General features: G+C 67.0%; 57 protein-coding genes and 1 tRNA gene (2 of these 58 running past the window's edge). 26 read left to right on the top strand and 32 right to left on the bottom strand.

Going from position 1 to position 55,523, the window contains the following annotated elements; translation table 11 throughout:
* Positions 1-462: the 3' portion of a hypothetical protein gene (locus ABIB28_RS08595; RefSeq protein WP_354287792.1), read on the top strand. The gene continues 198 nt to the left of window position 1, outside the view; 462 of the gene's 660 nt are visible here — the last part of the coding sequence; the start codon falls outside the window, past its left edge; it ends in the stop codon at positions 460-462.
* A gap of 58 nt (positions 463-520) precedes the next feature.
* Here the strand turns inward: ABIB28_RS08595 and ABIB28_RS08590 are convergent, their stop codons facing one another.
* Together ABIB28_RS08590 and ABIB28_RS08585 are read right to left on the bottom strand one after the other, a co-directional pair.
* The gene (locus tag ABIB28_RS08590) at positions 521-1,291 is read right to left on the bottom strand and encodes a right-handed parallel beta-helix repeat-containing protein (protein WP_354287791.1); all 771 of its coding nucleotides are present in this window, start codon (positions 1,289-1,291) and stop codon (positions 521-523) included.
* A gap of 348 nt (positions 1,292-1,639) precedes the next feature.
* Positions 1,640-1,713 (bottom strand) — tRNA-Gln (locus ABIB28_RS08585).
* 171 nt (positions 1,714-1,884) lie between these two features.
* On the opposite strand from ABIB28_RS08585, the gene ABIB28_RS08580 reads away from it, so the two are divergent.
* The 3 genes from ABIB28_RS08580 (at position 1,885) to ABIB28_RS08570 (ending at position 5,118) form a co-directional block, all read left to right on the top strand.
* Positions 1,885-3,000 carry a Ppx/GppA phosphatase family protein gene (locus ABIB28_RS08580; protein ID WP_354287789.1) on the top strand — a complete coding sequence of 372 codons (1,116 nt, stop codon included), beginning with the start codon at positions 1,885-1,887 and terminating at the stop codon, positions 2,998-3,000.
* Positions 2,997-3,668 carry an RlmE family RNA methyltransferase gene (locus ABIB28_RS08575; RefSeq protein WP_133191036.1) on the top strand — a complete coding sequence of 224 codons (672 nt, stop codon included), beginning with the start codon at positions 2,997-2,999 and terminating at the stop codon, positions 3,666-3,668. Before ABIB28_RS08580 ends, ABIB28_RS08575 begins: the two co-directional genes overlap by 4 nt.
* A 64-nt stretch (positions 3,669-3,732) precedes the next feature.
* A complete protein-coding gene (locus tag ABIB28_RS08570; protein ID WP_354287787.1) occupies positions 3,733-5,118 on the top strand; it encodes a hypothetical protein in 1,386 nt (461 codons plus the stop codon).
* A gap of 117 nt (positions 5,119-5,235) precedes the next feature.
* Here the strand turns inward: ABIB28_RS08570 and rpoZ are convergent, their stop codons facing one another.
* Together rpoZ and ABIB28_RS08560 are read right to left on the bottom strand one after the other, a co-directional pair.
* Positions 5,236-5,580, bottom strand: coding sequence for a DNA-directed RNA polymerase subunit omega (gene rpoZ, locus ABIB28_RS08565; protein WP_133191040.1), 345 nt, complete (start codon positions 5,578-5,580; stop codon positions 5,236-5,238).
* A 59-nt stretch (positions 5,581-5,639) separates the two neighbouring features.
* A complete protein-coding gene (locus tag ABIB28_RS08560) occupies positions 5,640-6,173 on the bottom strand; it encodes a hypothetical protein (RefSeq protein WP_354287786.1) in 534 nt (177 codons plus the stop codon).
* A 94-nt stretch (positions 6,174-6,267) separates the two neighbouring features.
* On the opposite strand from ABIB28_RS08560, the gene ABIB28_RS08555 reads away from it, so the two are divergent.
* The gene (locus ABIB28_RS08555; RefSeq protein WP_354287784.1) at positions 6,268-7,440 is read left to right on the top strand and encodes a phospholipase D-like domain-containing protein; all 1,173 of its coding nucleotides are present in this window, start codon (positions 6,268-6,270) and stop codon (positions 7,438-7,440) included.
* The gene (locus tag ABIB28_RS08550; protein WP_133191046.1) at positions 7,437-8,738 is read left to right on the top strand and encodes an MFS transporter; all 1,302 of its coding nucleotides are present in this window, start codon (positions 7,437-7,439) and stop codon (positions 8,736-8,738) included. The genes ABIB28_RS08555 and ABIB28_RS08550 overlap by 4 nt, the downstream gene beginning before the upstream one ends.
* Before the next feature lie 36 nt (positions 8,739-8,774).
* Here the strand turns inward: ABIB28_RS08550 and ABIB28_RS08545 are convergent, their stop codons facing one another.
* Entirely contained in the window at positions 8,775-11,051 is a 2,277-nt protein-coding gene (locus tag ABIB28_RS08545) for a CDC48 family AAA ATPase (RefSeq protein WP_133191048.1), read from the bottom strand.
* Positions 11,052-11,383: 332 nt separating this feature from the next.
* Between ABIB28_RS08545 and ABIB28_RS08540 the strand changes: the two genes are divergently transcribed.
* Positions 11,384-12,274 carry a LysR substrate-binding domain-containing protein gene (locus ABIB28_RS08540; protein WP_189676586.1) on the top strand — a complete coding sequence of 297 codons (891 nt, stop codon included), beginning with the start codon at positions 11,384-11,386 and terminating at the stop codon, positions 12,272-12,274.
* Positions 12,275-12,447: 173 nt separating this feature from the next.
* Here the strand turns inward: ABIB28_RS08540 and ABIB28_RS08535 are convergent, their stop codons facing one another.
* On the bottom strand, positions 12,448-12,909 hold the full coding sequence (locus ABIB28_RS08535; RefSeq protein ID WP_133191052.1) for a peptidylprolyl isomerase: 462 nt from the start codon (positions 12,907-12,909) through the stop codon (positions 12,448-12,450).
* A gap of 148 nt (positions 12,910-13,057) precedes the next feature.
* On the opposite strand from ABIB28_RS08535, the gene mgtE reads away from it, so the two are divergent.
* Genes mgtE through ABIB28_RS08520 form a run of 3 tightly spaced genes read left to right on the top strand, consistent with a single transcriptional unit; the run spans position 13,058 to position 15,246 of the window.
* A complete protein-coding gene (gene mgtE / locus ABIB28_RS08530; RefSeq protein WP_229839394.1) occupies positions 13,058-14,461 on the top strand; it encodes a magnesium transporter in 1,404 nt (467 codons plus the stop codon).
* Between the two features lie 4 nt (positions 14,462-14,465).
* Positions 14,466-14,789, top strand: coding sequence for a hypothetical protein (locus ABIB28_RS08525; protein WP_354287781.1), 324 nt, complete (start codon positions 14,466-14,468; stop codon positions 14,787-14,789).
* Positions 14,790-14,835: 46 nt separating this feature from the next.
* On the top strand, positions 14,836-15,246 hold the full coding sequence (locus ABIB28_RS08520) for a DUF1489 family protein (protein ID WP_133191058.1): 411 nt from the start codon (positions 14,836-14,838) through the stop codon (positions 15,244-15,246).
* A 6-nt stretch (positions 15,247-15,252) separates the two neighbouring features.
* On the opposite strand, the gene ABIB28_RS08515 is transcribed toward ABIB28_RS08520, so the two are convergent.
* From ABIB28_RS08515 to ABIB28_RS08490, 6 genes are all read right to left on the bottom strand, one after another.
* On the bottom strand, positions 15,253-15,948 hold the full coding sequence (locus ABIB28_RS08515; RefSeq protein WP_322161412.1) for a head GIN domain-containing protein: 696 nt from the start codon (positions 15,946-15,948) through the stop codon (positions 15,253-15,255).
* Positions 15,949-16,018: 70 nt separating this feature from the next.
* Complete coding sequence (locus ABIB28_RS08510; RefSeq protein WP_354287778.1) at positions 16,019-16,744, bottom strand: head GIN domain-containing protein; 726 nt, start codon at positions 16,742-16,744, stop codon at positions 16,019-16,021.
* A 111-nt stretch (positions 16,745-16,855) separates the two neighbouring features.
* Positions 16,856-17,389 carry a CarD family transcriptional regulator gene (locus ABIB28_RS08505; protein WP_133191064.1) on the bottom strand — a complete coding sequence of 178 codons (534 nt, stop codon included), beginning with the start codon at positions 17,387-17,389 and terminating at the stop codon, positions 16,856-16,858.
* A gap of 253 nt (positions 17,390-17,642) precedes the next feature.
* The gene (gene fdxA / locus ABIB28_RS08500) at positions 17,643-17,981 is read right to left on the bottom strand and encodes a ferredoxin FdxA (protein WP_010184201.1); all 339 of its coding nucleotides are present in this window, start codon (positions 17,979-17,981) and stop codon (positions 17,643-17,645) included.
* Between the two features lie 33 nt (positions 17,982-18,014).
* Positions 18,015-18,338, bottom strand: a complete 324-nt coding sequence (locus ABIB28_RS08495; protein ID WP_416194475.1) for an RNA-binding S4 domain-containing protein — start codon at positions 18,336-18,338, stop codon at positions 18,015-18,017.
* Between the two features lie 3 nt (positions 18,339-18,341).
* Positions 18,342-20,882, bottom strand: a complete 2,541-nt coding sequence (locus ABIB28_RS08490; protein WP_354287775.1) for a helicase-related protein — start codon at positions 20,880-20,882, stop codon at positions 18,342-18,344.
* A 262-nt stretch (positions 20,883-21,144) separates the two neighbouring features.
* Here ABIB28_RS08490 and ABIB28_RS08485 point away from each other — a divergent pair, with 262 nt between their 5' ends.
* Positions 21,145-22,611: a M23 family metallopeptidase gene (locus tag ABIB28_RS08485; RefSeq protein WP_354287773.1), complete on the top strand. Its 1,467-nt coding sequence runs from the start codon at positions 21,145-21,147 to the stop codon at positions 22,609-22,611.
* Positions 22,612-22,716: 105 nt separating this feature from the next.
* Here ABIB28_RS08485 and ABIB28_RS08480 read toward each other — a convergent pair whose 3' ends face one another.
* Positions 22,717-24,363 carry an ATP-binding protein gene (locus ABIB28_RS08480; RefSeq protein WP_133191070.1) on the bottom strand — a complete coding sequence of 549 codons (1,647 nt, stop codon included), beginning with the start codon at positions 24,361-24,363 and terminating at the stop codon, positions 22,717-22,719.
* Positions 24,364-24,469: 106 nt separating this feature from the next.
* Positions 24,470-24,907: an MAPEG family protein gene (locus ABIB28_RS08475; protein ID WP_354287771.1), complete on the bottom strand. Its 438-nt coding sequence runs from the start codon at positions 24,905-24,907 to the stop codon at positions 24,470-24,472.
* Between the two features lie 210 nt (positions 24,908-25,117).
* On the opposite strand from ABIB28_RS08475, the gene rpmF reads away from it, so the two are divergent.
* From rpmF to ABIB28_RS08450, 5 genes are all read left to right on the top strand, one after another.
* A complete protein-coding gene (gene rpmF / locus ABIB28_RS08470; protein WP_010184208.1) occupies positions 25,118-25,297 on the top strand; it encodes a 50S ribosomal protein L32 in 180 nt (59 codons plus the stop codon).
* Positions 25,298-25,338: 41 nt separating this feature from the next.
* A complete protein-coding gene (plsX, locus tag ABIB28_RS08465) occupies positions 25,339-26,370 on the top strand; it encodes a phosphate acyltransferase PlsX (protein WP_133191072.1) in 1,032 nt (343 codons plus the stop codon).
* A gap of 8 nt (positions 26,371-26,378) precedes the next feature.
* Entirely contained in the window at positions 26,379-27,356 is a 978-nt protein-coding gene (locus ABIB28_RS08460) for a beta-ketoacyl-ACP synthase III (RefSeq protein ID WP_354287769.1), read from the top strand.
* A gap of 89 nt (positions 27,357-27,445) precedes the next feature.
* Positions 27,446-27,745, top strand: coding sequence for an integration host factor subunit alpha (locus tag ABIB28_RS08455; RefSeq protein WP_133191076.1), 300 nt, complete (start codon positions 27,446-27,448; stop codon positions 27,743-27,745).
* A gap of 8 nt (positions 27,746-27,753) precedes the next feature.
* On the top strand, positions 27,754-28,170 hold the full coding sequence (locus tag ABIB28_RS08450) for a MerR family transcriptional regulator (RefSeq protein WP_354287767.1): 417 nt from the start codon (positions 27,754-27,756) through the stop codon (positions 28,168-28,170).
* Here ABIB28_RS08450 and ABIB28_RS08445 read toward each other — a convergent pair.
* Entirely contained in the window at positions 28,167-28,799 is a 633-nt protein-coding gene (locus ABIB28_RS08445) for a TetR/AcrR family transcriptional regulator (RefSeq protein ID WP_133191080.1), read from the bottom strand. The two genes, ABIB28_RS08450 and ABIB28_RS08445, sit on opposite strands and share 4 nt — an antisense overlap.
* A 116-nt stretch (positions 28,800-28,915) precedes the next feature.
* On the opposite strand from ABIB28_RS08445, the gene ABIB28_RS08440 reads away from it, so the two are divergent.
* Complete coding sequence (locus tag ABIB28_RS08440; RefSeq protein WP_354287765.1) at positions 28,916-31,267, top strand: TonB-dependent receptor; 2,352 nt, start codon at positions 28,916-28,918, stop codon at positions 31,265-31,267.
* A gap of 70 nt (positions 31,268-31,337) precedes the next feature.
* A complete protein-coding gene (locus tag ABIB28_RS08435) occupies positions 31,338-32,603 on the top strand; it encodes a spinster family MFS transporter (protein ID WP_502958227.1) in 1,266 nt (421 codons plus the stop codon).
* Here the strand turns inward: ABIB28_RS08435 and ABIB28_RS08430 are convergent.
* From ABIB28_RS08430 to hisN, 8 genes are all read right to left on the bottom strand, one after another.
* Positions 32,600-34,171 (bottom strand): peptide chain release factor 3, encoded by a 1,572-nt coding sequence (locus ABIB28_RS08430; RefSeq protein ID WP_354287761.1) that lies wholly within the window; start codon positions 34,169-34,171, stop codon positions 32,600-32,602. The genes ABIB28_RS08435 and ABIB28_RS08430 overlap by 4 nt on opposite strands.
* An 18-nt stretch (positions 34,172-34,189) precedes the next feature.
* Positions 34,190-35,074 (bottom strand): aldose 1-epimerase family protein, encoded by an 885-nt coding sequence (locus ABIB28_RS08425; protein ID WP_354287759.1) that lies wholly within the window; start codon positions 35,072-35,074, stop codon positions 34,190-34,192.
* 150 nt (positions 35,075-35,224) lie between these two features.
* On the bottom strand, positions 35,225-37,588 hold the full coding sequence (pheT, locus tag ABIB28_RS08420) for a phenylalanine--tRNA ligase subunit beta (RefSeq protein WP_354287758.1): 2,364 nt from the start codon (positions 37,586-37,588) through the stop codon (positions 35,225-35,227).
* Positions 37,585-38,670 carry a phenylalanine--tRNA ligase subunit alpha gene (gene pheS / locus ABIB28_RS08415; RefSeq protein WP_502958223.1) on the bottom strand — a complete coding sequence of 362 codons (1,086 nt, stop codon included), beginning with the start codon at positions 38,668-38,670 and terminating at the stop codon, positions 37,585-37,587. The genes pheT and pheS overlap by 4 nt, the downstream gene beginning before the upstream one ends.
* Positions 38,648-39,001, bottom strand: coding sequence for a GIY-YIG nuclease family protein (locus ABIB28_RS08410; RefSeq protein ID WP_272482934.1), 354 nt, complete (start codon positions 38,999-39,001; stop codon positions 38,648-38,650). The genes pheS and ABIB28_RS08410 overlap by 23 nt, the downstream gene beginning before the upstream one ends.
* Positions 39,002-39,186: 185 nt before the next feature.
* Entirely contained in the window at positions 39,187-39,552 is a 366-nt protein-coding gene (gene rplT / locus ABIB28_RS08405; protein WP_010184217.1) for a 50S ribosomal protein L20, read from the bottom strand.
* A 17-nt stretch (positions 39,553-39,569) separates the two neighbouring features.
* Positions 39,570-39,773 (bottom strand): 50S ribosomal protein L35, encoded by a 204-nt coding sequence (rpmI, locus tag ABIB28_RS08400; RefSeq protein WP_010184218.1) that lies wholly within the window; start codon positions 39,771-39,773, stop codon positions 39,570-39,572.
* 334 nt (positions 39,774-40,107) lie between these two features.
* Complete coding sequence (gene hisN, locus ABIB28_RS08395) at positions 40,108-40,890, bottom strand: histidinol-phosphatase (protein WP_354287752.1); 783 nt, start codon at positions 40,888-40,890, stop codon at positions 40,108-40,110.
* 163 nt (positions 40,891-41,053) lie between these two features.
* Between hisN and ABIB28_RS08390 the strand changes: the two genes are divergently transcribed.
* The 5 genes from ABIB28_RS08390 to ung all read left to right on the top strand — a co-directional run bounded on the left by ABIB28_RS08390 (position 41,054) and on the right by ung (position 45,246).
* Positions 41,054-42,058, top strand: a complete 1,005-nt coding sequence (locus ABIB28_RS08390) for a GGDEF domain-containing protein (protein WP_354287750.1) — start codon at positions 41,054-41,056, stop codon at positions 42,056-42,058.
* 383 nt (positions 42,059-42,441) lie between these two features.
* Positions 42,442-43,911, top strand: coding sequence for a S41 family peptidase (locus ABIB28_RS08385; protein ID WP_354287748.1), 1,470 nt, complete (start codon positions 42,442-42,444; stop codon positions 43,909-43,911).
* A gap of 198 nt (positions 43,912-44,109) precedes the next feature.
* On the top strand, positions 44,110-44,238 hold the full coding sequence (locus tag ABIB28_RS08380) for a hypothetical protein (RefSeq protein WP_268249508.1): 129 nt from the start codon (positions 44,110-44,112) through the stop codon (positions 44,236-44,238).
* A gap of 2 nt (positions 44,239-44,240) precedes the next feature.
* Entirely contained in the window at positions 44,241-44,543 is a 303-nt protein-coding gene (locus ABIB28_RS08375; protein WP_229839393.1) for an alkylphosphonate utilization protein, read from the top strand.
* A 10-nt stretch (positions 44,544-44,553) separates the two neighbouring features.
* Positions 44,554-45,246, top strand: coding sequence for a uracil-DNA glycosylase (ung, locus tag ABIB28_RS08370; RefSeq protein WP_189676571.1), 693 nt, complete (start codon positions 44,554-44,556; stop codon positions 45,244-45,246).
* Here the strand turns inward: ung and ABIB28_RS08365 are convergent.
* Genes ABIB28_RS08365 through ABIB28_RS08350 form a run of 4 tightly spaced genes read right to left on the bottom strand, consistent with a single transcriptional unit; the run spans position 45,243 to position 49,807 of the window.
* Positions 45,243-46,259: a DNA polymerase III subunit delta gene (locus ABIB28_RS08365; protein ID WP_133191106.1), complete on the bottom strand. Its 1,017-nt coding sequence runs from the start codon at positions 46,257-46,259 to the stop codon at positions 45,243-45,245. The two genes, ung and ABIB28_RS08365, sit on opposite strands and share 4 nt — an antisense overlap.
* A 21-nt stretch (positions 46,260-46,280) precedes the next feature.
* A complete protein-coding gene (gene lptE / locus ABIB28_RS08360; protein WP_354287744.1) occupies positions 46,281-46,784 on the bottom strand; it encodes an LPS assembly lipoprotein LptE in 504 nt (167 codons plus the stop codon).
* Complete coding sequence (gene leuS / locus ABIB28_RS08355) at positions 46,781-49,333, bottom strand: leucine--tRNA ligase (RefSeq protein WP_354287742.1); 2,553 nt, start codon at positions 49,331-49,333, stop codon at positions 46,781-46,783. Before leuS ends, lptE begins: the two co-directional genes overlap by 4 nt.
* A 12-nt stretch (positions 49,334-49,345) precedes the next feature.
* Positions 49,346-49,807, bottom strand: a complete 462-nt coding sequence (locus tag ABIB28_RS08350) for a DUF3576 domain-containing protein (RefSeq protein ID WP_133191112.1) — start codon at positions 49,805-49,807, stop codon at positions 49,346-49,348.
* Between the two features lie 315 nt (positions 49,808-50,122).
* Between ABIB28_RS08350 and ABIB28_RS08345 the strand changes: the two genes are divergently transcribed.
* On the top strand, positions 50,123-50,788 hold the full coding sequence (locus ABIB28_RS08345) for a hypothetical protein (protein ID WP_502958222.1): 666 nt from the start codon (positions 50,123-50,125) through the stop codon (positions 50,786-50,788).
* A 6-nt stretch (positions 50,789-50,794) separates the two neighbouring features.
* Here the strand turns inward: ABIB28_RS08345 and ABIB28_RS08340 are convergent, their stop codons facing one another.
* On the bottom strand, positions 50,795-51,241 hold the full coding sequence (locus ABIB28_RS08340; RefSeq protein WP_354287740.1) for a thiamine phosphate synthase: 447 nt from the start codon (positions 51,239-51,241) through the stop codon (positions 50,795-50,797).
* Between the two features lie 76 nt (positions 51,242-51,317).
* Here ABIB28_RS08340 and ABIB28_RS08335 point away from each other — a divergent pair, with 76 nt between their 5' ends.
* Both ABIB28_RS08335 and ABIB28_RS08330 read left to right on the top strand, forming a co-directional pair.
* A complete protein-coding gene (locus ABIB28_RS08335; protein ID WP_354287738.1) occupies positions 51,318-51,998 on the top strand; it encodes a YggS family pyridoxal phosphate-dependent enzyme in 681 nt (226 codons plus the stop codon).
* Positions 51,995-52,657, top strand: a complete 663-nt coding sequence (locus ABIB28_RS08330) for an HAD family hydrolase (protein WP_354287736.1) — start codon at positions 51,995-51,997, stop codon at positions 52,655-52,657. Before ABIB28_RS08335 ends, ABIB28_RS08330 begins: the two co-directional genes overlap by 4 nt.
* Here ABIB28_RS08330 and ribA read toward each other — a convergent pair.
* The 4 genes from ribA to ABIB28_RS08310 all read right to left on the bottom strand — a co-directional run.
* Positions 52,654-53,730 (bottom strand): GTP cyclohydrolase II, encoded by a 1,077-nt coding sequence (ribA, locus tag ABIB28_RS08325; protein WP_133191120.1) that lies wholly within the window; start codon positions 53,728-53,730, stop codon positions 52,654-52,656. The two genes, ABIB28_RS08330 and ribA, sit on opposite strands and share 4 nt — an antisense overlap.
* Positions 53,727-54,521, bottom strand: coding sequence for an exodeoxyribonuclease III (locus ABIB28_RS08320; protein ID WP_354287733.1), 795 nt, complete (start codon positions 54,519-54,521; stop codon positions 53,727-53,729). The genes ribA and ABIB28_RS08320 overlap by 4 nt, the downstream gene beginning before the upstream one ends.
* Positions 54,522-54,745: 224 nt before the next feature.
* Complete coding sequence (locus tag ABIB28_RS08315; protein ID WP_133191124.1) at positions 54,746-55,357, bottom strand: LolA family protein; 612 nt, start codon at positions 55,355-55,357, stop codon at positions 54,746-54,748.
* A 79-nt stretch (positions 55,358-55,436) separates the two neighbouring features.
* Positions 55,437-55,523, bottom strand: the 3' portion of a protein-coding gene (locus ABIB28_RS08310; protein ID WP_354287731.1) for an FtsK/SpoIIIE family DNA translocase. 2,226 nt of this gene lie beyond the right edge of the window; the window shows 87 of its 2,313 coding nt (coding positions 2,227-2,313); its start codon lies off the right edge, out of view; it ends in the stop codon at positions 55,437-55,439.

Here is a 55,523-nt window from a genome sequence, read left to right as displayed (position 1 = left end):
TGGACGCATTACTATAATCACATGCCGGCTCGTGAGATCCGGGTCGCGCAGCCGGAGCGATTCGTCTCCGCCTATAAATTCGCCTTCGAGCGGCATCCTGTCGACAAATCGCTGTCCTACTACGCGATGCTGCGCCACTCGCCGCACCATTACAGCGCGACCGGACCGCAAAGCTGGCGCGACTATGTCGATCAAGGCGAATTCCCGGTCGACGACGGCCTTTACACCGATGACGATGGCACACTGATCGTCGACCGCCTCTATCGCTACGAGGAACTGGACCAGAGCCTGATCGACATCTCGGACCGGACGGGGCTTCGCCATCGCCCGCTCACGGCCCGCGAGAAGACCGGCTTTCGCCGCGACGATATCCCGAGCTTTGCCGAGGTCATGGCGGATGCGGCGATACGCAATCGGATCCTGCAGGCCTTTGCCTCGACGCTGAGTCATATCGCGTATTGAGCCGCAACCCGCCTGCCTCCACCGCGCGCCGCGATCGGTCGCGGGCCAGCGTCGCCGCTTATTGCAGCGGCGTCGTCGTGGTCGGCGGATCGCCGGTCGGAATGACGTTGTTGCCGAACGAGCGAACCACACCGCCCGACAGGATATCCAGCGACTTGACGCTTCCCAGGATCTGGTCGTTCGCGATGAACACGTCGTTGCCCGCACCGGTGACCTTGACCCCGTCGGTGGTATTCCCAACCAGCAGCGAATTGAACAGCTTCACATGGCCAAAGCCCGGCGTGGAGTTCACGATGATGCCATTGAGGCTTCCGGTCAGCAGGCTCTGATCGACGGTCACTCGCGACTGGTCGACGGTCTGGACCAGGATGCCGGTATCGAAATTGCGGATATCGCAGTCGCGGATGAGGACTTCCGCCGCCCGCGTGACCAACACCCCCGACAAAGGCGGCACCGAACCGGCATTCTTGAGCCCTTCGAGGTCGAGCCCTTCGAGGACGACCTTGTCGGTCGCCGCAGCGTTGATGACGATACCGTTCGTACCGGCGACCAGCACCCCTGCTTCCACGCCGACCGCGCGCAGCGTGATCGACTTGGTGATCGTCACGCCACCGAAACCGCCCGAATCGATGACATTGATTTCGCCGCCCGCTGCGGTCTTGGAGATCGCCCCGGCGAAGGTTTTGCACGGCGCCGTGCGCGAGCATGGATTGGCATCGTCGCCGACCCCGGAAATCCAAGTCCGCGTCGCCTGCGCAAACGCTGGGGTGGCACCCGCCAACAGCACCATGACGAGCCAGACGCAGAGATTTCTAACAGTGTTGCGCATAATCCCCCCGCAAAGACGAGCGTATGCACTGTACAAAGCAAGAGAATGTTTATCACGCCCACAGCCTGAAACTAAACACTTATTTTATCGGTATTTGCACAAGCATATTATTAACACGCGTAATTCGGGGAAACGACAGTCGGATACTGGGGAAAAGGTGCGCCTTTCGCCACCTGCCGTTCCTCCTAGGGGAATTGCTGCACGCGCGTCGCGACAAACACGCTCCGCTTCCACAGTCCCGCGCCGAGCCTGCACCCACGAAATACGCGCGCAAGCCCGGACAGAGGCTTCGCCAGCGGTCGATTTGATATGCTGGAATGTGCTCCGCTAGACTGAGCGGACAATGGCTGGATGCCCCGTGAGGATTCGAACCTCAATAGGCGGTATCAGAAACCGCAGTCTTACCATTAGACGACGGGGCAACGCCGGGCCGCGATCTACGGGGGTGTGCAGTGGCTGTCAACCGATCGCGTGAAGTCGCCCGCGCATCGCTTGCCGCATCTCGGGGCTTGAGCTAGGATCGCCGTCAAGCACCGAACGGCGCGCCATCCGGCGAGCCGCGACGGCAGAACAGAATAAGCGAGTATCACGGCATGGCGGATCGATCGCCGGATGTGCCGTACCGGCAGGCGAAACCTGCCCGTTCGGCGCCGTCCAACGGAAAGCCCCCCGGCAGGCCGCCGCCCGCCAAGCCGCAGGTCGCCAGGACTCCCCCGGCGCGGGGCGGCGCGACGCGTGGTCGCGAACCGCGGCATTTTGCAGCGCTCGACCTCGGCACCAACAATTGCCGCCTGCTCATCGCGCGGCCGCAGGGCGACGGGTTCGCTGTGGTCGATGCCTTTTCGCGAATCGTCCGGCTCGGCGAGGGGCTCGCCGGATCGGGACGGCTGAGCGATGCCGCGATCGAGCGGACGATCGCCGCGCTGAAGATCTGCGCCGACAAATTGCGCCGCCGCAACGTCACCCTGTCGCGCGCGGTCGCGACCGAAGCGTGCCGCCGCGCGAGCAACGGCGGCGATTTCATCGCGCGCGCTTATGCCGAGACGGGGATCCTGCTCGACATCATCACCGCCGAGGAAGAGGCGCGGCTTGCGGTCCTGGGATGCCATGCGCTGATCGAGCCGGGCGAGGACCCGGCTTTGGTGTTCGACATCGGCGGCGGATCGACCGAGTTGGTGCTCGTCGACACGCGCGCCGAGACGCCGCGCGTGCTCGACTGGCACAGCGCGCCATGGGGCGTGGTGTCGCTGACCGAGAGCGCCGGGCACGGTCCGCCGGGGCAGGATGGCGGCGCCGAAGGCCGCGCCGCCGCTTATGCCAAGATGCGCAGCCTCGTCGCCGAGAGCATGGCGCCGTTCGCCGCGCGGCTGCCGCGCGGGATTGCGGTACCGCGGCTGCTCGGCACGTCGGGCACGGTGACGACGCTTGCGAGCGTCCATCTCGAGCTGACGCATTACGACCGCGCGCAAGTCGACGGGCTGATCGTGCCCGCCACCGCGATGCGACGGATCAGCCGCGATCTCGCCGGCATGGACTTGCGCCAGCGCGCGCAATTGCCGTGCATCGGCACCGAGCGCGCCGATCTCGTCGTCGCGGGGTGCGCGATCCTCGAGACGATCATGGATTTATGGCCGGCCGAACGGCTCGGCATCGCCGATCGCGGAATCCGCGAAGGCATTCTCCGGCGATTGATGGGAAGTACGGCATGAGCAACGACGGCGGCGGACTGCGCGTCCGCGTCAAGACCGCGCGCAAGCGCACCGCGCAATCGACGCGCTGGCTCGAACGCCAGCTCAACGACCCCTATGTGAAGCGTGCCAAGGCCGACGGCTTCCGCAGCCGCGCGGCGTACAAGCTGACCGAGCTCGACGAGCGCTTCGGCTTCTTGAAGGGCAAGCGCCGCGTCGTCGATCTCGGGCTCGCACCGGGCGGCTGGGCGCAGGTCGTCCGCCGCCAAGTGCCCAAGGCGGCGATCGTCGGGATCGATCTGCTCCCGGTCGATCCGATCGAGGGGGTGACGATCCTCCAGCTCGATTTCATGGACGATGTCGCGCCCGAGCGGCTGATGGCGGGGCTTGGCGGCACGCCCGATCTGGTGCTGTCGGACATGGCGGCCAACACCGTCGGGCATCCGCAGACCGACGCCTTGCGCACGATGGGGCTCGTCGAGGCGGCGCTGGCGTTCGCGATCGACGTGCTCGCGCCCGGCGGGGCGTTCGTCGGCAAGGTGTTTGCGGGCGGCGCGGATACCGCGCTGGTCGCAGAGATGAAGCGCAACTTCACGACCGTGAAGCACGCCAAGCCGCCCGCCAGCCGCAAGGCGTCGAGCGAATGGTACGTCGTCGCTCAGGGCTTCAAGGGTCGCGCAGCGGATTAGCGGTTGCTAATCCGCGGTGCAGAACGGATGCTCACGCCACATCCGCTTCGGCCCGAGGTGCACAATGCCGGCATCCCCGAAAGCCGCCCTGGCGGTACTGTTTCTCTGCCTTGCGCTGCCATCGTGTGTCTCGACCAGCCGCTTCATCCCAGATGCCGGGGCGCCGATCGCACTAGACCTCGCCAGTCAGCCCGATGAGACCGTCGTCGCAACGTATCGCATGACGGCCGCGACTAAAGCGCTGCATTTCGCGCAGGCATTGGGCGGATATCGGCCGGAGGATTGGCATCCGCAATCGGCCGGTTTCCGCTGGATGCAGGACGGCACTGGCGAGCGGATCGAGCGCTTTGACGGTGGCCCTTTCCGCGTCGTGCGCTTCACCCTTCCCGCGCGGTACCGCGCTTTGCCAAAGAGCTACGCGCCCTTCTCGCCGTTCAGCGACGGCGGTGTCCTGATCCATTCGGGCCAGTTTCATGCCTGCCTGCGCATCCCGTGCGCTGGCACCGACGCTTTGCCGATCACCATTGCCGCACCCGGAAAGACAATCGGCGTCGAAGGGCGGCGCGTTGCCGATCAGACCCGCTTCGTCAGCCGCGACGACGGCACCAACATTTTTGTCGGAAACCTGATGCCGGAAGAGGCGGACGGCTTTATCGCGATCATCGATCCCGGCCTGCCCACCGCCGCGCGCGACCATTTGCGACAGTCGCTGCCCCGCGCGATGACCGCGTTTGCGCGCATCTACGGCGCACTGTCCTTCCGTCCGGAGCTCTATGTTTCCATGGACGCCCGCCCCCGCAAAGACGGCCATGCCTCGACCCAGGGCGGAACACTACCAGGTCAGATCTTCATGCATTTCGACGGCGCCAACGCGCGCGAACGGGTAACAGCCGAGGCACCTTTCTGGCTCGACTGGTTTTTCGCGCATGAAGCGGCGCACCTCTTCCAACAGGACAGGGTCGGCAAGCTCGCGGGTGATGAAACCGCGGCGTGGATCCACGAAGGTGGCGCCGATGCGATGGCCGCGCTCGTTCTGACGCAGCGCGGGAAGGAGGAGCGCGGATATGTCGCAAGCCGGGTGCGCAGTGCCGAAACCGCTTGCGCGACAGGGCTGGCCGTCGCTCCGCTCGATCGCGCCACGGCGAACGGCAATTTCGACCTGCAGTATCAGTGCGGAATGCTGATCTGGCTGGCGCTGGACGAGTCGCTGCGGGCTGGGAAAGGCGACGGGTTGCACGCCGTCAACAAGACGCTGTTCGCGCGCGTCAAGGCAGGCGCGCCATGGGACGAAAATGCCTTTACCGCAGCGGCGCGAAGCAGCGGCGCGCCGCAACCGCTGCTGCAGCGCGTCGCACGACTGGTGCATGGCGGGTATCGCGATCCGCATGAGGACGTCGCCGCGCTGGGAAAGGCGGCGCTGGCGACAGTCTTGCGGGAACAGGCGAACTAGGGGCCGCACAGCGCGTGGCAACCCCACGTCGCCGGTCGGCACCGAGGCCCTGCGGTCGGGGATTCGGCTATCCGCAGCTAACGCTTTCGCGTCAGCCGTGGGCGTCAGCCGTGGGCTTCAGCCTTCGTAATCAGCGCCGAGGTTCTGGTTGCGCGGCGGGGCAGCAGCCGTCAGGCGCAGCGCCTCGGCCGAGGCCGCGAGCGAGCCGACCGCATCGGCGACGTCGTCTTCGTCGACCTGGACGCGTTGCAGGCTCTGGATCACCGATTCCTTAAGCGTCGGCGGATGCACCATTTCCTCGGCGATCTCGCGCAGCGCGACGACCGGGTTCTTGTCGCGATCGCGATCGATCGTGATCTCGGCACCGCCCGAAATCTGCCGCGCGCGCTGGGCGGCGAACAGGACGAGATCGAAGCGGTTGGGAATCTTGTCGACGCAATCTTCGACAGTGACGCGCGCCATGAACGGCTTCCTTACTTGTACGACGAGGGTCGGAAAGGCGTTGCCCTAAGAGGAAAGCCCTACGGAGTCAAGAAAACGCGGGGGGCCGGGCCCGGCGGCACTGGCGACCAGCACCGCGCGAGTGCCGCAAGGCTGTGATCGACCCAGGCGGCCAGCGGCGTATCGCGGTTGGTGCCGATATCGATCCAGGCCGGACGTCCGTGCGCATATCCCGCCTCCGCGCGCAGCCGATATTCGGTCCCGTCGACAACCATCGCGCCCGGTGGGTCGATCCCCGACACATAGGGATGCGGCATAGCGACGGCGCGCATCGCCATCAGCGCCGGACGGACCGCCGGACATGTACGGCTTTCCGCCCAGACGATCGTCGCGGGATGCGACGGCTCGCGTCGCGTGAGCCGCAGGGCATAGCCGATCGGAGCATCCGGGCGCGGCTCGGTCGAGAACGCCGCATCGACGCTCTCGCTGACGTGCGACAATACAGGCTCGCGCGAGAAATGCGCGAAGGCGCGCTCCCCGAACGAATCGGCCGCGGGTGGCGGCCCGGGCGGGGTCACAACGACAGCGGCCTGGAGAGCAAAAGCGAGCAGCATCGGCGACCTTCGTGTTAGGCGATCTGCCTAGTCGGGAGCGTGAGATGCGGTCAACGACTTGCGCAAACCCGGCATTCGCATCACCACGGCGCACATGTCCGAGCCCGCCCCGCAGCCCAGTTTCACCGTCGCAGGCAATCGCCTGACGATGCTCGACACCGGCCCCCGCCGGCTCGACACGTTGATCGCGCTGATCGACGCCGCGAAGGCGACGCTGCGCATCATCTATTACATCTATGTCGACGACGACGCCGGTGCACAGGTGCGCGCCGCGATGATCCGCGCCGCCGAGCGCGGGGTGAAGGTCGCGCTGGTGGTCGACGGGCTCGGCAGCGAAGTCGCCGAGAGCCACCATTTCTTCGAGCCGTTGCGCGACGCGAACGTCGAAGTGTGCCGCTTCGTCCCGCGCTGGGGCCGGCGCTATCTGCTGCGCAACCACCAGAAGCTCGCGCTTGCCGACGGCGAAAGCAGCGAGGCGCGCGCGATCATCGGCGGGTTCAATGTCGAGGACGCCTATTTCGGCACCCCCGCCGAGCAAGCGTGGCGCGATCTCGGGCTGCTCATCGAAGGGCCGGCGGCGCAGCGGATCACCGGCTATTTCGACGCGCTGTCCAACTGGTCGAAGCAGCCCAAGCCACCGCTGCGCGCGCTGCGCCGCGCGTTGAAGGCGTGGAGCGAGCCCGACGGCCAAGTGCGCTGGCTGTTTGGCGGGCCGACGCGGCGGCTGTCGCCGTGGGCGCGGGCGGTAAAGCGCGATCTCGAGCGCGCCGCCAAGGTCGATTTGATCTCGGCCTATTTCGCGCCCAATCCGGGGATGCTGCGCCGGCTCGACCGCGCTGGCTTGCGCGGGAGGGTGCGGATCGTGCTGGCATCGAAGAACGATCATGGCGCGGCGATCTGGGCGTCGCGCTTCACCTATGCGGGCCTCTTGCGCAAACGCGTGCAAATCTACGAATATCAGCCGACCAAGCTCCACACCAAGCTCTTCCTCATCGACGACGTCGTCTATATCGGCTCGGCCAATTACGACATTCGCAGCCTGTTCCTCAATCTCGAGATGATGCTGCGGATCGACGATCCGGCGTTCGCCGCGCATGTCCGCGGCTATGTCGATGGCGAGGTCGGCCAATCGGAGCGGATCACCGCGCAAGCCTATCGCGAAAACACCGACTGGTGGACGCGCACGCGCCAGTTTGCCGCGTTCTTCGTGATGACGGTGCTCGACTATAACATCACCAAGCAGCTCAATTTCGGACGCGAGAAATGAAGTCGGCCGCCCGGATCGATCGCGACTTCGCGCTGCTGTTTACGGTGATGCTGACGATCGCTGCCGGTAATACCGCGATGCAGTCGGTGCTCCCGGCGCTTGGCCGATCGTTGAAAGTCCCCGACAGCGCGGTCGCCGCGGCCTTTTCGGTGTCGGCACTGCTCTGGGTGATCGCCGCGCCGTTCTGGGCGAAGCGCTCCGACGTCCACGGGCGACGCGCGATGATCCTGCTCGGCATGGGCGGCTTCTCGGTGTCGCTGGTGACGTGCGGCGTGTTCCTCGCCGCCGGGATCAACGGCTGGATCAGCGGAACCGCGGCGTTCCTGTGCTTCATCGCGGGGCGGCTGATCTACGGCACGTTCGGATCGGCGGCGCCGCCCGCGGTGCAAGCGCTCGTCGCGGGCAACACGACGCGCGCCGAGCGCACCAAGGCGCTGACGCTGCTCGGCTCGGCGTTCGGGCTCGGCACGATCCTCGGGCCAACGCTCGCGCCGTTCCTCGTGCTCGGATCGCTCGGCGGGGTCGAGATCGGGCTCGCCGGCCCAGCGTTCCTGTTCGCGCTGTTCGGGCTCGGCGTGTCGTTTGCGGTGCACCGCATGCTCGCCGACGATCGCCCGACGCAGAGCGACGACCCGGGTGCTTTCCACGGCGCCGCCAACGCCTATCCCTCGATCGGCGGGCAAAGTTCGGGCGCGAGCATTACCGCCGCGACCGAACCGCACAGCGAACCGGTCGGCTATGCCGATCCGCGGATCCGCGGCTGGATGATCGCCGGCCTCGTTTCGGGCCACGGCCAGGCGATGACCGGGCAAGCGATCGGCTTTCTCGTGATCGACCGCCTGCACCTCGCCCCGGCGCAAGCGCTGCAACCGACCGGGATCGTGCTGATGATCGGCGCAGGCGCGGCGTTGCTCGTGCAATGGGGGATCATCCCCAACCTCAATCTGCGCCCGCGACGGATGATGCTGGCTGGGCTGGTAATCGCGGCGCTGGGGTGTGCGCTGACCGGGGTCGCGACCTCGCTCTATACGATCGCCTGCGCCTATGCGCTGGCGAGCGTCGGCTTCGGCTTTACCCGCCCCGCGTTCACCGCGGGCGCGTCGCTTGCGGTCGATCATGCCGCGCAAGGTGCGGTCGCGGGGAAGGTCACTTCGGTCAACGGCGCGGCGTTCGTGCTCGGCCCGTCGATCGGGGTGGGGCTTTACGAGCTCCAGCACTCGCTGCCGTATCTCGTCGCGGGCGCGGCGATGATGGCGTTGTTCGGCTATGCCTGGGCGAAGTTGCGCGAGGCACGCTAACCTTCCCCCCTCCCTCGAAGGGAGGGGGGAGGCAGGTCAGCCTTCCTTCGCGCGCGGCGGGAAGGCGAAGCCGATCGGTTGGAGCGAGGTCGCGTCCTGCTTCAACCGCGCTTTCATCGTCTCATATTCACGCTCGAGCTCAGGCGTGACCGAGGCGCGCGAATCGCCGAGTGCAGTCTCGAAATGCGCCATCGTCACTTCGCGAACCTCGAGTGATTCGCGCAGCGCGGTAAGCCCCGCACGCCGCACCAGATCCTCGAGATCGGCACCGGTGAAGCGATCGGTCCGGCCCGCGAGCACATCGAGATCGACATCCTCGGCGATCGGCATCTTGGCGGTCTGGATCGCGAGGATCCGCGCACGCCCATCGCGGCTCGGCACGCCGACATAGATTAGCTCGTCGAACCGGCCCGGACGCAGCAGCGCCGGGTCGATCAGATTGGGCCGGTTGGTCGCGCCGATCACGACGACCGACTGCAGCTCCTCGAGCCCGTCCATCTCGGCGAGGATCGTGTTGACGACACGCTCGGTGACTTGCGGCTCGCCCATCCCGCTCCCACGCGTGGGAACGAGCGAATCGAGCTCGTCGATGAAGATCACGCATGGCGCGACCTGGCGCGCGCGCGCGAACAGCTTGGCGATCTGCTGCTCGCTCTCGCCATACCATTTGCTGAGCAGGTCGCTCGACTTGGTCGCGATGAAGTTCGCCTGCGCCTCGCGCGCCACCGCCTTCGCCAGCAGCGTCTTGCCGGTGCCGGGCGGACCATAAAGCAGGAAGCCCTTGGCCGGACGGATGCCGAGCCGGCGGAACGCATCGGGGTCCTTCAACGGAAGCTCGACGCCCTCCTTCAACCGCATCTGCGCATCGTCGAGCCCGCCGACATCGTCCCAGCGGACGCGCGGCGCCTCGACCATCACTTCGCGCATCGCGCTTGGCTGGACGCGCTTCAACGCATCGACGAAATCCTCGCGAGTCACGGCGAGCGTGTCGAGGATCTCGGGCGGGATCGTCCCTTCCGAGAGGTTGAGCCGCGGCATCAGCTTGCGCACCGCCTCGATCGCCGCCTCGCGCGCGAGCGCGGCGAGATCGGCCCCGACGAACCCGTAGGTCGTGCGCGACAGCTCATCCAGATCGACCCGGTCGCCGAGCGGCATGCCGCGCGTGTGGATCCCGAGAATCTCGCGGCGCCCGCGCTCGTCGGGGACACCAACGACGATCTCGCGATCGAACCGGCCCGGCCGACGCAGCGCCTCGTCGATCGCCTCGGGGCGATTGGTCGCGGCGATCACCACGACATTGGCGCGCGCTTCCAACCCGTCCATCAGCGTCAGCAACTGCGCGACGAGCCGCTTCTCGGCCTCGCCCGACACTTGCCCGCGCTTGGGCGCAATCGAATCGATCTCGTCGATGAAGACGATCGAGGGTGCGGCCTTGGCGGCTTCCTCGAACACCTGGCGCAGCTTGCTTTCCGATTCGCCATAGGCCGAGCCCATGATCTCGGGCCCGTTGATCAGGAAGAACTCGGCCGCCGATTCGTTGGCGACGGCGCGCGCGAGCCGCGTCTTGCCGGTGCCGGGCGGCCCATGCAGCAACACGCCCTTGGGCGGATCGACGCCCAGACGCTGGAACAGCTCGGGGTAGCGCAGCGGCAGCTCGACCATCTCGCGCAGCTGGTCGATCGTCGGGCCCATCCCGCCGATATCGTCATAGGTGACGTCGGCGCGGCGCGCTTCCTTGGGCTCCTCATATTCGGGGCGGAGCTCGATCTCGGTCGTCTCGTCGACATGCACCACGCCCTTCGGCACGGTCGAGATCACCGCGAGGCGGATCTCCTGCAGCGCATAGGCCGGCGCGCGCAGCATATTCTGGACGCCCGGCGGCATGTTGTCGACGCGCTGCTGCCCGGCGGTCGCGACGACGTCGCCCTGCGTCAGCGGGCGGCCGAAAAAGGTGCGCTTCAGCGCGTTCGACGAGCCCTGCAGCCGCAAATTCTGCTGCGCCGGCGCAAAGATCACGCGCGTCGCCGCCTTCGATTCGACCGCGCGGATCTCGACGAAATCGCCCGAGCCGACGCCCGCATTGGCGCGCTGCAGACCATCGATGCGGATGATGTCGAGCCCTTCGTCCTCGGCATAGGGCGCGACCGCGCGTGCCGGCGTCGACGATTTGCCGACGATCTCGATGACATCGCCCTCGCCCAGCCCGAGCGCGGCAAGCATCGCGCGCGGCACATGCGCGAGCCCGCGCCCGCTATCCTCGGGCCGCGCATTGGCGACCTGCAATTTCCGAATCGGCGTCTCGACGTCCGCCATGCTATCTGTTCCTCGCGTAAACCCGGTGAGCGCGCGAGATAGGCATGCGGTTCCGCGAATACGAGGGCGGCACTGCGGCGTGCGCTGGACAAAAAAAGGGCCGACCCCCGGAGGGATCGGCCTTGAAAGTTTTAGGAGAGGATGCCTGAAAGGCACCGTCTAAATGCAGCACGACCGATTATGTTGCAAGTGCGAAAGAACTGATTGCGATTGTCGTTTCTGCAATCGTTGCAATCTTCCCCGCCACGGGGAATGGTGGGGTTAGAGCGAACGGTATCTTGGTGCGTCGCACAAGATAACGATGTCATAGGTCACGGAGGAACGAGCCGACGATGCGCAGACTGCCGCCCCTTACCGCAATCGAAGCGTTCGTGCAGGTCGCCCGCACCGGTTCGATCAAGGCGGCGTCGCAGGAGCTTGCCTTGTCGCCGCCCGCGCTCAGTCGGCGGATCCAGGCGCTCGAGCGCTTTATCGGCCGCCCGCTGTTCGAGCGCCGCCACCAGGCGGTCGTGCTCAACGCCGATGGCGACCGGCTGCTGCAACAGATCGCGCCCGCGCTCGACCAATTGTCGGACGCGGTCGAAGTGATGACGAGCAATACCGACGTGTTGCGGCTGCGACTCGGGCTGCTCCCGCTTTGGGCGTCGCAGAAGCTGTTCCCGCGGCTCGGCGAGCTGCGCACGCAGCATCCCGAACTCCACCTCGACATCGACACCGCGGCGCACCTGCTCTCGCGGCTCGGCGAAGGTCTCGATGCGGTCATCGCGCTAGCGCGCGACATCGACCCGGCGCTCTATGCCAAGCGGCTCGATCGCAACCAGGTCTATGTGATCGGTGCGCGTGCGCTGATCGAAGGGCAGAACCCGATCACCAGCCCCGACCAGCTCGCCGGGCTGACCGCTTTGGTGCACCGCGACATGCCCGATACGTTCAGCGCGTGGCGTGCGGCGGCGGGGCTGACCGATCTCGAGCCGCTCGCGATCGACCATTTCGATTCGGGCGCGCTGATGCTCGAGGCGGCGGCGCAGGGGCTCGGCATCGCCTTCATGCACGCCAGCCATTTCGAGGAAGCGCGCGACGATCGAATCGTGCGGCTGTTCGATATCCCGGTCGAGAGCCCGTACAGCTATTGGTTCGCATGCCGCCCGCGCGCGCTGACGCAGAAGCCGGTGCGGCTGTTCCACGACTGGCTGATCGCGACGATCGCCGATCCGGGGGTTTGAAACCTTCGCCCTCTCCCACTTCGCGGGAGAGGCTACGAAGACTTGGGTCGCGTTCTTCACGCGGCCCTAGTCGTAGTCGGTGAGGGTCTTCTGCTTTTCGGGCGTCGATTAGAAGAAGGCCCTCACCCAACCCTCTCCCGCAAAGGCGGGAGAGGGCTTTTAGGGCGTCCTCGTTACTCGGCGTGCGCCTTTACGATCTTGCCCGGGCTACGCGGCGGCTCGCCCTTCGGCAGCGCGTCGACATGCTCCATGCCCGACGTGACCTGACCCCAGACGGTGTACTGGTTGTCGAGGAAGCGCGCATCGTCGAAGCAGATGAAGAACTGGCTGTTCGCCGAGTTCGGATCCTGCGCACGCGCCATCGACGCGGTACCGCGGACATGCGGCTCCTTCGAGAATTCGGCGGGCAGGTTCGGGTGGTTCTTCGAGCCGTGCATGCCGGTGCCCGTGGGATCGCCGCCCTGCGCCATGAAGCCGGGGATCACGCGGTGGAACACGACGCCGTCGTAGAAGCCGGCATTGGCGAGCTCGGCGATCCGCGCAACGTGCTGCGGCGCGAGATCGCCGCGCAGCTTGATCACGACGTCGCCGCCGCTATCGAGGGTCAACGTGAGGGTTTCGGGAAGATCGGCCATCGGAGGACTCCTGGAAATGGGGGATGCGCCGCCCTAGCGAGGCTGCGCACGGCTGGCAAATCGCCCGCCGCCGCACAGCCCAACGAAGCGGCGTTGGCTTTGTTGCCGCACGCCGCTAGACCGCCAGGATTACCGGCCAAGGAGGTCCATGGTGAGCGAGACCGACCTGACCGAGCCCGAGCTCGATACCGCCCAACTCGACGAAGACGACCGATTGAAGCCCGCCTTCGTCAGCGCGGTGCGCGATGCAGTCGAGTCGGGCGACGCCGCGGCGGCGCGCGCGCTGGTCGAGCCGCTCCACCCCGCCGACATCGCCGATCTGTTCGAACTGACACCGCACGAGGACCGTGCCGCGCTCGCGACCGCGATCACCGACTTGCTCGACGGCGACGTCTTCGCCGAGATGAACGATTATGTCCGCGAGGATCTGATCGACGCGCTGTCGGCGACGCAGGTGGCCGACATCGCCTCCGAGCTCGATACCGACGACGCCGTCGCGATCATCGAGGACATGGAGCCCGCCGACCAGCGCGAAGTGCTCCGCGCGCTCGACCCCGACGATCGCGCCGCGATCGAAGAGGCGCTGAGTTACGACGAGGAGACCGCCGGTCGCTTGATGCAGCGCGAGCTGATCGCGGTGCCCGAGCATTGGTCGGTCGGCGATGTGCTCGACTATCTGCGCCAGCATGACGAGCTGACCACGGACTTCTGGGAAATCTTCGTCGTCGATCCGGCGCACAAGCCCGTCGGTACCGTCGCGCTGTCGTGGATCCTGCGCACGCCGCGCGGCATCGCGATCGGCGACGTGATGCAGCGCGAACAGACCTTGATCCCGGTCGACATGGACCAGGAAGAGGTCGCGCTGCGCTTCCAGAAATACGCGCTGATCTCGGCCGCCGTGGTCGATCCGGTCGGGCGGCTGGTCGGGATGATCACCGTCGACGACATCGTCCACATCATCTCCGAAGAGGCGGGCGAGGATATCCTCCGCCTGTCGGGCGCGGGCGACGGCGACATCAACGAGCCGATCCATCTCACGGTGCGGACGCGAATCACCTGGCTGGTGGTCAATCTCGGCACCGCGATGCTCGCCGCCTCGGTGGTCGGGCTGTTCCAAGGCGAGATCGGGCGTTTTGCACTGCTCGCGGTGCTGATGCCGATCGTCTCGGGGATGGGCGGCAATGCCGGCACGCAAACGCTCGCGGTGATGGTCCGCGCGCTCGCCACCAACCAGCTGACCAGTTCGAACACCGGCCGGATGATCTACCGCGAATTCCGCATCGCCGCCGCCAATGGCGCGATGCTCGGCACGCTGATCGGGATCGGGACGTTCCTGATCTTCGGCAACATGCATTTGGCGATCGTCATTGCGATGGCGATGGTGATCAACAATCTGATCGCGGGCCTGTCGGGGGTGCTGATCCCGGTGACGCTCGACCGGCTCGATATCGATCCCGCGGTGTCGTCGGCGGTGTTCGTGACGATGATGACCGACGTGATGGGCTTCTTCTCGTTCCTCGGCCTCGCGACGCTGTTCGGGCTCGGCAGCTAGGCCCATGTGGAACCACCTGCCGGTGTCGATCGGGGTTCAGCTGCTCTGCTGGGCGCTGGGCCGCTGGCTCGCGGTGCCGACGCGCGGCGCGATCTGGCTCGGCTGCTTTGCGGGGTCGGCGGTGTGCATCATGCGCGAGATCACACAGCGCGAATATCAATGGATCGAGCAATTCGGCGCCGGGCGACGCGCCAACATGCCGGGCTATGCCGGGCTCGAAGTGTGGGACTGGAACGCCCACTCGCTCAGCGAGACCGCGGTGGCGATCGCCGGATCGCTGCTCGTCGCGCTCGTCGTGAGCCATTACGCCGCCGATCGCGAGAATTGAGCCTTTCGGGGTTGGCGCAGAGCGCGCGCTGCCCCATCTGCGACGGGTGCCGCTTCATCTCACCAAGGTCGCGTTCGGCGCGACCAGTCTCGACCATCTCGACGAACGCCTGCGCCAGCGCGGTGCCGAGGGGCCCGTGTTCCTGACGACGCGCTATCTGCCCAAACGGCATGAGGAGATCGTCGGAACGCCCGGCGGCTCGCTCTACTGGATCATCAAGCATACGCTCGTCGCGCGCTCGCCGATCCTCGGCTTCGGTGAGGCCGAGGGCGGGCGCGTCGCGATCCATATCGACCCGGCGCTGGTGCTGACCGAAGGCCGGCCGAAGCGCGCGCACCAGGGCTGGCGCTATCTCGAGCCAGGCGATGCGCCCGCCGATCTCGGCGCGGGGATGGTCGCGGGCGATGTCATGCCGACCGCGTTGCTCGCCAAATTGTCGGCGCTGGGATTGGTCTAGCGCCGCTTACGGCGCGCTGCCGCCGCACGTCACCGGCGCACCGGCGGGCGCCTTGACCTTGCATTTCGGGCTGCCCGAAACCGTTACCGCACCGAGCCCGGTCGTCACAACATCGGCGACGTAGCGCGCATTGGCTTGCGTCGCGCCCGATCCGTCGAGCCGCAACAGCGCTTCGTTGGCGAGCAACGCGCTCGCATCGATCGACCCCGCCCCGGTGCTGAGCACGCGCAACCGCGCGGTCCGCCCGCCAAGCGTCATCGCGCCCGCGCCGACGAGCGTCACCGAGACTTGATCGGCGGCGAGCTCGGGCGCGGTGATCGATCCGCTGCCGGAAATCTGCAGGTCGACGCGCGCCCCGCGCAGTGGCCCGGCAATGACGAGTTTGCCCCCGCCGATCACCGCCGCACCGCGGAGATCGGTCGTCCGCACATAGATCGTCGGCGGGTCGGCGGCGCCCGCCCGGGAAGAACCGTCCGAATCGCGCGCCGTCCCGCGGATCGTCAGCACCCGAGCATCGACATGCACGTCGAGCCCGTCGGTCGCGCCAGTCACGCGCGCGGCAGGCGTGCCGCGCGTCGCGAGCCGCACGTCGAACGGCCCCTCGACGCGGATCCGGTCGAAGTCCCCGATGAAATAGCTGCGCTCGGCGGCGTGCGCCGGCACGACCGCGACGAGCGCGGCAAGGGTCAGGAAACGCAACATCGCCGCGACCATCCGCGCAAGTGCCGCGCCACGCAAGCCTGATCGGCCGACCCCGATCAGCCGCCCCCGATCAGCCTCCGCAGCGCACCTCGCCCGAGCCAACCTTGGTCGTCGTGCAATGCGCCGCCGGCCCGAGATCGACATTGCCCGAGCCGACCATCGAAACCCGCGCCTCGCCACTGACATCGGCGGTGACGTCGCCCGATCCGGCGATCGACACCGTCGCGCCACGCGCCTTGAGCCCGCGCGCGGCAACATTGCCCGAGCCGGCGACATCGATCGCCAGCCGCTCGACCGCACCCTTGGCGGTGATATTGCCCGATCCGGCGACCGCCAGCTTGGCCTGCGGCACGGCAAGCGCGCCGATCGAGAGATCGCCCGAGCCTGCGGCATCGGCGTCGAAGCGCGCGCCCGCGACGCGGTCGATCGCCATATTGCCCGACCCGGCAATCCGCGCCGCAACAATCCGCGGCATCGTCACGAAGATCTTCACGCGGTCTTGCTTGGAACCCCAGCTGAAGCCGCCGAGGTTTTTCTTGCGCCCGAGGCGGAGCGTGTCGCCCTCGCGCACGATCTCGAGCTTGTCGAGCTCGCTGCGGGGCCCCTGCGCGCGCACCGAAAAGCCCGACCCGACGCGCACGTCGACATCGTTCGACCCACGCAGCGCGACGCCGGTGAAATCGGCGATCGCGAAGCTGCGCGTCGCACACGGGCCCGAGTCACCCGGGGGCGATGCGTCGCTGTTGAACGAGCACGCTGCGAGCGGGACGGCGATGAGAAACGGAAGGACGCGCATGACGGAACTCCTGTGTGTTGCAACAACAATACACTGACGAACCGGTCGCGCAACAAAAAAGGGGCAGCCGTCGCCGGCCGCCCCCTGATGGCACGTCGATGGTGCGAAGGATCAGGCCGGAGCCTTGTCCTTGTTGTGGATCGCGGCGGCCTTGCGCAGGATCTCGAGGATCTTTTCCTGTGCGGTCGGCTCGTCGACCTGCTCCATCGCGGCGAGTTCGCGCGCGAGGCGGCTGGTCGCGCCTTCGAAGATCTGGCGCTCGGAATAGCTCTGCTCGGGCTGGTCGTCGGCTCGGAACAGATCGCGGACCACTTCGGCGATCGACACGAGGTCGCCCGAATTGATCTTGGCTTCATATTCCTGCGCGCGACGCGACCACATGGTGCGCTTGACGCGCGGCTTGCCGGTCAGCGTGTCGAGCGCTTCACGCAACGTCTTGTCGCTCGAGAGCTTGCGCATCCCGACGCTTTCCGCCTTGTTGGTGGGCACGCGCAGCGTCATGCGCTCTTTTTCGAACCGCAGAACATAGAGTTCGAGCTGCATGCCGGCGATTTCCTGCCGTTGGAGCTCGATCACACGGCCGACACCGTGCTTGGGATAAACGACATAATCGCCGACGTCGAAGGACAGCGCCTTGGCAGCCATTCCGTAAGACCTTTCTGTGGACCGGGTATCCGGTGCAACGCATCCGCGGCAGAAAAGCTGCAGAGCACGTGCGGATGTGGGTGTTGTTGTACGTCTCCGTGCCGAAAGCGCGCGCGATGGCGCTTGCGTCCCTGTCCTTTTAACAGAGTCGTAATAAAATTACCAGCTAAACGTCGCACTCGCGACGTCATTGCGCATTGCTTTTGCGTGCAATCGCGGATCGAGGCCGAGTTCTGCCCCGATTCGCGACACTTCAGTCGCCCGCGCCCGGCTCGGGCGAGAAGAACTCCATCTTGCCCGGCTTGCCCTTCCACGCATCGGCATCGGCCGGCGTCTGGTTAGCGTTGCGCGTTACGTTGGGCCACTGGCCCGAGAAGGTCGTGTTGAGCTCGAGCCACTGCTCGAGACCCGATTCGGTGTCCGGGAGAATGGCCTCGGCGGGGCATTCGGGCTCGCACACGCCGCAATCGATGCACTCGCTGGGATTGATCACCAGCATGTTCTCGCCTTCGTAGAAGCAGTCGACCGGGCACACCTCGACGCAGTCCATGTACTTGCACTTGATGCAGGCATCGGTGACGACGTAGGTCATTAAAACACTCCCGGAGTACGAACGCTTGTGCTGCTATGCCCGAGCGTCACCGCCGTCAACGCTTGCGCGCGTCGGACGCGTATTTTCGAGCAACTCGTCGTAACACGCACGCCCCTCCTCGGGCGGACCGCGGCGCTGCGGCAGCACGAGCAGGCGGAGCGCGCGAACCCGGCCGGCGGGGGTCGCAAAGGCGATGACGCTGCCGATCCGCACCAGCGTCGCGGGCTTGTCGACCGCGCGACCATCGACGCGGACATGACCGCTCGCCGCCATGGTCTGCGCAATCGCGCGCGTTTTGACGATCCGCGCGAACCATAGAAAGCGGTCGAGCCGCATCGTGTGCGTCGATTCGCCCAAGCCTTACTCCGCCTGTCCGCCGAGCACGGCGAACGCGCCCGCCATCGCCCCTGCCATCGCCCCTGCCATCGCGGTGTCGCGCGGCGGTGGCGCAGGGCGCACCGGCGGGCGGCCGCGCCAGCTCCAGCGCAGCGTGTCGTCGGCGCTCGGCGCGGGGCGGAAGCCGAAGCCCCCCATCAATTGCTCGAGCGTCGCACGCGTCAGCCCCATCGAGAGCGCAAGCGCCGGATCGAGCACGAACGGTTTGCGCCCCTGGCTGCCGCGCGCGTCATGCGCCGCCCGCGCGATGCGTTCGATCAAGTCGATCCGCACTGCCTGCGCGCCGACCGGGCGATAGCCATGCGCCAGCGTCGCGCCCGGCGCGGCACGGTCGAGCACCGTCGCCCCTTCGCGCGGCCCTGCGCCCACCGGCTGCGTATTGCGTGCGGCGAGCAGGACGCGCCGCCAGCGCGCCGCGCCCGGCTTGAGCAACCGCGGATCGAACAGGTCGAGCGCGCCGATCGTGAACCCCGCCCCGCGAAACGCCTTCCGCGCCACCGGATCGAGTCCGTCGACCGCCACCGCAATATCGGCGCGCGCGACGATCCCGCCATGCGCGACGAGCGCCGCGGCAACCGCGCGCGACGCCGGGCTCGCGGCAGGATCGCGCTGGACGCCGTCGAGCACGACCAGCCCCGGCACGCTCCGCTTGAGCTGCCCGCCCAGCCACAGCTTCAGCCGCGCCTCGATCTTCCCACGCGCCTCGACGCTCAGACAGTCGAGCGCGCGGTCGAGCAACACGCGCGGTCGCAACACCGTCGGCCCCGGCGCGAGCGTCGCGACCGCAAGCTCGCCCCACAACAAAGTCGGCACCGCGCCAACCTCGGCCGACAGCGCCAGCGCGTGATCCTCCGCCTCGGCCAGCGCCACACCGCGCCGCGCGCGTTCGTCGCCGAGCCGGCGTTCGGCAGCGGCGAGCAGCAGCCGTTTGTCGGTCGCACGCGCATCGGGCGCGACGACGAAGCGGAAGCCGTCGAGCCGCCCGATCGCATGATCCTCGACCATCACCTCGCCCTGTGCGCCGATCGTGACGGGCAGCGCGCGCGGATCGGCGCCGATCTGGCGCATCAGCAGCGTCGTGCGCTTGTCGACGAAGCGCTGCGTGAGACTCACATGGAGCGCATCCGAGAGCCGCTCCTCGACCGCGCCCGCGCGTGCCGACCAATGCGCCGGATCGGCCAGCCAGTCGGCGCGGTTGGCGATGTACGACCAGCTCCGCGCCGCCGCGATCCGACCCGCCAGCGTCTCGACATCGCCCGCGACATTGTCGAGCCGCGCGATCTCGGCAGCGAACCAATCGTGCGGAATGTGGCCGTTGCCCTCGCTCAGATAGCCGAACAGCCGCGCGACGAAGCGCGTGTGCGGATCGACACCGAGCTTGCGAAAATCGGGAACGCCGCACGCCGCCCACAACCGCGCGACCATCGCCGGCGAGCGACACCGCCCGCGCACGCCGGGCTCCTCCGCCATCCGCTTCAACACCGCGAGATCGGTCGACTGCGGCGCCGCCCACAGCACGCGGTGCGCGGGGCGCTGCTCGAGGCTTTCGATCAGCGCATCGACACTCGCATAATCGGGCTCGCCCTGCCGCCAATAGAGCTGCTCGAGCGGCGGGAAGCGATGCTCCTCGATCGCGAACACTTCCTCGGGCGTGAACGCCCCCGGCCCTTCCTCGACCAAAGCGCCGAAGGTCCCATCGCGCTGGTGCCGCCCGGCGCGCCCGGCGATCTGCGCCATCTCGGCGACGCGCAGCCGCCGCTGGCGATGGCCGTCGAACTTGTTGAGGCTGGCAAAAGCAACATGCGCCACGTCCATGTTGAGCCCCATGCCGATCGCATCGGTCGCGACGAGATAATCGACCTCGCCCGCCTGGAACATCGCGACCTGCGCGTTGCGCGTGCGCGGGCTGAGCGCGCCCATCACCACCGCCGCGCCGCCACGCAAGCGCCGCAGCATCTCGGCGACCGCGTACACTTCCTCGGCGCTGAACGCGACGATCGCCGAGCGCTTGGGCAGCCGGCTGATCTTCTTCGCGCCGGCATAGCTCAGCGTCGAGAAGCGCGGGCGATTGATGATCTCGATCCCGGGCACCAGCGCCTTGAGCATCGGCCGCAGCGACTCCGAGCCGAGCAGCATCGTCTCCTCACGCCCGCGTGCGCGCAAAATGCGGTCGGTAAAGACGTGGCCGCGCTCGGGATCGGCGCCCAATTGCGCTTCGTCGAGCGCGACGAACGCGAGATCCTTGTCGAGCGGCATCGACTCTGCAGTGCACAGGAACCAGCGCGCGTCCTTGGGGACGATCTTTTCTTCGCCGGTGATCAGCGCGACGCGGTTCTCGCCCTTGAGCTTGACGACGCGGTCATAGACCTCGCGCGCCAGCAGCCGCAGCGGAAAGCCGATCATCCCGCTCGAATGCCCGCACATCCGCTCGACCGCGAGATGGGTCTTGCCGGTATTGGTCGGTCCGAGCACCGCCGTGACGGCATGTTCTGCGGTACGCTGCATGACGCGTGCAACATCGCGTGCCGGGCACCTAAGTGCAACCACTAGGCAAAAATACGATCTGCAGCGGCCGCGTTAACCACGCTAAAGCGCTGCCTAACACAGCGTTTCTCCATCTCGTCGCAGCGCGGCAACGCATCGGCGTTCTGCGCGCTTTCCAAGGGCGGGGTTAATTTGACTTTAGGGTTTTGGCACCACAGTCATTTGGCTCCATGCTGCGGGGCGGAACGAGCAGCGTGTATCGATTTCTCGGGGGCGCGAATCCTTGTTCTTGCGTAACGATCATGGGCTCGACCAGGCTGGCGGCACCGCCGCCATCTCCTTCGGTCGCGCGCTCGTGCCCAATGCCGAGCGCACCCGCTTCGAAAAACTGCGCGCCGCCGCGCTGCATATCGATTGGGTTCCCGATCTCGGATCGCGGATCGGCTCGCTCGACTGGTGGCGCGGTACTGCGACCTGCGCCGCTCTGTGCGCCACCGCGATCGCGATCGCCCCGCCGATCACTCGCCCGATCCTGGGCGCGATCCCCGCACCGCTGACTGGCGCCGACCGTGACGAAGCCCGCGCGCAAGCGATCCTGCCGCTCGCGCTCGGCGCGAACAGCGGGCGGCACATGGCGTCGAACGACCTGGTCGTCCCGCTCGCCGAAGCCCCCGAACGCCCGGTCGAGGACCGCACCGCGACCGTCGGCCAGGGTGACAGTTTCGGCGACATGCTCCAGCGCGCCGGCGTATCCGAACGCGATGCGCAAAACGCCGTCGCGCTGATCGCGAGCTCGGTTCCGCTCGGCGATCTGAAACCCGGCACGCAAGTCCCGATGACGCTCGGCCGCCGCCCCAATCGCAGCGTCGCACGCCCGCTCGAGGCGCTCGCCTTGCGCGCCCGCTTCGACGAGCAGCTGACGCTCAAGCGCGTCGGCGACCAGCTCGTGCTGACCAAGCAATCGATCGCGATCGACACGACCCCGCTGCGCATCCAGGGCCCGGTCGGCAGCAGCCTGTACCGCTCGGCGCGCGCCGCCGGCGTGCCGGTCAAACTGGTCGAGACGTACATCAAGGCGATTGCGAGCAAGTTCGCGATCGGCCGCGTCGGGCGCGACGATTCGTACGACCTGGTGATCGAGCGCAAGCGTGCCGCGACGGGCGAAACGCAGCTCGGCAATCTGCTGTTCGCCGGGCTCGACCACGGCGCCGCCAAGACGCAGCTCGTGCAATGGACCGACGGCACCTGGTACGAAGCGAGCGGCCAGTCCGAGCGGCAGGGCATGTTCACCATGCCGGTATCGATGGCGCGGATCACCTCGAGCTTTGGCATGCGCTTCCACCCGCTGCTCGGCTTCACGCGGATGCACAAGGGCATCGACATCGGCACCGCGTGGGGCACGCCGATCCACGCCCCCGCCGACGGCACGATCACCTATGCCGGGCGCAGCGGCGGGTATGGCAATTTCATCAAGCTGTCGCATGGCGGCGGGATCGAGACGCATTACGGCCATCTCAGCCGCTTCGCGACGCGCCCCGGGCAGCATGTGTCCCGCGGCGAGGTGATCGGCTATTCGGGCAATAGCGGCATGTCGACCGGCCCGCATCTCCACTGGGAAGTGCTGCGCGGCGGCGTCGCGGTCAATCCGCGCGGCTTCTCCTTCTCGAGCGTGGCGACGCTGTCGGGCGAGCAATTGCGCGCGTTCAAGGCGAAGGTTGCCAGCCTGCTCGCGGTCAAGCCGGGCGCGTAAGCCGCGTCACCGGTTCGATCCGGGGTCCGTACGAGCCGCCAGCCGCACCCTGTAACACCGATCGCACGCCTGGATGCCGGATCACGTCCGGCATGACGCAGCCGCCTACCGCCCTTGCGCTCGCCAGCGCTTCAAGGTCCGCGCGATGATCTCGCCTTCGCCGCCGGTCTGGCGCCACAATTGCGAGAAGAGCGGATCGTCCGACGCCGGCCGCTTGTCGTCGGCGAGCGAATCGAACGAGACGCGGATCGGGATCGCGACGCCCTCGCCGCAGATGATGCACTCGCGGTTGCGCAAGGCCGGGATCGAATCGAGGAAGCCGCGCGCGCCCTCGGGCATCGCCGCGCGGACGAACGCCTGGTCGCGATCGTTGTTGAGCCGCATCGCGATGATCGTACCGCATTGCGAGAGCACACCCTCGGCCAGATCCGACGGCCGCTGCGTGATCAGCCCGAGCGAGACGCCGTATTTGCGCCCCTCCTTGGCGATTCGCGAGAGGATCCGCCCGACGCTCGATCCGTCGCCATTGCCGGCGGGGATGTAGCGATGCGCTTCCTCGCAGACGAGCAGGATCGGCCGCTGCGGCTCGCCGCGCGACCAGATCGCGAAATCGAACACCATCCGGCTGAGCACCGCGACCACCACCGAGGTGATCTCGCTCGGCACGCCCGACACGTCGATGATCGAAATCGGCTTGCCGTCGCCCGGCAAGCGGAACACGCGTTCGATGAAGCCCGCCATCGTATCGGCGACGAGCATGCCGGAGAACATGAAGCCGTAGCGCGGATCGGCCTTGATCTCGTCGATCTTGGTGCGCAACCGCAGATACGGCGCGGTGTCACCGGCGCGGTCCATCTTGCCCATTTCGAGGCCGATCAGATTGGTCAGGTCGCTCAGCAGATAGGGCACCGGCGCATCGACCGTCAGCTTGCCGATCTCCTGGCCCAGCCGCCCCTTGGCGCGCGCCATCAGCAGGCATTTGGCGAGGATGTCGGCGTCGATCTGCTTCTCCGACCCCGACGAGGTGACGAACACCTCGCAATGTTCCTCGAAGTTCATCAGCCAATACGGCATTTGCAGATTCGACACGTCGTAGATCGCACCATTACCCTTGAATGCCGCGGCATATTCGCCGTGCGGATCGATCATCACGATATGCCCCTGCGGGCTGAGCTCGCAGATGCGGTGGAGGATCAGCGCGGCGCTGGTCGACTTGCCCGTGCCGGTGCTGCCGAGCAGCGCGAAATGCTTGCCGAGCATCGCATCGACATACAGCGCGGCGCGGATGTCCTTGGTCGGATAGACCGTGCCGATCTCGATATTCGCGCGGTCGTCGGCCGAATAGATCTGCCGCAGGTCGGTGGTCGAGACCGGGTATACCGCGCAGCCCGGAGTCGGATAGCGCGTCACGCCGCGGCGGAACTTGTAGAGCTTGCCGGTGAGCTTCTCCTCGTCGCCCTCGCCGAGGAAGTCGACCGTCGCGGCGATCCGGTCGTCATGCCCGTCGATCAGCTTGAGCGAGCGGATATTGGCGATCAGCCACGTCCCGCCGACGCGCATCTTGATCTGGCTGCCGACCGACCCGGCGGTGGCAATCACCGGATCGGCACTGCCCACCGTCGCGTCGAGCGCCAGCGCATCGAGCATCACCAGGCTGCTCGACCCGGCGATTTCGAACACCATGCCGATACAGGGCGCTGTCGCGGTTACGGCGTTGGGCGCGAAGGCATGTGCGCTCGGCATTTCGGTCATCGTGGTCGGATCCCCCCGGGTGAGGGCACCGCAATGCACGAAAATCGGTAAACATCCGGTGAGGATGCTGCTGCGTACATTCCGTACCGCGACGCTATGCCGCGGCTTACCCCGCTGGCACCGCGCTGACCGCCGGCACGCCATGCACCGCAGGCGCCACGAACGGCAGCGTCACGGCGTACCCGCCGAGCCCGAGCAGCAAGGCGAAGGTCACCAGCGTCCCCAGCTCGCGCCCGAGCCGCATCCCGTCCATGCCGAGCGCATGCGCCACGCGTGCGAGCACGAACAGCACGCTTGCCACCCACAGCCACAGGCTCGTGCCGTTGGTGAATTCGATCAGCGCGATCAGAATGAGGATGAACGGCGCCGATTCGATGAAATTGGCGTGCGCGCGCATCCGGCGAATCAGCGCCTCGTTTCCGCCATCGCCGATGCTGACCTTGGTCTGGCGGCGAATCGCCCCGGTGCGCATCGCCAGCCACAGGTTGAGAATCGCCGCGGCGCCGGCGCTTACCAGCGCGATCGGCAAAAGAATTGGTCCCATCGATACCCCCAAAAGTCACTAAACCATCTCGGCGGAGACCCTGGCACCCCATGCACAAGCTTGCAACGCCGTGGGGAATCGCTATAGGCCGCGATCTTCGCGATCTGTCTGGCATCGGTGCCGCTCGCGCGGCCAGCCTCAGGCGTTGGTTGCGTAAGAGCCCGGACCGGGCGTATCGCACCTGTCAGACACGTATAAGGTTTCGCCAAAATGGCCGTCCCCAAAAGAAAAACCACGCCGTCCAAGCGCGGCATGCGTCGCAGCCACGATTCGCTGACGGTTGCGTCGTTCCAGGAATGCCCGAACTGCGGCGAACTGAAGCGCCCGCACAATCTGTGCCCGTCGTGCGGACACTATAACGGCCGCGAGATTCTCTCGGTCGAAGGCTGATTCGACGCATCGCCCGTCTAGTTGAACAGGGAGCGACCAGCGTGACGAACAGCTCCCGGATCGCAATCGATGCGATGGGCGGCGATGAAGGCCTGGCGGTGATGCTCGCCGGCGTTGCGCGTGCGCGCCGCCGGTTCGAGGACATGCGCTTCATTCTCGTCGGTGACGAAAGCGCGATCGCGGCTGGGCTGAAGGATCACCCCAACCTCAGCGCGCATTCCGAGATCGTCCATGCATCCGACGTGATCGGCTCGGCTGAGAAGCCGAGCCAGGCGCTGCGCCGTGCCAAGACCACGTCGATGGGAATCGCGATCGACATGGTCAAGCAAGGCCGTGCCGCCGCGTGCGTGTCGAGCGGCAATACCGGCGCGCTGATGGCGATGTCGAAGCTGTCGCTGCGGATGATCCCCGGGATCGACCGCCCCGCGCTCGCCGGGCTGATGCCCTCGCTCGGTGCCAACGACACCGTCGTGCTCGATCTCGGCGCCAATACCGAGTGCGATTCGCGCAATCTCATCCAGTTCGCGGTGATGGGCGCGGCGTACGCCCGCACCACGCTCGACCTCGCACGACCACGCGTCGCGCTGCTCAACATCGGCAGCGAGGACCAGAAGGGGACCGAGACGATTCGCGACGCGGCCACGGCCTTGCGTGCGGCAACGCACCTCCCGCTCGATTTCACCGGCTTTATCGAGGGCGACAAGCTCTCGCGCGGCGATGTCGACGTGATCGTGTGCGATGGCTTCTCGGGCAATATCGCGCTCAAGACCGCCGAGGGGACCGCGCGCTTCGTCGCCGATCTGCTCAAGCGCGCGTTCCGTTCGTCGACACGCTCGAAGATCGGCTTCCTGATCTCGCGCCCGGCGACCGAATTGCTGCGCCATCATCTCGACCCGAACAACCATAATGGTGCCGTGTTTCTCGGGCTCAATGGGTTGGTGGTAAAGAGCCATGGCGGCGCCAACGAGATCGGCGTGTGCACCGCGATCGCGGCGGCGGCGAAGATGGTACGCGACGATCTGACCCGGCGCATCGCCGAGGATCTAGGCGATTTCGAGAAAAAGGCAGCGTAATGCCCCCTATGTCAGTGCGTAGCGTCATCATCGGGACCGGATCGGCGCTGCCAGCGCGCCGCGTCTCCAATGCCGAACTGGCCGAAACCGTCGATACGTCGGACGAATGGATCGTCGAGCGCACCGGCATCCGCTTCCGCCATATCGCCGGGCCTGACGAGACGACGGCAACGCTCGCCGCCGACGCGTGCCGCGCAGCGCTCGGCGCGGCCGGGATCTCGGCGCACGAGATCGACCTGATCGTGCTCGCGACCGCGACCCCCGACCAGACCTTCCCGTCGAGCGCCACCAAGGTGCAGGCGATGCTCGGCATCGACGATTGCGTTGCCTTCGACGTGGCGGCGGTCTGCTCGGGCTTCCTCTACGCGCTCCAGGTCGCCGACAGCATGCTGCGCAGCGGCGCCGCCAAGCGCGCTTTGGTGATCGGCGCGGAAACCTTCAGCCGGATCCTCGACTGGGAAGACCGCGCGACGTGCGTACTGTTCGGCGATGGCGCCGGCGCGGTGGTGCTCGAGGCGCAGGAAAATGGCGACACCGGGAACGAAGGGCGCGGCATCCTCGCGATGCGGCTGCACGCCGACGGTCGCCACAACGAGATGCTCTATGTCGATGGCGGTCCCTCCACAACCGGGACGGTCGGCAAGGTCCGGATGAAGGGCCGCGAGGTGTTCCGCCACGCCGTCGTCAACCTCGCCTCGGTCATGACCGAGACGCTCGACCGCGCCGGGCTGACCGCCGCCGACGTCGATTGGGTCGTGCCGCATCAAGCCAATGCGCGCATCCTCGACGCTACGGCACGCAAGCTTCATCTCGCGCCGGAGAAGGTCATCGTTACGGTCGATCAGCATGCCAACACTTCGGCAGCGTCCGTACCGCTCGCGCTCGACACCGCAGTCAAGGACGGACGAATTACGCAAGGTGACGTGATCGTCCTCGAGGCGATGGGCGGCGGTTTTACCTGGGGGGCAGCGGTCGTTCGGTTCTGATAATTGTTAAACATCGGGGGCAAAGACCTTTTCCCACCTGCTTTGTTATGATAGCGTAAGGGTCTTGGTGTTTTTGTGGGAACGTTTCGATGGAAGCTGCGGGAACCTTGACGCGCGCCGATCTGGCCGAAGCACTGCATCACAATGTCGGCCTCTCGCGTACCGATTCATCGAAGATGGTCGAGCAGATCCTGCATCACATGTGCAGCGCGCTCGCCCAGGGCGACAACGTCAAGATTTCGGGCTTCGGCACCTTCGTGCTGCGCGACAAGGGTGAACGCATCGGCCGCAACCCCAAGACGGGCATCGAAGTGCCGATCGCGCCGCGCCGCGTGCTGACCTTCCGCGCCAGCCAGATGATGCGCGACCGCATCGTCGAAGCCGACTGATCCATCGCATGACGGTGCCGCCCGTGCGGGCCGGGGAACAGGCGACTGGAGAGAAGGCGTCGGGCGAAAAGGTGTCCGGCGACAAGGCCGCAGGTGCCTATCGCACGATCGGCGAGCTCGCGCGCGATACCGGGCTGCCGCAGCATATCCTGCGCTATTGGGAAACGCGCTTTCCGCAATTGCGCCCGCTCCAGCGCGCGGGCAACCGCCGCTATTATCGCCCCGAGGATGTCGCGCTCGTCGAGCGGATCGCGACGATGCTCAACCGCGACGGCTACACCATCCGCGGCGTGCAACAAGCGCTCGCAGGTGGCCGCAAGACCGCCGAAGCCGTACCCGTCAGCCCCGCGAGCGCAACGGGCGATGCGGTCCGCGCTGTCCGCGACTCGCTTGCGGCAGCGCTCGTCGCGGATAGCGCGCGCTAGGGCGCGAGCCCGCGCGCGAGCATCTCGGCAACCGTATCGGCGATCGTGTCGAGCGTCAGATCCTCCTCCCACACGCCGTAGCGCAGGCCGAGGAACACGTTCATCCCCATGATCGCCCAGGCATGGACCTCGGACACATCGCTGCGGATCTCGCCGCGCTCGGCGCCCGCCTTGAGCCGTGCCGCGATCCGCTCGGCGGTCGTCGCATAATGCAGCTTGAACGACGCCGGATCGACGAACTCGGCCTCGTCGATGATCCGGTAGATCTCCTTGTGCCCGCGCACGAACGCGACGAACTCGCGTAAGCCAGCGCGCTCGGCCGCAATCTGGTCGGGCGCGGCGCGAATCGCGGGCGCGACTCGGTCGCGTACCTGATCCGACATGTCGCGCACCAGCGCACGGAACACCGCGTCCTTCGAATCGAAATAGGTGTAGAAACTCCCGAGCGCGACGCCCGCGCGGCGCGTGATCCCGCTCACCGATGCGTCGTGAAACCCGCGCTCGCCGAATTCGACCGCCGCCGCGTCGAGGATCGCGCGCAGCGTCTTGCGCCCGCGTTCGGTACGCGGCGCCTTGCCTTCACTTGCGGCTGATGGGCTGGTCGCCGGAGCGACGGGTGCGTCCGCCATGGTGCCTGTCATTTCTCAAGTTGAAACCCGGTTCAGGTTTCAGTATAGCCTTCGTAACGCGCGCACAACCCGGACGATATCGGGCCATCTGGATGCGCCGCAGGAGGGGATGATTGATGACACGCCTGAAGTCCGTGCGCGCTTTGCTCTTTGCCGGCGCCGCCTTTGCGGGATCGACCGCCCTCCCCGCCACCGCCCAGACCGCGCCTGCACCTGCCCCCGCCGGCCAGCCGCAGGCCGACGAAACCGCGTCGGGCGAGATCGTCGTCACCGCGCGCCGCCGCGAGGAGACGCTGCTCAACGTGCCGATCGCGGTGACCGCTTTCTCGGCCGATCGGCTCGAGAAGACCGGCGCGGTCGATCTCACCGACATCCAGAATGTCACCCCCAACACCACGCTCAAGAATGCGCGCGGCACCAACTCGACGCTCGCCGCCTTCATCCGCGGCGTCGGCCAGCAGGATCCCGTCCCCGGCTTCGAGGCGGGCATCGGCATCTATCTCGACGACGTCTATCTCAACCGCCCGCAGGCGGCGGTGCTCGACATCTATGACGTCGAGCGGATCGAAGTGCTGCGCGGCCCGCAGGGCACACTCTACGGCCGCAACACGATCGGCGGCGCGGTGAAATATGTCACCAAGCGCTTGCCCGACAGCCCCGAGGCGAGCCTCAAGGCGAGCTACGGCTCGTACAACCAGGCCGACGGCATCGTCAGCCTGTCGACCCCGATCGGTTCGCTGTTCAAGGTCGGCGTGGCCGGCGCGCGGCTGACGCGCGACGGGTTCGGGCGCAACACCAACCTCGGCATCGACAATTACAACAAGAACCTCTGGGCGGGCCGCGGCACGATCGAATTCGAATCGCCCGACAGCCGGATGAGCCTGCGCCTGACCGGCGACTATACCGAGGACAAGTCGAACGCGCGCAACGGCTCGCGCCTGATCACCAGCCTGCTGACCAACACGCCCGTCCAGTCCAACCCGTTCGACACCCGCGCCGGGCTCAACACGCCAAAACAGAACATCCAGGCGGGCGGCCTGTCGATGGTCGCGACCGGCGAACTGAGCGATCATCTCACGATCAAGAGCATCAGCGCGTTCCGCAAGGATCGTTCGTTCACCCCGATCGATTTCGACGCGCTCCCCGCGGTCGATGTCGACGTGCCCGCGGTCTATCGCAACGAGCAGACCAGCCAGGAATTCCAGCTGGCCTACAAGAGCGACACGCTCAACGGGCTGATCGGCTATTACTATCTCGGCGCGAAGGCCTCGACGGGGTTCGACGTGCTGCTCTCGACGACGCTCGCCAATTTCGACGCCTATACCGCGGGCGACGTGCGGACCGAGACGCACTCGATCTTCGGCGACTTCACCTATGATTTCACGCCCAAGCTCAGCCTGTCGCTCGGCGGGCGCTATACCTGGGACGAGCGTCGGTCGTTCATCTTCAAGGCGAGCTATTTCGGCCTGACCTCGGAATTCGGCGGAAACCCGACGATCGTCGGCGCGCCGTCGACCAATTTCAACGGCACCGCCAAGTTCAAGCGCTTCACCCCGCGCGCCTCGCTCAGCTTCAAGCCGAGCGCCGACCACTTGCTCTATGCGTCCTATTCGGAAGGCTTCAAGGGCGGCGGGTTCGATCCGCGCGGCTCGGGCACCTCGGCGCCCGACGTCAACCAGGACGGCGTGCGCAGCTACCAGGAAATCTACAACTACCTGCTGTTCAAGCCCGAGGTGGTGAAGAGCTACGAGATCGGCTGGAAGGGTTCGGTGTTCGACAAGCGCCTGACCTTCGCGCTCGACGGCTTCTATTCGAACTACAGCAACGTCCAGGTGCCGGGCTCGGTCGGCTGCATCATCGGCGGAGTACAGTCGTTCTGCGGCATCACCACCAACGCCGCCAAGGCGACGATCAAGGGCATCGAGCTCGAATCGAACGCGGTGCTCGCGCGCGATTTCGCCGGCGCCGGATCGAACGTGTCGCTCGCCGGAACGCTCGGCTATATCGACGCCAAATACGATCGTTTCATCGGCCCGACTGGCACCGACGTCGCCAATGTCCGCGTCTTCCAGAATACGCCCGACTGGACCGCGTCGGGTACGCTGTCGGCCAACATCCCGACCGGCCCGGGCCGCATCAACGCCTCGACCACGCTGTCGTATCGCAGCCTGACGCACCAGTTCGAGACCGCGAGCCCGTTCCTCGACCAGCCGGGCTATGCGCTGTGGGACGCGAACTTGACCTACACCTTCGGCAAGGGGCGCTATTCGATCGGCGTCCACGCCAAGAACATCACCGACAAGCATTACAAGACGTCGGGCTACCAATATATCAGCTCGACGCTCGCCGGGGTGCCGATCCTGAACGCTGCCGGGCGCTATACGCCGACGCTCGGCAAGGAAGGCATCGCCACCGCCTTCTACGGCAATCCGCGGCAAGTGTTCGGCACGATCACCGCGCGCTTCTGACCGCCAGACTATCGCGCACCGGCCGCTTGCGTTGCGCACGCGGCCGGTGCGATGATTCGGGGATATGACCATGACCGCCGCGCCCGCCCCCCGCTCCCCTGCCCGGGCGCGCCTCGTCCTGGCGATGTTGCTCGTGGTCTACACGTTCAACTTTCTCGACCGCCAGATCCTCAGCATCCTGGCGACGCCGATCAAGGCCGACCTGCATCTGAGCGACGCGCAGTTCGGCGCGGTCGGCGGGCTCGCCTTCGCGATCCTCTATTCGGTGCTCGGCGTGCCGCTCGCCTTCCTTGCAGACCGTACCAGCCGCAGCGGCGTGGTGATGTGGTCGCTGATCGTGTGGAGCGGCTTCACCGCTCTGTGCGGGACGGCGACGGGCTATTGGCAACTCTTCTTCTACCGGCTCGGCGTCGGCGTCGGCGAGGCGGGCGGGGTTGCGCCGTCTTATGCGCTGATCTCCGATTATTTCCCGCCCGAACGCCGCGCGCGTGCACTCGCGGTCTATTCGCTCGGCATTCCGATCGGGCTTGCGGGCGGCGTGCTGCTCGGCGGGTATATCGCCGCGCTGGTCAATTGGCAGACCGCGTTCATCGCGGTCGGCGCGGCGGGGATCGTGGTCGCGCCGCTGTTCCGCTGGCTGGTGCGCGACGTGCCACGGCCCTTGGTGAGCGCGCAGGATGCGGTGCCGGTGAGCGCGGTGTTCGCCATCCTCGCGCGCAAACCCGCCTTCTGGCTGCTCGCCTTCGGGGCGTCGTTCAGCTCGCTGTGCGGCTATGGCCTCGCGCTGTGGGCGCCCTCGGTGCTGATTCGCAGCTTCCATTTCAGCCTGATCGAGACAGGCCAGTTCATGGGATCGCTGCTGCTGATCGGCGGCGTCGGCGGCGTATTCGCGGGCGGCTGGCTCGCCGACCGGCTCGGGCGGAGCGACCGCGGCTGGTATGCGAGGCTCCCCGCGATCGCCTGGGCGATCACCGCGCCGATGTACGCGCTCGGTCTGCTCGCGCCCAATCCGTGGGTGGCGTGGCCGCTGCTGCTGATTCCCAACGCGCTCAACATCCTGTGGCTCGGGCCCGTTGCGACGGCGGTCCAGCACCTCGTGCCGCCACCGATGCGCGCGACCGCGTCGGGCAGCTTCCTGTTCATCAACAATCTGATCGGGCTCGGCGTCGGGCCGATCCTGATGGGTGGCCTGTCGGATCACCTCAAGGCCACGAGCGGCGTCGAATCGCTGCGCTACGCCGCGGTCGGCTGCCTCGGCTTCTATGTCCTGGCGGCTGCCCTCGTCCTCTTCGCAGTCCCGTCGCTGCGCCGCGACTGGGTCGACGAGCGCGCTTAACGCTCGCGCGTCGCCGCGAATTTCACCTTGGGGTAGCGGTCGGCGACATAGCCGACGTCCCACGCCGTCTTCGCCAGATAGACCGGATTGTTGTCGCGGTCCTTCGCCATCGCCGTACGGTTGAGGTCCATGAACGCCTTGAGGTCGGCCGGATCCGCCGCCGAAACCCAGCGCGCGGTGTCGTACGGCGCCATTTCGAGCCCCGCATCGACCTTATACTCCGCCTCGAGCCGGCTCAGCAGCACCTCGAGCTGGAGCTGCCCGACCACGCCGATGATCCAGTTCGACCCGATCTCGGGATAGAAGACCTGCGTCACCCCCTCCTCGGCCATGTCGTCGAGCGCTTTCCGAAGCTGCTTGGTCTTGGTCGGATCCTTCAACGCGACACGCCGCAGGATTTCCGGCGCGAAATTGGGCAGCCCGGTGAAGCGCACGTCGGCGCGCTCGGACAGCGTGTCCCCCACGCGCAGCGTGCCGTGGTTGGGGATGCCGATGATGTCGCCCGGAAACGCCTCGTCGGCGAGCTCGCGCTCGCGCGCGAAGAACAGGATCGGCGAGTGGATCGCGATCGGCTTGCCGTGCCCGGTCGGGGTCAGCTTCATGCCGCGCTTGAAGGTGCCCGAGCACAGCCGCATGAACGCGATGCGATCGCGGTGGTTGGGGTCCATATTCGCCTGGACCTTGAACACGAAGCCGGTGACGTCCGCACGTTCTGGCAAAACCTCGGCGGGCTCGGCCGGCTGCGGGCGCGGGCCCGGCGCGTGGCGGCCGAGCGCGTCGATCAGCTCGGCAACGCCGAATTCCTTGAGCGCCGATCCGAAATAGACCGGCGTCTGGTCGCCGCCGCGATACGCTTCGACATCGAACGCGCCATAGCCGCCGAGCGCGAGCTCGGTTTCGTCCTGAAGCAGCTTCAGCCCCGCCGGGCTCAGCGTCTTGGCGAGCGCGGGATCGTCGAGCCCGGTGAAGCTCAAGGCCTTGCCCATGAACTCGCGGCTCGGCCCCTCGGGCTGGCTGAGGCTGTTGGCGTGGAGATCGTACACCCCCTCGAAATCGCTGCCCATGCCGACCGGCCAGCTCATCGGCGTGACGTCCAACTGGAGCATCTCGGCGATCTCGTCGAGCAGGTCGAACGGCGGACGCCCCTCGCGATCGACCTTGTTGACGAAGGTGATGATCGGCACCGAACGCAGCCGGCACACCTCGAACAGTTTGCGCGTCTGCGCCTCGATACCGCGCGCGGCGTCGATCACCATCACCGCCGAATCGACCGCGGTCAGCGTGCGGTAGGTGTCCTCCGAAAAGTCCTCGTGGCCCGGCGTGTCGAGCAAGTTGAAGGTCAGGCCGTTCCGCTCGAAGGTCATCACCGACGAGGTGACCGAGATGCCGCGCTGCTGCTCGATCTTCATCCAGTCCGAGCGCGCACGGCGGTTCTGCCCGCGCGCTTTCACTTCCCCCGCCAGATGGATCGCGCCACCGAACAGCAACAGCTTTTCGGTCAGCGTGGTCTTGCCGGCGTCGGGGTGAGAGATGATCGCGAAGGTGCGGCGGTCGGACGTGTGATTCATCTGCGCGGCGATAGCGCTTTACGGCTCCAGCGTCACGTGCATCGCGATGGTCTTCGTTTCGCCGGGTGCGAGCGCAAACACGCCGGGCTTGGCGGTGAAATCGCCGGTGAAGCCCGCGGGGTCGGCGATGCCGTGCCACGGCTCGATGCAGACGTACGCCGCGCCGGGCTTGGTCCAGATGCCGAGCATCGGCGTATCGGGGAAATCGACGCGCAGCTGCGGGCCGGTCTCGGCGCCATAGCGCACGCTCTGCGACCGCACCGCGTCCCAGATCAGCGCGTCCTGCTCGAACAGGGCATCGCGCAGCGCGAGCCTGCCCCCCTCGAGCGGCGTGGGCCGCTGCTGCGCGACGATCAGCCCGCCGGGGGTGAGCGCACGCAGCGCCTCGGGCTCATCGGCGGCGAAGACGATGCGGTGGTCGGCGCGCGGCGCGCCATACGGCAGCGGCCAGGCGAAGGCTGGGTGGAAGCCGAAGCTTGCCGGCAGCGTGCGCTCGCGCTCGCGATTCTCGATTTCGGCGGTGATCGCGAGCGTGGCGCCCTCGATCGCGTAGGTCAGCCGCAGCGCGAACTTGCGCGGATACACCGCAAGCGTCTCGGCGCTGTCCTCGAGCAGGAACACCGCGCGAGTCGCGCTGTGCTCGACCACCGCGAAGGTGCTGCGGCGAGCGAAACCGTGCTTGCCGAGCGTGTAGCTCTCGCCATCGAGGCGCAGCGTGTCGTCGTTGAGCGCGCCGACGACCGGGAACAGGATCGGCGCATGGCCGGTCCAGAACGCCGGGTTGGCGTCGGTCATCAGTTCGCGGCCCTCGGCGTCGCGCAGATGCGTGAGTTCGGCGCCGTACGGGTTGATCGCGGCGGACAGTTCGGCCGAGCCGATTTCGATCAGGGCAGCTTCAGGCATCGACAGCATCCTCGATGAGACAGGAGATAAACCTCCCACCGTCACCCCGGGCTCGTCCCGGGGTCCACCGTGCCGCGAACGCAGCAGCCCGAAGCACTCGGACGACGGTGGCCCCCGGCACAAGGCCGGGGTGACGGTCGGTAGTCGGAATCAGCCGCGCAAACTTGCCCCCAGCTTCGCCGCCGCGCCAACCACCTTGTCGGCGATCGCCTTGAGATCGGCCTCGGCAAAACTCTTCTCGCCCGGTTGAAGCGTCACTTCGACACCCAGGCTCTTATGCCCCGGCTCGACCCCCGTGCCGGTGAACACGTCGAACAGCCGCGCCGCGACGATGCTCGCCTTGTCCGCACCCTTGACCGCACGCACCAGCGCATCGGCAGCAAGCACCTCAGGCACCAGAAACGCGAAGTCGCGCCGCACCGCCTGCAACGCCGGCGGCGCATAGGCCGCCCGCGCGAAGCCAGTCGACCGCTTCGCCGGAAGCGCATCGAGATACAGCTCGACCGCCGCCACCGGCCCGTCGAGATCGAACGCGCGCAGCGTCAGCGGATGGACCATCCCGAACGCCGCAAGCACCGTCTTCGGCCCGAGCCGGAGCGTGCCCGACTGGCCCGGATGCCACGCTGAGCCCCCATCCCCCATCACCTGCAGATTCTCGACCGGTGCGCCGATCGCGGCGAGCAGCGCGAGCGCCTCGGCCTTGGCATCGAACGCGTCGAACGCCTTCGCCTTGCCCTCCTGCCAGCCGCGCGCGCGATTCTCGCCCGCAAGCACGACACCAAGCGTCGGATGCTCGCCGCCCGCCAAATAGCGGCGCCCGATCTCGAACAGCCGCACGCCCGCCGCACCGCGCTTCATGTTGCGCTCGGCCGCCGAGAACAGGCCGGGTAGCAGCGACGGCCGCATGACCTTCAGTTCCTCGCTGATCGGATTGGCGAGCGTCCAGGCGCCGCCACCGATCGCGCTCGCCTGCGCGTCCGACAGGAAGCTCCACGTCAGCGTCTCGTTGAGCCCGCGCGCGGCGGCAGCGCGGCGCGCGCGGCTTTCGAGGCGCTGCTCGGGCGTGGCGGTCGGCTTTGCGACACCCGCCGCGCGCGGGAGCGGCACGGGGGCGACCGAATCGATGCCCTCGATGCGGATGATTTCCTCGACCAGATCGGCCGGGCCATCGACGTCGCGCCGCGCCGGCGGCGGCAACACGGTCCAGTCGCTCTCGACGGTGAAACCGAGCGCGGTCAGGATCGCGCGCTGGCGATCTTCTGCCACCGCGAGGCCACCGAGCGTTTCCGCGAGCGCCGGATCATAAGCGATCCGCTTGCGCTCGAGCGGCGGCGCACCCGAATAGGTCGGCGCGCTCGCGGCGCCGCCGCACAGATCGAGCACCAGCCGCGTCGCGATCGCCAGCCCCTCCTCGAGGAACGCCGGATCGACGCCCCGCTCGAAGCGCGAGCGCGCGTCGGAGGTCAGCATCAGCGCCTGGCCGTTGCGCGCGATGCTCTCGGGGTCGAAATAGGCGCATTCGATGATGACGTCGGTGGTCTCGGCCGAAACGCCCGAATCCTCGCCGCCCATGATGCCGCCGATGTCGTGGACGTGCGCCGCGTCGGCGATCACCGTCATCGTCTCGGCAAGGCTGTAGGTCTTGCCGTTGAGTGCGACGACCTGCTCGCCCGCTGCCGCCTTGCGCGCGACGAGCCCGCCCGAGAGCTTGGCGCGGTCATAGACGTGGAGCGGCCGCCCGAGATCGAACATCACGTAATTGGTGATGTCGACCAGCGTCGAGATCGGCCGCTGGCCGATCGCGGTGAGGCGGCGACGCATCCACTCGGGCGCCTCGCCATTGGTCAGCCCGCTGACGCTCTGCCCGAAGAAAGCGGGGCAACCCGCTGCATCGTCGGTGCGCACGTCGGGGCCCTCGCCCACGCCCTCGACCGGGGCATAGGCCAACGGCTTGGCCGTCCCCAACCCGGCGACGACCAGATCGAGCGCGATCCCGCGCACGCTCATGCAATCGGGGCGGTTGGGGAGCACGTTGATGTCGATCACCGGATCGTTCAGCCCGGCATAATCGGGATAGGCCATGCCGATCGGCGCATCGGCGGGGAGCTCGATGATGCCGTCATGGTCCTCGCCCAGCTCGAGCTCGCGCGTCGAGCACATCATGCCGTTCGATTCGACCCCACGGATCGCGGTGACCTTCAACACCATGCCGTTCGACGGCACCGTCGCGCCTGACGGGCCGAACACGCCGAGCATCCCGGCGCGCGCGTTAGGTGCACCGCACACGACCTGGAGCGGGCCATCGCCGGCGTCGACCGAGAGCACTTGCAACTTGTCCGCCTGCGGATGCGGCGCGGCGCTGAGCACCTTGGCCACCTTGAACGCGACAAGCGTGGCACCCGGATTCTCGACGCCTTCGACCTCGAGGCCGATGCGCGTCAGCGTCTCGACGATCGTGTCGAGCGATGCGTCGGTGTCGATATGCTGCTTGAGCCAGTCGAGGGTGACCTTCATGCGCCGACTCCCTGGCTCAGCGTGGGCACGTCGAGTGCCGAGAAACCATAATGCTTCAACCAGCGCGCATCGCCCTCGAAGAACGGCCGCAGATCGTCCATCCCGTATTTGAGCATCGCCAGCCGATCGACCCCGACCCCGAAGGCGAAGCCCTGCCACTCCTTGGGATCGAGCCCGCACGCTTCGATCACCTTGGGATGCACCATCCCGCTGCCGAGCAGCTCCATCCAGCCTTCCGAACCGCCGAGCGTACGGCGGCCCTTGACCGTGGTGTACCCGACATCGACTTCGGCCGACGGCTCGGTGAACGGGAAGTAGCTCGGGCGCAGGCGGAGCACGATGTCGTCGCGCTCGAAAAACGCCTTGAGGAAGGTCTCGAGCGTCCATTTGAGATGGCCGAGCGTGATCCCCTTGTCGATCACCAGCCCCTCGATCTGGTGGAACATCGGCGTGTGCGTCGCGTCCCAGTCCGAGCGATAGACGCGGCCCGGCGCGATGATCCGAATCGGCGGTTCCTGCGACATCATCGTGCGGATCTGCACCGGCGAGGTATGCGTGCGCAGCACCTTGGCCTCTTCGCCCTCACCCGCCTGCAGGTAGAAAGTGTCGTGCATCGCGCGCGCGGGATGGCTCTCGGGCATGTTGAGCGCGGTGAAATTGTGCCACTGGTCCTCGATCTCGGGCCCGGTCGCGACCGCGAAGCCCAAATCGGCGAAGATCTCGGCGAGCTCGTCCATCACCTGGCTGACCGGATGGACCGAACCGTGCGGCGCGACGTCGGCGGGGAGCGTCATGTCGAGCGTTTCGCTGGCGAGCCGCGCGTCGAGCTCGGCGCGGTCGAGCGCAGCCTTGCGCGTCGTGATCGCGGTCGTGACCGCCTCGCTCAGGCCCTGGATGCGCGGCCCCTGCACCTGCCGCTCGTCGGGCGACATGCCGCCTAACGTCTTGAGCAGCGCGGTCACGCTGCCCTGCTTGCCGAGCAGTCCGACGCGCATGGCTTCGAGTTCGGTCGTATTCGCTTGGCCGATCGCCGGCAGCGAGGCTTCGATAGAGGCGAGGTCAGCCAAGAGTTTCTCCGTCATTCCCGCGCAGGCGGGAATCCATTAGCGCGACCGTGGCCGGCAGGCCCAGTCCGATCGCAAGGTCCGTCCAGTCGGGATTGTCCTGCTCGATTAGATTGAGCTTCCAGTCCCGATTCCACTTCTTGAGCTGCTTCTCGCGCGAGATCGCCGCTTCCATCGTATCGGCCATCTCGAAATGGACCAGCCGGACGACGCCGTAGCGGGAGGTGAAGCCCTTGATCAACCCTGCGCGGTGTTGCTGCAGCCGGCCGATCAGGTTGGAGGTAACGCCGATGTACAGCGTGCCGCACCGGCCGCTGGCCATGATGTAGACGCACGGCTGCTTTTCCACGTCCCGCTCCCCCATTTCCGTCATTCCCGCGAAGGCGGGGACCCATTGCCGCAACGATAGCACGTTTGCGCTGGCGCTCGACCTTATGGATCCCCGCCTGCGCGGGGATGACGGCTAAAGGAGGCCAAAAAGAAAGGGCGCCGGTGTTGCCACCGACGCCCCGATCTGTCTCGCAGCAGGTCGCCTCAGGCGGCCTGGGGCAGAGCCGCCTTTGCCTGCGCGATGATGACGCTAAACGCGGCAGCCTCGTGCATCGCCAGATCGGCGAGGACCTTGCGGTCGAGTTCGACGCCGGCGAGCTTCAGGCCGTGCATGAACACGCCGTAAGTGAGGCCCTCGACGCGGACAGCCGCGTTGATGCGCTGGATCCAGAGCGCACGGAAGTTGCGCTTCTTAACCTTGCGATCGCGATAAGCGTACTGGCCGGCCTTTTCGACCGCCTGACGGGCGATACGGATCGTGTTCTTGCGACGGCCATAATAGCCCTTCGCCAGATTGAGGATCCGCTTGTGCTTTGCGTGGGTGGTTACACCCCGTTTTACGCGTGCCATTCTCTAATTCCTTCCGCTCAGCCGAGACCGTAAGGCGCCCACGCCTTGACGGTTGCCGTATCGGCCTTGGACAGCAGCTTGGTGCCGCGGTTCTGACGGATGTACTTGCTGTTGTGGCTCATCAGTCGGTGACGCTTGCCGGCGACGCCGTGCTTCAGCAGGCCGGTTGCGGTGAGCTTGAAGCGCTTCTTGACGCCGCTCTTCGTCTTGAGTTTGGGCATTTTCGTCCTTTCCAAATATGCGACGATCTATGAACGGCCACGGCAGCCCATACCGGCCGGGCAGTTCCTCTTACTCGCAGGAGGGGCGGCGCTTAAGCGAGAGTCGCGCAAAACGCAAGGCGGCAATGCGCCCGCGCTGTCCTACAAGCCGCGAATCTGCTATGCGGGACGGGCTCTTTGACATCGTCCAAGTCGGATCACCCGGCGCGACACGCCCGGCCCCGATGCGGACGCTCACGCCCCTCACAGATCAGCACAAAATTCGAAACGATCCCCCCGTTCGAATTCCGCCCAGGGGTCAATCGAGTCAACCACCCCTCGGTTCGTCGCAACCTCAATGCCCGCGGCAGGCGAGCGCCTCGAGAATCTCCTCGATCCGCGCCGGATCGCCCGCCGCGACGACCTCGCCGACCGAATCGGCGGTGAGCGGGTTGCCCTGCCAGTCGCACATCCGCCCGCCCGCACCCTCGACCACCGGCACCAAGGCGGCGAAATCGTGCAGCTTCAGCTGCGCCTCGACCACCACGTCGAGCCAGCCGCTCGCGACGCAGCCATAGTTATAGCAATCGCCGCCGAGCACGGTGCTCATCACCGCGCCGTCGAGATGCTCGAAGGCATGGAGCTGCGAATCGTCGAACAAAGCGGGCGAAGTCGTCGCGAGCAACGCCTTGCCGAGATCGGCGCAGCGCCGCGTCGCGGCGGGCTTGCCGTTGAACAGCGTCGGCTTGCCCATCACGCCGGTCCAGCGTTCGCGCAGGATCGGCTGGTCGATCACCCCCATCATCGGCCAGCCCTCGATCACCAGCGCGATCAGCGTCCCGAAGATCGGCCGCCCGGAAATGAACGCGCGCGTCCCGTCGATCGGGTCGAGCACCCAGGCGCGCCCACTCGTGCCCTCCTTGGTGCCATATTCCTCGCCGATGATGGCATCGGCGGGAAAAGCGCGCTCGATCAGCGCCCGCATCGCCGCCTCGGCGGCGCGGTCGGCGAGCGTCACGGGCGAGGCATCGTCCTTCGCCTCGAGCCCGTGATCGGCACGGTAATAGGGTCGGATCGCCGCGCCCGCCGCATCGGCAAGGGCAGCAGCAAGGGCGAGATCGGTGTCGGTGACGCGCATCCGCATTTGCCTAAAGCGGCTGGCGGGGTTTCGCCAGCCATCACGTCGCTGACGCCCCGCGTTTCTGTGCGAACGGCCAGTCACCCAATTTTAGCAGTTGGCGTGTAGAAAGGCAGGACTGGCCACCGCGTGTGGCACATGATGCTGAGGGGCTTTGACAGCGATGGGTCTAGCGAGGAGCACACGGCTCGTTGCAGCCGAAGATCGTGCTGCGCAGGTCTTCGATTGCGTCCGTGCGTTCCTGACGCTGCACCGCCTGAGCGCCGACCCGGCGCATTACGCGTTCGCACACGAGGTGGTGTGCAATCCCACCGGCGTGCTCGCCCAGTCGGTCGGGACGATGACCGAGGGCGGGATCCGCTTGTCGACGCGCGACATCGAGACGCTTGGCGGCGGCCACGCCGAATCGTCGAACGATCCCGCTCCGTCCGACGGACTCGTCGCGCAGACCCAGATGCAGGTCGAGGGCTTCACCGACATGGTCCGCTCGATGCGCGCCGAGACCGCCGATTTCGGACGCGATCTCGCCGCGAGCGCAACGGCGATGCAGGGCAGCGCGAACAGCGACGACTTGGTTCGGCTGACCGCGGTGATGCTCGATCGCGTGCGATCGGCCGAAGCGCGCTTGCAGGCGGCGACGTCCGAGGCCGACCAATTGCGCGAGAAGCTTGAGGAAGCGCGCGGCGACGCCCGCCGCGACCCGCTGACCGGACTTCCCAACCGCCGCGCGTTCGAAGAGGCGTTTGCCGAGCACATGGCGCGCGGCACCCGGCTGTGCCTCGCGGTGTGCGACGTCGATCGCTTCAAGCGCGTCAACGATCAGTTCGGCCATTCGGTCGGCGACCGCGTGCTCAAGGCGATCGCCGAGGCGTTGAGCACGGCCTGCGACGGCCATTTCGTCGCACGCTACGGCGGCGAGGAATTCGTGATCCTGTTCTCGAACGTCGATCTCGCAACGGCCCACACGACGCTCGAATCGGCGCGACTCACCGTCGATGCCAAACGCTACCGATTGCGCGAGACCGACACGCCGCTTGGCGCGGTCACCTTCTCCGCCGGGCTGTCGCCGGCCGACGTCGGAGAGCCGCTCGGCGCCGTATTCGGGCGCGCCGACAAGCTGCTCTACGCGGCAAAGGACGGCGGCCGGAATCAAGTCCGCCTAGCATAGCAATATAGGCCGATCTTTGGCGCAAATTCCGACGCGACCTTCCGAAACCTTGCGAAGCGCTACGCTATAAGGTTGTTTTTTATGCTTTTATTGATCTGGCACGGCGCATGCAAAGGTCTTGGCATCGACGCTTCGGATGGTCCGGAGCGCCAGATTGCAAAGGGACCTCCATCATGACCGACCGTTTCGAATCGCTCCAACGCGTCGCCGTCTCGCTCGTCGCCGCATTCATGCTCACCGCCCTTCTGGCCTCGACCGCCGTGTCGCTCGCCCCGATCGCCTGATCGGGAGCGGGCAACCGCGTGTCTTTCGACGCCCTCGCATTTTCGGACTGACAAGGTCGATACAGGCCCTTAAGCTGCTCTTCTTTGGGGGAGTTGTTGATGACGAAGCGGCGCAGCGTGACCCACTGTCTGGCGCTTGCCGCCTTGCTCTCGGCCTGCAGTGGTGGCGGTGGCGGCGGAGGCGGGTCGACCTCGAGCCCGACCGCATCGACTCCCGCGCCGACACCCACCCCGACCCCAACCACCGTCGCGGGCTGTTCGCTGCGCGACCGCCAGGATTGGGCGGCAGCCCAGCTGCGCGAATGGTATCTGTTCCCCGATACGCTGCCCGCCGTGCTCGACCCGACGCCGTATGCGACGGTCAGCGACTATGTCGACGCGCTGACGGCAACGGCGCGGGCGCAGCGCAAGGACCGCTATTTCACGTACCTCACCTCGATCGCGAGTGAGACCGCGTTTTACGACAGCGGCGCGAGCGCCGGCTTCGGCTTCCGTCTGGCGATCGATTCGACCGCGCGGCGCGCGTTCAGCGCGGAAACCTTCGAGGGCACCCCCGCGCTCGCCGCCGGAATCGATCGCGGAACCGAGATCCTTGCGATCGGTACGACAACGGCGGATCTCCGCACGGTCGATTCGATCATCGCCACGCAAGGGAGCGCGGGGGTAAGCGATGCGCTCGGCCCCAACACCGCCGGAACGACGCGGCTGCTCCGGATCAACGACGCCGGCGGGACGCGCACTGTGACGCTCAGCAAGACCGATTTCGCGCTCACGCCGGTCTCGAGCCGCTACGGCGCGCAGATCATCAACGATGGCGGCCGCCAGGTCGGCTATATCAACCTGCGGACCTTCATCTCGACAGCCGACCCCGCGCTGCGGGCGGCCTTCGCGTCGTTCCGCACCGCCGGGATCACCAACGTCATCATCGATCTGCGCTACAATGGCGGCGGACTGGTCTCGATCGCCGAGTTGATGAGCAATCTGCTCGGCGCGAACCGCGCGACGTCGGACGTGATCGACTACATGACCTTCCGGCCCGAGAAGTCCGCGAACAACACGACCGCGTTCTTCGCGCCGCAGCCGCAATCGATCACGCCGACCAAAATCGCGTTTATCGGGACGGCGGGCACCGCCTCGGCGAGCGAGCTCGTCCTCGCGGCGCAGATTCCGTATCTGCGCGCCAATGTCGGGCTGATCGGCACCAACACTTATGGCAAGCCCGTCGGGCAGATCGCGCTCGACCGCCCGCAATGCGACGATCGGCTCCGCGTCATCGCCTTCGCACTGCAAAATGCCAACCGCCAGGGCGCCTATTATGATGGCGTGCGCAGCATCGTCGAGGCCAGCTGCCAGGCAAATGATGACATCACCCATCAAATGGGGAGCCCGCTCGAAAGCTCGACGCGCGCCGCGCTCGATTATCTCGCCGGGCGCAGCTGCACCCCGATCACCGCTGCCGCGACGAGCAGCGTCGCGGCGCGCTCGTTCCGCGCCGATACCGCCGCGCTCGAACTGATGACGCCCGACCATCCCGACTCCGGGCAGCGCCAGGTCCCGGGGTCGTACTGAGCGATTGTTGGGGAGTGCCGGACGCAAAGGCGACCAGCGTCCGGCCGCAGGGTAACGGGCGCCCGCCACACAAGGCGCCGCGATCCGTCCTCGATCGTGGCGCACGCGATCAACCCGCGCGTGTCCGAATTGATGCGGGTCCCCCCGCGCTTTGGCGCTAGGGTTGGGCGGGGCCTTTCGCCCCGGTCAGGAACCGTCATGGCGAAGAGCCAGAAGAAATCGAACAAGGAAGTGCGCAAGCCCAAGGCCGAGAAAGCGCCCAAGGCCAATGCCTCGAACCCGACCAGCAAGGGCCAGCCTGTCCCGATGGTCACGATCAAGAGCTGAACATGAGCGACACCGACAGCTATATCTATGACGAAGCCAGCGGCGAATGGGTCGCCGCGGCCGACGCGCCAGCCGCCGCGGCAGACGATACCGTCGTCGTCCGCGATTCGGTCGGCAACGTGCTCGCGGACGGCGATCAGGTCACGCTGATCAAAGATCTCACCGTCAAGGGCGCCGGGCAGACGCTCAAGCGCGGCACGCTGATCAAGGCGATCCGGCTGACCGGAGACGCGCAGGAAATCGATTGTCGTTACGAGGGTATCAAGGGCCTCGTGCTGCGCGCCGAGTTCGTCCGCAAGCGCTGACGGGACGACGATGCAGCCGTTGCCTCCGCGCTGGCGCGACGCGTTGGCGGGCGACGTCGCGCAGCCGTACATGCAGGCGCTCGATGCCTTCCTCGATGCCGAGCAGGCAGCGGGAACCGAGATCTTCCCGGCCCGCGCCGATTGGTTTCGCGCGCTCGAACTGACGCCGCCCGAAGCGGTGCGCGTCGTGATCCTCGGGCAGGATCCGTATCATGGGCCGGGCCAGGCACACGGATTGAGCTTCTCGGTCCCGAACGGCGTACGAATCCCGCCGAGTCTCCGCAACATCTACAAGGAGCTCGACGCCGATCTCGGCATCGCACCTGCCCCGCACGGCCTGCTCGACGGATGGGCAGCGCAGGGCGTGTTGTTGCTCAACGCGGTGCTGACGGTGCGGATGGGCGCCGCTGCCTCGCACCAGAAGCGCGGCTGGGAGCGGTTTACCGACGCAGTGATCCGCGTGGTGGCGGCGTCGCCCGATCCCACCGTGTTCGTGCTGTGGGGCGCGCACGCGCAGAAGAAGGCGGCGTTCGTTCAGGACGTGACGCAGGGTGGCCGGCACCTCGTGCTCAAGGCGGCGCATCCCTCGCCTTTGTCGGCTTATACCGGCTTTTTCGGCAGCCGTCCTTTCTCCGCCGCCAACGCGTTTCTCACCGCGCACGGACGCGGCACGATCGACTGGGCGTTGCCGCCGGGCGCTTAACCGCGCTGCCGCGCCGCCATCCGCGCAACGCCGAGCATCGCTGCGTCCGACAGGACGGTTCCCGCATTGGACGGCGCCATCGTCGCGCGTTCGGCGCGGCGGACGCGGTCGATCGCGTCGCTGATCTTGGGTGCCGACCAGATCCGCAGCGCCGCCGCGGTCGCCGCGCGTTCGCGGAAGAAGACGCGTTCGATCACGCTGTTGATGTTCGCGCCATTGTCGATCTCGGCGCGCAGTTCGGCGAGACTCATCAGGCGGCGCACGAGCTGTCGCAGCAACGGGATCGGCGAGACGCCCGCGACCGCGAGCCGCGCCAGTTCCTCGCCGAGCACGTCGGGCCCGCCGCCGATCGCCGCATCGATCGCGCGCGACATTTCCGAATCACCGAGATCCGCGCCGATCGCATCGAGCGCGGCATCGTCGAGCTCGCGTGGCCGCTCGGGCGCGGCGTCGAGATAGAGCGCGATCTTCTCGAGCTCGCGCGTCATTACCGCGCGGTCGCCCGCCGCGGCGAGCGCGATTCGCGCCGCCGTCCCGCCCATCGTGCGCAGGCCCTGTTCGCGCGCGATGCTCGTCGCGATCTTGTCGGCCTCGCCGCCCTCGGGGACGTAGAACACGCACGACATTGCGCGCGGGTCGCCCGTCGCAAGCTTGACCAGCGCTGATGTCGCCTTGGCGCTGGGCGCGAGCAGGACGACGGGATTGCCCGCGCGCTCGGCCGAGAGCAGCAAGGTCGCCGCCGCAACGCTTTCCTCGCCCGCGCCCGCGACGCGGATGTGGCGGGCGGTGCCGAACAGCGACATCGACGCGGCTTCGTCGGCAAGCCGCCCGGGATTGGCCTTGAGCAGAGCGGGCTCGAGATCGACACGCTCGGCATCGGGCCCGAGCGCGCGCGCGACACGCGCCGCTATGTCGCGCGCGCCCGCTTCATCGGGGCCGTAGAGCACGTAAAGCCGGATGTCGGGGTTGCCGCTGTCGATCGCGCGCGTCAGCTGGCTGAGATTGGCTTTCACGACGCCCGCCCGCGGGGCATGTCAGCGCGGCTCGGGCGCGGTACGCTGCACATAGGTTGCGACACGCGCGACGATCTGGTTGGCAACGATCTGCGACAGCCGCTCGAGCGCAGTGTCTTCGGCCGCGATCGTCGCATATTCCGAATTGACCGCGTCGATGCCGGCGTCCGACCCGGCGGTCGCGTCGAGCAGCACCGACCCGTTCGACAGGTCGACCAGCTGATAGCGCGCGCGCAGCGTCCGGCGCTCTCGCGAAATGCTGTTGTCGCGATTGACGCCGAGCCCGGTGATCTGATCGTCGAGCTTGATCTCGAGCCGGTAGCGCGGGGTCGCCTGCGCGTGGAGCCGATCGCGCAGCGCGTTGGTCATCAGCCAGCCCGACTTGCCTTCGATCGGACCGACCTCGATCTGCGTCAGCCCGCCCGCGACCACGCCAGAGCCGCCGCCCGAGTAGAGCGGATGCAGCCCGCAGCCCGCCAGCGCGAGCGCGGCGAACGGGACGAGGAGGGCAAGCCGCCGCATCATGCGACGATGTTCACGAGACGATCGGGCACGACGATGACCTTCCGAGGGGCTTTGCCTTCGAGGATGCGGACGATCTTGTCCGACGCGAGCGCCGCGGCCTCGACCGCATCGCTCGGATGGCCCTTGGGCAGCGTGAGCGTGTCACGCAGCTTGCCATTGACCTGCACCGCGATGGTGACTTCGTCCTCGACCAGCAGCGCCGCATCGACCGCGGGCCACGGCGCGTCGGCGATCAGGCCTTCGTTCCCGGCGGCGGCCCAGGCCTCTTCGGCGAGATGCGGCGTCATCGGCGCGACGAGCCGCATCAGCGTGGCGATTGCGGTGTCTCGCGAGCCTGAGGGCTCGGCGCGTTCGATCGCGGCGGTGAGCTCGTACAATTTGGCGACCGCCTTGTTGAAGCTCAGCGCCTCGATATCGAGCGCGATGCCGGCGATGCTCTGGTGCAGCTTGCGGTCGAGCGCGGCGCTTTTGGCACCACCCTCCCCGGCACGCTCGCCGTCGAACAGCCGCCACAGCCGCTGGATGAAGCGCCACGAGCCTTCGATCCCGCTCTCGCTCCACGGCAGATCGCGCTCGGGGGGTGAATCGGAGAGCATGAACCAGCGCGTCGCGTCGGCACCATACTGATCGACGATGCCGGTCGGGTCGACGGTGTTCTTCTTCGACTTCGACATCTTCTCGACGCGGCCGACGGTGACCGTCTCGCCGGTCGCTTTCTCGGTCCAGCCATCACCGTTGCGGACGATATCGTCGAGCGACAGCCATAGCGGCTTGGTGATGCTGTCGACGCCGTCGCTGCCGAGCTCGGTGATCTGGCGGCTATAGGTCTCGTGCGTCACCATGCCCTGCGTGAACAGGCCGGCGAAGGGTTCGGCCACGTCGAGCAGCCCGATATGCTTCAGCGCACGCGTCCAGAAGCGCGCATAGAGCAGATGCAGGATCGCATGCTCGACCCCGCCGATATATTGCGCGACCGGCAGCCACTTTTCCGCAACGGCGCGGTCGAACGGCTGGTCCTTGGGCTGGCTGGCGAAGCGGATGAAGTACCACGACGAATCGACGAAGGTGTCGAGCGTATCGGTCTCGCGCCGCGCCTCACCACCGCATGACGGGCAAGCGACATGCTTCCACGTCGGATGGCGGTCGAGCGGGTTGCCGGGGATGTCGAACGACACGTCCTCGGGCAGCACGACGGGGAGTTGATCCTTGGGCACCGCCACTGCGCCGCACGCGTCGCAATGGATGATCGGGATCGGCGTGCCCCAATAGCGCTGACGGCTGACGCCCCAGTCGCGCAGGCGGAACACGGTCGAGCCGGTGCCCCAACCCTCGCCCTCGGCGCGCTGGATGACCACGCGCTTGGCGTCCTCGACGTCCATGCCGTCGAGGAAGTGCGAGTTGACGAGCGTTCCCGGGCCAGTCGCGGCTTCGGTGCCCTCGAACGCCGGGTCGGTCACGTCGCCGTCGGAGACGACGCGGCGTACCGGAAGATCGTATTTCCGCGCGAAATCGAGATCGCGCTGGTCGTGCGCGGGGACGCCGAACACCGCGCCGGTGCCATATTCCATCAGCACGAAGTTCGCGATGTAGACCGGCAGCTGCCACGCGGGGTCGAACGGATGCGCCGCGGTGAGGCCGGTGTCGAAGCCCAGCTTCTCCTGCGTGTCGAGCTCGGCCGCGGTGGTGCCGCCGCGCTTGCACACAGCGATGAACTCGGCGGCGGCGGGGTTCTCGGCCGCCAGCGCCTGCGCGATCGGGTGATCGGCAGCGACCGCGACGAAGCTCGACCCGAAGATCGTGTCGGGGCGCGTGGTGAACACCTCGACCGCGCCGCCGTCGGACAGCTTGAACCGGAACTGCAGCCCCTGGCTGCGCCCGATCCAATTCTCCTGCATCAATTTGACCTTGTCGGGCCAATGCTCGAGCCCGTCGAGGCCTTCGAGCAATTCGTCGGCAAAATCGGTGATCTTGAGGAACCACTGCGACAGCTTGCGCCGCTCGACCAGCGCGCCCGAGCGCCAGCCGCGCCCATCGATGACCTGCTCGTTGGCGAGCACGGTCATGTCGACCGGATCCCAATTGACCGAGCTTTCCTTGCGATAGACGAGCCCGGCCGCGAACAGATCGAGGAACAGCGCCTGCTCGTGCCCGTAATAGTCGGGCTCGCAGGTCGCGAGCTCGCGGCTCCAATCGAGCGCGAAGCCCAGCCGCTTCAGCTGCGCCTTCATCGTCGCGATATTGTCGCGCGTCCAGCCGCCGGGATGGACGCCCTTCTCCATCGCGGCATTCTCGGCAGGCATGCCGAACGCGTCCCACCCCATCGGGTGGAGCACTTCCATACCGGTCATCCGCCGATAGCGCGCGAGCACATCGCCCATCGTATAGTTGCGGACATGCCCCATGTGGATCTTCCCCGACGGATAGGGGAACATCTCGAGCACGTAGGAACGCGGCTTGGTCGAGCTATCGTCCGCGGCGAAGGTGGCGCGGTCGTCCCACACCTTCTGCCAAGCCGCGTCCGCCTTCAGCGCATTGAAGCGTGACGCCATAAGAGTGCTGCCTCAGCCCGCGACGGCGGCGCGACGCAGGTCACGCGCCTTGGTCAGGATGATGTCTTCGAGCTTCTGGACGGTTGCCGCCTGGACCGGGGCCGCAACCCACTGGCCGCCCTGGTTGACCTGGCGAAGCGCTGCAACGCGCAGGCCGTCGGCGCGCAGATCCTGGTCGAGGATCGTCACCGTCACCTTGACGCGCTCCGACGGCGCCGCCGGGTTGATGTACCAGTCGGTCACGATCACGCCGCCGTTCGAATCGGTCTGCAGCAGCGGCATGAAGCTCAGCGTGTCGAGGCTCGCGCGCCAGAGATACGCATTGACGCCGATCGTCGTCACCTTCGACGCGGCGAGATCGGCGTTGACCGGGCGGCCACCCTTTTGGCCGCACGCGCCGAGCGACAGCGTTGCGGCAAGCGCGCATGAAACCACGAAAAGGGTGCGGGGCGCGGTGCCTGAGCGGCGGATCATCGGCGGTTCCTGAGCAAAACGGAGACTTGGGAGTGGCGGTATCTATAGAATGTTGCGCGTTCGCCGCAAGCAACACCTCCGGCGGCTCCTTCGACGATTGGGCAAGGTCGAGCGGGGCATCGCGCAATGTGTGTCCTTCGTGACACTCTTCAGGGAAATTGCGCCATTACGGTGGTGCGACGGAATTGATTCGTGATAGGCGCGTTGTCAGATAAGCGATGCCGAATTGAGGCTCGCACAAAGGGGTCGCACGTGTTGTCTGTTCGTTGGTTGTCCGGGATTGCTGTGGGGTCGCTCGTCGCCCTCGGCTGTGCCGTGGCTCCGGCACTCGGCGCAAGCGAATCGCCAGCGGCACGCTTTGCCGCCAAGCGGCCCGTGTTCGTGCGTGGCATCGGTTCGTTCACTCCGGCGTCTGCAGATCCCCGGCTCGCTGCGATCTTCGCGCGCGGTGGTCTCGATACCAGCGGCTTCCGCTTCACCCCGTCCGATGCACGCGGCGAAGGCGCCCGTCCCGTGACGGTTGCGATTCGCGCCCGCTCGGCGCGCGGCATCGCCGTGGTCGATCGTACTGCGCCGGTTGCGGCCTCGACCACCAGCCTGACGCCGATCGCCTACAATCTCGGCGTCGCCGTCGGCTGGAAGCGCTTCGCCGTCTCGGGCGACGTCTCGAAGGTCGACCTCGCCGGTCTGCCCGGTGGTCGCGAGGCCGCCGATCTCGGCGTGAGCTATACCGGCAACCGCTTCACCGGCCGCGTCAAGGCAGCGACCGATCGTCCGCTCGCCGGCGCGCCCAAGTTGATCGAGGACGCCCCGGCCTATTCGATCGACGTCGGCGGCTCGTATGCGCTGACGCGGCGGATCGATGTCACTGCCGGCGTCCGCTACAAGGCCGAGCGGGATCGTTTGATCGAACAGCCTGCCGCCGATGCGACTCGTCGCGACAGCCAGGCCGTCTATGTCGGGACCGCGTTCCGCTTCTGACGCGACTCAGGGCGTCAGCCCGTCGATCGCCGCCCAGCCGACAAACCCCAGCGCCTCCATCCGCTTGAACCGCGCGCGCGTCATGCCGCCCAGCGCGATTGCCGGACATCCCGCTGCACGCGCGATCGCCGCGGCGCGCAACGGCCCAAGCGCGCGCGCGCCGGGATGCGTTCGCGTCGGATAGACCGGCGAGACCAGCACCGCGGCGGCACCGGCGCGGCGTGCGGCGATCGCCTCGCGAAGCGAATGCGCCGGGTGCAGCGCGCGGCGTTGCGCGGCGCCGCCGCCCTCGACCAGCACGAGCGCCCGCTGCCGTGCGATCTGCGCGACGCGGGCGAACAGCGCGGCGCGCTCGGCGGGCGCAGTGGCGAAATGCCGGAACACCACCCCGCTTCCCTTCGGAAGCGCGGCGAGCGCGGGCCATAGCGCCGCGCCCATCCGCTCGTCGGTCATCAGCCACAGCGCCGGCGTGGGACGATTGCGGCATATGGGGTGACGCAGGGGCATAGTCGCGCCTATAGCGCCGCCAATGTCCACCGACGACCCCACCGCCGCCCCTGCCGCTGCGCTCGCCGCCGTCCAGGCTAAGATCGCCCATGCCGCCGCGCTTGCCGACCGCAAACCCGAGTCGGTCACGCTGATCGCCGTCTCAAAGACCAAGCCCGCCGAAGCGATCGAGCCCTTGCTCATCGCCGGCCAGCGCGCGTTCGGCGAGAATCGCGTGCAGGAAGCGCAGGCCAAATGGCCCGCGCTGCGTGATGCCTATTCGGGTGTCGCGCTCCATCTCGTCGGGCAGCTGCAATCGAACAAGGCCGAGGATGCCGTCGGCTTGTTCGATGTGATCCATTCGGTCGACCGCCTTTCGCTCGTCACCGCGCTCGGCCGCGCGATGGACAAGCGCGACCGCCGGCCCGACTGCTTCCTTCAGGTCGACATTGGCGACGAGCCGCAAAAGGGCGGCTGTCCGATCGCGGACCTCCCCGCCTTGCTCGCTGAAGCGCGTGCCGCGGCATTGCCGATCCTCGGGCTGATGGCGGTCCCACCGCTCGAAACCGAGGCCGCCCCCTATTTCGCGCTGCTCGCCAAGATCGCGCGCGACCACGGTCTCGATGCGCTCAGCATGGGAATGTCGGGCGATTACGAAACCGCGGTGATGCTTGGCGCGACGCATGTCCGCGTCGGCACCGCTCTGTTTGGAAGCCGCGCATGACCTTCGATGCGATCATCTTCGATTTCGACGGCGTGCTGATCGAAAGCGAAGCGGTCGGCAACCGCCAGATCGCCGATTATCTGACGCGCATCGGCCATCCGACGACGGCGGCCGATTCGTTCGCCAATTTCATGGGCCTGTCGGGCCCGTCGTTCATCGGCGCGGTCGAGCGCTGGATCGGGCGCACGCTTCCCGACGATTTCCACACCGCACGCCGCGCCGAGGACGATCGCGTGATGCGCGAGGGGATCGACGCGGTCGAAGGGGCGGTGCAGTTCATTCTCGACTTGCCGCCCACGCAGCCCAAGGCGATTGCCTCGTCGAGCTCGACCGCATGGATCGCGCGGCATCTCGAGCATATCGGCCTGCGGGATGCATTCGGCGACCGCTTGTTCTCGGGCAAGGAACATGTCGTCAACGGCAAGCCTGCACCCGACATCTATCTTCACGCCGCAGCAGCACTCGGCGTCGACATCGCGCGCTGCGTGATCGTCGAGGATTCGCCCGTCGGGGCGACCGGCGCGGTCGCCTCGGGGGCGCATGTCATCGGCTTCGTCGGCGGCACGCATTGCGGGCCCGACCATGCCGACAAGCTGCGCGCGATCGGGGTGCACGACGTGGCGGGCGACTTCGCGACGATCCGGCGCCTTATCGCCTAGAACTGATGCCCCGTCCGGTCGCGCTTGGTCGCGAGATAGCGCTCGTTGTGCGGGTTGGCCGGGAGGAAATGCGGCACGCGCTCGACCACGCGGATCCCTGCGCCCTCGAGTTGTGCGACCTTCTGCGGATTGTTGGTCAGCAGCCGTACCGAGGTCTGCCCGAGCAATGCGAGCATCCGCGCCGCCACGGCGAAATTGCGCGAATCGACCGCGAAGCCGAGCCGCGTATTGGCGTCGACCGTGTCGAACCCCTGATCCTGCAGCGCATAGGCGCGCAGTTTGTTGATCAGCCCGATCCCGCGTCCTTCCTGGCGCAGGTAGAGCACGATCCCCCATCCGCTCACGGCAATCGCGTCGATCGCAGCGTGGAGTTGTGGCCCGCAGTCGCATTTGAGGCTGCCGAGCATGTCGCCGGTCAAACACTCGCTGTGCAGCCGCACGAGCGGCGGGCGGCCGTCGGGCTTGCCGATCAGCAGCGCGATATGCTCGCCGGGCATTTCCGGCGTCCGGAACGCGACGATCTCGGCATCTTCGGCGCCGACGACGGGGAGATGCGCGCGCGTCGCGATGGTGAGCCGCGCGGCGTCCTCATGCGCGTCGATATCGCCCGGTGTCAGCACCAGCGCGGCCGATTCGCCCGCGCGCGCAAAGAATGCCGGCAGCACGCCGCCGATCCGCGCGAGGCGTAGCGCAGCGGCCCCTGCTTCGGTCTCGGCGAGGTGGATCGCGCGGAACGGTCCCTTCATCGGCGTGTCGAGATCGAATTGCGGATCGGCAAGCGCGGTCGCCATCGCAAAGTCGATCCACGGCACGCGCTCGACCAGCACCGGCGCATCGGGTGCTGCTGCCTCGAGCTGGTTGGCGAGCTTGAGCGTCGCCGAGCGGCCAGCCGAAAGCAAAAGCGGCGCGCTTGCGTCCGGATCGAACGCGGCAAGCCGCGGCGGATCAGCGGTCTCGATCGGCAGCAGCGCGAGCGTGCCGTCGGCACCCGCGATCGCGACCGGCCAGCCGCGCCGCAACGCATCGATTGCGAGCGCGGTCTTGTGCGCGTCGCCAGGAATGGAAGCGCTCATATCGCGAACTCGGTCATGATCGGCACATGGTCGGAGGGTTTGAGCCAACTGCGGCATTCCTCATAGACATGGTGCCGCGTCGCCTTGGCCGCAACATCGGCGGTCGCCCACATATGGTCGAGCCGCCGGCCGCGATCATTGACCGTCCAGTCAACCGAGCGATAGCTCCACCACGTGTGCAGTCGCGCAGGCGCCGGGAAGAAATGCCGCCCGAGATCGACCCAGCTGTTCGACGCCTTGAGCCGGTCGATCGCCGCGACCTCGATCGGCGTATGGCTGACGGTCTTGAGCAATTGCTTATGGCTCCACACGTCGGATTCGAGCGGCGCGATGTTGAGATCGCCGACGAGCACCGTCGGCACGGTCAGCCCCTGCGACCACTGCGTCATCCGCTCGAGAAAATCGAGCTTCTGGCCGAATTTGGGGTTCACCGCGCGATCGGGCACGTCGCCGCCGGCGGGCACATAGACATTCTCGATCCGCAGCCCCGATTCGAGCCGCACGCCGACATGGCGTGCTTCCTGATTGGCTTGCCAGTCGAAGCGGTCATCCTCGACGAGCGGGACCTTCGACACGATCGCGACGCCGTGGTGCATCTTCTGCCCATGGAGCACGATGTGGGTGTAGCCGAGCGCACGGAAGCTCTCGGTCGGGAAATCCTGATCGACCACCTTGGTTTCCTGCAGGCAGAGGATGTCGGGGGCCATCTCGCGCAGGAATTGTTCGACGATGTCGAGGCGGAAGCGGACCGAATTGATGTTCCACGATACGATCTTGAGCGGTGTCGTCATGCGAGCGCTGTAGCCATCGCAAGGGCCCCGCGCCACCCGCCGCTACCGGACATGGAAAGGCCCTCGCTCCGGGGGCATGGAGCGAGGGCCGACCTAGCGTTCGTCACGCAGGCGGGAAGCAAGGGTCCGGGCAACAGGGGGAAAAATCCCGGTAGCACCTCGCATCCGCAAAACCGCATTACCGCTGCAAACCTGTCGCCAATATGAACCGATCCTAGCGCAGGTTATTTTCTGCCCGACGCTGGCGTCGGATCGCGCCATTGGAACGCCGAGTTGCTGACGGGCGCGTTGAAGCGCTGGTTCGACAGCCGAATCGTCGTGCGGTTGTTCTGCGAATCGAGCGCGACCCAGCCCTGCAGCATCAGCCCGCCCGGCGCGGTCGCATTGCGCACGAACACCAGGCTGATCCGGCCATATTCGGGATGCTTGGGGTCGGCGGCATCGACCGCGACGGTCTCGGGATTGCCGGTCGGCACCACGCTCGCGATCCCGCGCATGTCACGCGACGGATCGAGCAGGATGCCGAGCGGCGACCCGCCGATCGGCCAGCGCTGCTTCTGGCCGACCGAGTAATCGAGAAACCAGAGCGACTTGCCGTCGCCGACGATGAGGATCGGCACGCCCTTCTCATATTGGAAACGGATCTTGCCGGGCTTCTTGAGCGTCAGCACGCCGGTCAGCACCTTTCCGCCGCGATCGGTCTGCGTGAACGATGCGGTCATGCTCTCGACCGACTGGAGATGCTTTTGCACCAGCGACAGGTCGGCGACGGGCGCGGCCGAGACAAGCGCCGGCGCGGCGAGCGCGGCAAGAAGCGTTGGGTAACGAAGGGACACGAATATTCTCCTGACGCCGCCGCTTAAGCCCGAGGCGGCTTGAACCCGCTCTGAACCGAAGCCGGCACGCCCGGTTCCCTCACACCGGGTTCCCGTCGCGGTCGCGCAGCACTTCGCGGCGCCCGACATGGTCGGGGCGACCGACGATGCCGTCCTTCTCCATCCG

Source organism: Sphingomonas sp. UYEF23, assembly GCF_040546165.1.
Taxonomy (GTDB): Bacteria; Pseudomonadota; Alphaproteobacteria; order Sphingomonadales; family Sphingomonadaceae; genus Sphingomonas; species Sphingomonas glacialis.
The sequence above is the reverse complement of the archived record's forward strand: the minus strand, read 5'-3'. Positions and strand labels throughout refer to the sequence as shown.

Coding starts and splice junctions, on each gene's coding strand:
- ABIB28_RS08590 (WP_354287791.1), bottom strand. CDS start 1,291: ATGCGCAACACTGTTAGAAATCTCTGCGTCTGGCTCGTCATGGTGCTG.
- ABIB28_RS08580 (WP_354287789.1), top strand. CDS start 1,885: ATGGCGGATCGATCGCCGGATGTGCCGTACCGGCAGGCGAAACCTGCC.
- ABIB28_RS08575 (WP_133191036.1), top strand. CDS start 2,997: ATGAGCAACGACGGCGGCGGACTGCGCGTCCGCGTCAAGACCGCGCGC.
- ABIB28_RS08570 (WP_354287787.1), top strand. CDS start 3,733: ATGCCGGCATCCCCGAAAGCCGCCCTGGCGGTACTGTTTCTCTGCCTT.
- rpoZ (WP_133191040.1), bottom strand. CDS start 5,580: ATGGCGCGCGTCACTGTCGAAGATTGCGTCGACAAGATTCCCAACCGC.
- ABIB28_RS08560 (WP_354287786.1), bottom strand. CDS start 6,173: ATGCTGCTCGCTTTTGCTCTCCAGGCCGCTGTCGTTGTGACCCCGCCC.
- ABIB28_RS08555 (WP_354287784.1), top strand. CDS start 6,268: ATGTCCGAGCCCGCCCCGCAGCCCAGTTTCACCGTCGCAGGCAATCGC.
- ABIB28_RS08550 (WP_133191046.1), top strand. CDS start 7,437: ATGAAGTCGGCCGCCCGGATCGATCGCGACTTCGCGCTGCTGTTTACG.
- ABIB28_RS08545 (WP_133191048.1), bottom strand. CDS start 11,051: ATGGCGGACGTCGAGACGCCGATTCGGAAATTGCAGGTCGCCAATGCG.
- ABIB28_RS08540 (WP_189676586.1), top strand. CDS start 11,384: ATGCGCAGACTGCCGCCCCTTACCGCAATCGAAGCGTTCGTGCAGGTC.
- ABIB28_RS08535 (WP_133191052.1), bottom strand. CDS start 12,909: ATGGCCGATCTTCCCGAAACCCTCACGTTGACCCTCGATAGCGGCGGC.
- mgtE (WP_229839394.1), top strand. CDS start 13,058: ATGGTGAGCGAGACCGACCTGACCGAGCCCGAGCTCGATACCGCCCAA.
- ABIB28_RS08525 (WP_354287781.1), top strand. CDS start 14,466: ATGTGGAACCACCTGCCGGTGTCGATCGGGGTTCAGCTGCTCTGCTGG.
- ABIB28_RS08515 (WP_322161412.1), bottom strand. CDS start 15,948: ATGTTGCGTTTCCTGACCCTTGCCGCGCTCGTCGCGGTCGTGCCGGCG.
- ABIB28_RS08510 (WP_354287778.1), bottom strand. CDS start 16,744: ATGCGCGTCCTTCCGTTTCTCATCGCCGTCCCGCTCGCAGCGTGCTCG.
- ABIB28_RS08505 (WP_133191064.1), bottom strand. CDS start 17,389: ATGGCTGCCAAGGCGCTGTCCTTCGACGTCGGCGATTATGTCGTTTAT.
- fdxA (WP_010184201.1), bottom strand. CDS start 17,981: ATGACCTACGTCGTCACCGATGCCTGCATCAAGTGCAAGTACATGGAC.
- ABIB28_RS08490 (WP_354287775.1), bottom strand. CDS start 20,882: ATGCAGCGTACCGCAGAACATGCCGTCACGGCGGTGCTCGGACCGACC.
- ABIB28_RS08480 (WP_133191070.1), bottom strand. CDS start 24,363: ATGACCGAAATGCCGAGCGCACATGCCTTCGCGCCCAACGCCGTAACC.
- ABIB28_RS08475 (WP_354287771.1), bottom strand. CDS start 24,907: ATGGGACCAATTCTTTTGCCGATCGCGCTGGTAAGCGCCGGCGCCGCG.
- rpmF (WP_010184208.1), top strand. CDS start 25,118: ATGGCCGTCCCCAAAAGAAAAACCACGCCGTCCAAGCGCGGCATGCGT.
- ABIB28_RS08460 (WP_354287769.1), top strand. CDS start 26,379: ATGTCAGTGCGTAGCGTCATCATCGGGACCGGATCGGCGCTGCCAGCG.
- ABIB28_RS08455 (WP_133191076.1), top strand. CDS start 27,446: ATGGAAGCTGCGGGAACCTTGACGCGCGCCGATCTGGCCGAAGCACTG.
- ABIB28_RS08450 (WP_354287767.1), top strand. CDS start 27,754: ATGACGGTGCCGCCCGTGCGGGCCGGGGAACAGGCGACTGGAGAGAAG.
- ABIB28_RS08445 (WP_133191080.1), bottom strand. CDS start 28,799: ATGGCGGACGCACCCGTCGCTCCGGCGACCAGCCCATCAGCCGCAAGT.
- ABIB28_RS08440 (WP_354287765.1), top strand. CDS start 28,916: ATGACACGCCTGAAGTCCGTGCGCGCTTTGCTCTTTGCCGGCGCCGCC.
- ABIB28_RS08435 (WP_502958227.1), top strand. CDS start 31,338: ATGACCGCCGCGCCCGCCCCCCGCTCCCCTGCCCGGGCGCGCCTCGTC.
- ABIB28_RS08430 (WP_354287761.1), bottom strand. CDS start 34,171: ATGAATCACACGTCCGACCGCCGCACCTTCGCGATCATCTCTCACCCC.
- ABIB28_RS08425 (WP_354287759.1), bottom strand. CDS start 35,074: ATGCCTGAAGCTGCCCTGATCGAAATCGGCTCGGCCGAACTGTCCGCC.
- pheT (WP_354287758.1), bottom strand. CDS start 37,588: ATGAAGGTCACCCTCGACTGGCTCAAGCAGCATATCGACACCGACGCA.
- pheS (WP_502958223.1), bottom strand. CDS start 38,670: ATGACGGAGAAACTCTTGGCTGACCTCGCCTCTATCGAAGCCTCGCTG.
- rplT (WP_010184217.1), bottom strand. CDS start 39,552: ATGGCACGCGTAAAACGGGGTGTAACCACCCACGCAAAGCACAAGCGG.
- rpmI (WP_010184218.1), bottom strand. CDS start 39,773: ATGCCCAAACTCAAGACGAAGAGCGGCGTCAAGAAGCGCTTCAAGCTC.
- hisN (WP_354287752.1), bottom strand. CDS start 40,890: ATGCGCGTCACCGACACCGATCTCGCCCTTGCTGCTGCCCTTGCCGAT.
- ABIB28_RS08390 (WP_354287750.1), top strand. CDS start 41,054: ATGGGTCTAGCGAGGAGCACACGGCTCGTTGCAGCCGAAGATCGTGCT.
- ABIB28_RS08385 (WP_354287748.1), top strand. CDS start 42,442: ATGACGAAGCGGCGCAGCGTGACCCACTGTCTGGCGCTTGCCGCCTTG.
- ABIB28_RS08380 (WP_268249508.1), top strand. CDS start 44,110: ATGGCGAAGAGCCAGAAGAAATCGAACAAGGAAGTGCGCAAGCCCAAG.
- ABIB28_RS08375 (WP_229839393.1), top strand. CDS start 44,241: ATGAGCGACACCGACAGCTATATCTATGACGAAGCCAGCGGCGAATGG.
- ung (WP_189676571.1), top strand. CDS start 44,554: ATGCAGCCGTTGCCTCCGCGCTGGCGCGACGCGTTGGCGGGCGACGTC.
- lptE (WP_354287744.1), bottom strand. CDS start 46,784: ATGATGCGGCGGCTTGCCCTCCTCGTCCCGTTCGCCGCGCTCGCGCTG.
- leuS (WP_354287742.1), bottom strand. CDS start 49,333: ATGGCGTCACGCTTCAATGCGCTGAAGGCGGACGCGGCTTGGCAGAAG.
- ABIB28_RS08350 (WP_133191112.1), bottom strand. CDS start 49,807: ATGATCCGCCGCTCAGGCACCGCGCCCCGCACCCTTTTCGTGGTTTCA.
- ABIB28_RS08340 (WP_354287740.1), bottom strand. CDS start 51,241: ATGACCGACGAGCGGATGGGCGCGGCGCTATGGCCCGCGCTCGCCGCG.
- ABIB28_RS08335 (WP_354287738.1), top strand. CDS start 51,318: ATGTCCACCGACGACCCCACCGCCGCCCCTGCCGCTGCGCTCGCCGCC.
- ABIB28_RS08330 (WP_354287736.1), top strand. CDS start 51,995: ATGACCTTCGATGCGATCATCTTCGATTTCGACGGCGTGCTGATCGAA.
- ribA (WP_133191120.1), bottom strand. CDS start 53,730: ATGAGCGCTTCCATTCCTGGCGACGCGCACAAGACCGCGCTCGCAATC.
- ABIB28_RS08320 (WP_354287733.1), bottom strand. CDS start 54,521: ATGACGACACCGCTCAAGATCGTATCGTGGAACATCAATTCGGTCCGC.